The 49288-nt window shown below is 61.1% G+C and carries 47 protein-coding genes and 1 pseudogene (1 of these 48 running past the window's edge); 44 read left to right on the plus strand and 4 right to left on the minus strand.

Annotated elements, in window-relative coordinates; all coding sequences use genetic code 11:
• The 4 genes from feoB to I2E45_RS02615 all read left to right on the plus strand — a co-directional run.
• A protein-coding gene (gene feoB, locus I2E45_RS02600) for a ferrous iron transport protein B (RefSeq protein ID WP_195444124.1) crosses the window boundary here: on the plus strand, nt 1–1196 show its 3' end. The gene continues 1216 nt to the left of window position 1, outside the view; only the last 1196 of its 2412 coding nucleotides appear in the window; its start codon lies off the left edge, out of view; the stop codon is at nt 1194–1196.
• A gap of 121 nt (nt 1197–1317) precedes the next feature.
• Nucleotides 1318–2514 carry an MFS transporter gene (locus tag I2E45_RS02605; RefSeq protein WP_195444126.1) on the plus strand — a complete coding sequence of 399 codons (1197 nt, stop codon included), beginning with the start codon at nt 1318–1320 and terminating at the stop codon, nt 2512–2514.
• 153 nt (nt 2515–2667) lie between these two features.
• Nucleotides 2668–4044, plus strand: coding sequence for an alpha-amylase family glycosyl hydrolase (locus I2E45_RS02610; protein ID WP_117745803.1), 1377 nt, complete (start codon nt 2668–2670; stop codon nt 4042–4044).
• A gap of 3 nt (nt 4045–4047) precedes the next feature.
• Nucleotides 4048–4617, plus strand: coding sequence for a uracil-DNA glycosylase family protein (locus tag I2E45_RS02615; RefSeq protein ID WP_117745804.1), 570 nt, complete (start codon nt 4048–4050; stop codon nt 4615–4617).
• Here I2E45_RS02615 and I2E45_RS02620 read toward each other — a convergent pair.
• Complete coding sequence (locus I2E45_RS02620) at nt 4614–5270, minus strand: hypothetical protein (RefSeq protein ID WP_117745805.1); 657 nt, start codon at nt 5268–5270, stop codon at nt 4614–4616. The genes I2E45_RS02615 and I2E45_RS02620 overlap by 4 nt on opposite strands.
• 93 nt (nt 5271–5363) lie before the next feature.
• Here I2E45_RS02620 and I2E45_RS02625 point away from each other — a divergent pair, with 93 nt between their 5' ends.
• From I2E45_RS02625 to rpsJ, 12 genes are all read left to right on the plus strand, one after another.
• Entirely contained in the window at nt 5364–6500 is a 1137-nt protein-coding gene (locus I2E45_RS02625) for a pyridoxal phosphate-dependent aminotransferase (protein WP_195444128.1), read from the plus strand.
• A gap of 507 nt (nt 6501–7007) precedes the next feature.
• On the plus strand, nt 7008–7529 hold the full coding sequence (gene rplJ, locus I2E45_RS02630) for a 50S ribosomal protein L10 (protein WP_006235004.1): 522 nt from the start codon (nt 7008–7010) through the stop codon (nt 7527–7529).
• A 102-nt stretch (nt 7530–7631) separates the two neighbouring features.
• Entirely contained in the window at nt 7632–8009 is a 378-nt protein-coding gene (gene rplL, locus I2E45_RS02635; protein WP_006235005.1) for a 50S ribosomal protein L7/L12, read from the plus strand.
• A 315-nt stretch (nt 8010–8324) separates the two neighbouring features.
• The gene (locus I2E45_RS02640; RefSeq protein WP_055250255.1) at nt 8325–9233 is read left to right on the plus strand and encodes a UTP--glucose-1-phosphate uridylyltransferase; all 909 of its coding nucleotides are present in this window, start codon (nt 8325–8327) and stop codon (nt 9231–9233) included.
• Nucleotides 9234–9521: 288 nt separating this feature from the next.
• On the plus strand, nt 9522–13013 hold the full coding sequence (rpoB, locus tag I2E45_RS02645) for a DNA-directed RNA polymerase subunit beta (RefSeq protein ID WP_271738607.1): 3492 nt from the start codon (nt 9522–9524) through the stop codon (nt 13011–13013).
• A 6-nt stretch (nt 13014–13019) separates the two neighbouring features.
• Nucleotides 13020–17495: a DNA-directed RNA polymerase subunit beta' gene (locus I2E45_RS02650; protein WP_187361807.1), complete on the plus strand. Its 4476-nt coding sequence runs from the start codon at nt 13020–13022 to the stop codon at nt 17493–17495.
• 201 nt (nt 17496–17696) lie between these two features.
• On the plus strand, nt 17697–18215 hold the full coding sequence (locus I2E45_RS02655; RefSeq protein WP_195364297.1) for an RNA polymerase sigma factor: 519 nt from the start codon (nt 17697–17699) through the stop codon (nt 18213–18215).
• The gene (locus I2E45_RS02660) at nt 18166–19242 is read left to right on the plus strand and encodes a DUF4179 domain-containing protein (RefSeq protein ID WP_195364298.1); all 1077 of its coding nucleotides are present in this window, start codon (nt 18166–18168) and stop codon (nt 19240–19242) included. The genes I2E45_RS02655 and I2E45_RS02660 overlap by 50 nt, the downstream gene beginning before the upstream one ends.
• A gap of 524 nt (nt 19243–19766) precedes the next feature.
• Nucleotides 19767–20144, plus strand: coding sequence for a 30S ribosomal protein S12 (gene rpsL, locus I2E45_RS02665; RefSeq protein ID WP_006235012.1), 378 nt, complete (start codon nt 19767–19769; stop codon nt 20142–20144).
• A 73-nt stretch (nt 20145–20217) separates the two neighbouring features.
• The gene (rpsG, locus tag I2E45_RS02670) at nt 20218–20691 is read left to right on the plus strand and encodes a 30S ribosomal protein S7 (RefSeq protein WP_006235013.1); all 474 of its coding nucleotides are present in this window, start codon (nt 20218–20220) and stop codon (nt 20689–20691) included.
• Nucleotides 20692–20710: 19 nt separating this feature from the next.
• Nucleotides 20711–22810 (plus strand): elongation factor G, encoded by a 2100-nt coding sequence (fusA, locus tag I2E45_RS02675; RefSeq protein WP_022094183.1) that lies wholly within the window; start codon nt 20711–20713, stop codon nt 22808–22810.
• A gap of 60 nt (nt 22811–22870) precedes the next feature.
• Nucleotides 22871–23179, plus strand: a complete 309-nt coding sequence (gene rpsJ, locus I2E45_RS02680) for a 30S ribosomal protein S10 (protein WP_161161217.1) — start codon at nt 22871–22873, stop codon at nt 23177–23179.
• Between the two features lie 115 nt (nt 23180–23294).
• Here rpsJ and I2E45_RS02685 read toward each other — a convergent pair whose 3' ends face one another.
• The gene (locus I2E45_RS02685) at nt 23295–24071 is read right to left on the minus strand and encodes a biotin--[acetyl-CoA-carboxylase] ligase (protein ID WP_195444130.1); all 777 of its coding nucleotides are present in this window, start codon (nt 24069–24071) and stop codon (nt 23295–23297) included.
• A 176-nt stretch (nt 24072–24247) separates the two neighbouring features.
• Here I2E45_RS02685 and I2E45_RS02690 point away from each other — a divergent pair, with 176 nt between their 5' ends.
• The 27 genes and pseudogenes from I2E45_RS02690 to I2E45_RS02820 all read left to right on the plus strand — a co-directional run bounded on the left by I2E45_RS02690 (nt 24248) and on the right by I2E45_RS02820 (nt 45055).
• A complete protein-coding gene (locus tag I2E45_RS02690) occupies nt 24248–25207 on the plus strand; it encodes a 3-oxoacyl-ACP synthase III family protein (protein WP_195444132.1) in 960 nt (319 codons plus the stop codon).
• A gap of 51 nt (nt 25208–25258) precedes the next feature.
• Nucleotides 25259–25495, plus strand: coding sequence for an acyl carrier protein (locus tag I2E45_RS02695; RefSeq protein WP_006235019.1), 237 nt, complete (start codon nt 25259–25261; stop codon nt 25493–25495).
• A gap of 2 nt (nt 25496–25497) precedes the next feature.
• Nucleotides 25498–26442 (plus strand): enoyl-[acyl-carrier-protein] reductase FabK, encoded by a 945-nt coding sequence (gene fabK, locus I2E45_RS02700; RefSeq protein WP_195444134.1) that lies wholly within the window; start codon nt 25498–25500, stop codon nt 26440–26442.
• Nucleotides 26430–27356 (plus strand): ACP S-malonyltransferase, encoded by a 927-nt coding sequence (locus I2E45_RS02705; RefSeq protein WP_195444136.1) that lies wholly within the window; start codon nt 26430–26432, stop codon nt 27354–27356. Before fabK ends, I2E45_RS02705 begins: the two co-directional genes overlap by 13 nt.
• A gap of 30 nt (nt 27357–27386) precedes the next feature.
• Complete coding sequence (gene fabG, locus I2E45_RS02710; RefSeq protein WP_138374774.1) at nt 27387–28160, plus strand: 3-oxoacyl-[acyl-carrier-protein] reductase; 774 nt, start codon at nt 27387–27389, stop codon at nt 28158–28160.
• Nucleotides 28161–28199: 39 nt separating this feature from the next.
• Nucleotides 28200–29447 carry a beta-ketoacyl-ACP synthase II gene (gene fabF / locus I2E45_RS02715; RefSeq protein WP_195444139.1) on the plus strand — a complete coding sequence of 416 codons (1248 nt, stop codon included), beginning with the start codon at nt 28200–28202 and terminating at the stop codon, nt 29445–29447.
• Nucleotides 29448–29450: 3 nt separating this feature from the next.
• Entirely contained in the window at nt 29451–29924 is a 474-nt protein-coding gene (gene accB, locus I2E45_RS02720; RefSeq protein WP_022094191.1) for an acetyl-CoA carboxylase biotin carboxyl carrier protein, read from the plus strand.
• A 9-nt stretch (nt 29925–29933) separates the two neighbouring features.
• Nucleotides 29934–30356 carry a 3-hydroxyacyl-ACP dehydratase FabZ gene (fabZ, locus tag I2E45_RS02725; protein ID WP_006235025.1) on the plus strand — a complete coding sequence of 141 codons (423 nt, stop codon included), beginning with the start codon at nt 29934–29936 and terminating at the stop codon, nt 30354–30356.
• A gap of 10 nt (nt 30357–30366) precedes the next feature.
• Nucleotides 30367–31710, plus strand: a complete 1344-nt coding sequence (locus I2E45_RS02730; RefSeq protein ID WP_195232309.1) for an acetyl-CoA carboxylase biotin carboxylase subunit — start codon at nt 30367–30369, stop codon at nt 31708–31710.
• Nucleotides 31703–33421, plus strand: coding sequence for an acetyl-CoA carboxylase, carboxyltransferase subunit beta (gene accD, locus I2E45_RS02735; protein WP_229058790.1), 1719 nt, complete (start codon nt 31703–31705; stop codon nt 33419–33421). The genes I2E45_RS02730 and accD overlap by 8 nt, the downstream gene beginning before the upstream one ends.
• Before the next feature lie 40 nt (nt 33422–33461).
• Nucleotides 33462–34676: a PTS fructose transporter subunit IIB gene (locus tag I2E45_RS02740; RefSeq protein ID WP_195232305.1), complete on the plus strand. Its 1215-nt coding sequence runs from the start codon at nt 33462–33464 to the stop codon at nt 34674–34676.
• A 150-nt stretch (nt 34677–34826) separates the two neighbouring features.
• Nucleotides 34827–35981, plus strand: coding sequence for a cation diffusion facilitator family transporter (locus I2E45_RS02745; protein ID WP_195444142.1), 1155 nt, complete (start codon nt 34827–34829; stop codon nt 35979–35981).
• Nucleotides 35982–36020: 39 nt separating this feature from the next.
• Nucleotides 36021–36647, plus strand: coding sequence for a histidine phosphatase family protein (locus tag I2E45_RS02750; protein ID WP_195444144.1), 627 nt, complete (start codon nt 36021–36023; stop codon nt 36645–36647).
• 459 nt (nt 36648–37106) lie between these two features.
• Nucleotides 37107–37727, plus strand: coding sequence for a 50S ribosomal protein L3 (gene rplC / locus I2E45_RS02755; RefSeq protein WP_035137484.1), 621 nt, complete (start codon nt 37107–37109; stop codon nt 37725–37727).
• 46 nt (nt 37728–37773) lie between these two features.
• Nucleotides 37774–38400, plus strand: a complete 627-nt coding sequence (rplD, locus tag I2E45_RS02760) for a 50S ribosomal protein L4 (protein WP_006235032.1) — start codon at nt 37774–37776, stop codon at nt 38398–38400.
• Nucleotides 38401–38688: a 50S ribosomal protein L23 gene (gene rplW, locus I2E45_RS02765; RefSeq protein WP_022094197.1), complete on the plus strand. Its 288-nt coding sequence runs from the start codon at nt 38401–38403 to the stop codon at nt 38686–38688.
• A gap of 179 nt (nt 38689–38867) precedes the next feature.
• The gene (gene rplB / locus I2E45_RS02770) at nt 38868–39698 is read left to right on the plus strand and encodes a 50S ribosomal protein L2 (RefSeq protein WP_022094198.1); all 831 of its coding nucleotides are present in this window, start codon (nt 38868–38870) and stop codon (nt 39696–39698) included.
• 32 nt (nt 39699–39730) lie between these two features.
• Nucleotides 39731–39991 carry a 30S ribosomal protein S19 gene (gene rpsS / locus I2E45_RS02775; RefSeq protein ID WP_006235035.1) on the plus strand — a complete coding sequence of 87 codons (261 nt, stop codon included), beginning with the start codon at nt 39731–39733 and terminating at the stop codon, nt 39989–39991.
• A 14-nt stretch (nt 39992–40005) separates the two neighbouring features.
• Nucleotides 40006–40377 (plus strand): 50S ribosomal protein L22, encoded by a 372-nt coding sequence (gene rplV, locus I2E45_RS02780; protein WP_006235036.1) that lies wholly within the window; start codon nt 40006–40008, stop codon nt 40375–40377.
• A 6-nt stretch (nt 40378–40383) separates the two neighbouring features.
• Nucleotides 40384–41094, plus strand: coding sequence for a 30S ribosomal protein S3 (rpsC, locus tag I2E45_RS02785; RefSeq protein ID WP_006235037.1), 711 nt, complete (start codon nt 40384–40386; stop codon nt 41092–41094).
• Nucleotides 41094–41510 (plus strand): annotated as a pseudogene (gene rplP / locus I2E45_RS02790) (50S ribosomal protein L16); the annotation flags it as partial. The gene rpsC and the pseudogene rplP, both read left to right, overlap by 1 nt.
• Nucleotides 41511–41596: 86 nt before the next feature.
• The gene (rpmC, locus tag I2E45_RS02795) at nt 41597–41812 is read left to right on the plus strand and encodes a 50S ribosomal protein L29 (RefSeq protein WP_006235039.1); all 216 of its coding nucleotides are present in this window, start codon (nt 41597–41599) and stop codon (nt 41810–41812) included.
• Between the two features lie 16 nt (nt 41813–41828).
• Nucleotides 41829–42089, plus strand: coding sequence for a 30S ribosomal protein S17 (rpsQ, locus tag I2E45_RS02800; RefSeq protein ID WP_006235040.1), 261 nt, complete (start codon nt 41829–41831; stop codon nt 42087–42089).
• 118 nt (nt 42090–42207) lie between these two features.
• On the plus strand, nt 42208–42576 hold the full coding sequence (gene rplN, locus I2E45_RS02805; RefSeq protein ID WP_006235041.1) for a 50S ribosomal protein L14: 369 nt from the start codon (nt 42208–42210) through the stop codon (nt 42574–42576).
• Between the two features lie 13 nt (nt 42577–42589).
• On the plus strand, nt 42590–42895 hold the full coding sequence (gene rplX / locus I2E45_RS02810; RefSeq protein WP_006235043.1) for a 50S ribosomal protein L24: 306 nt from the start codon (nt 42590–42592) through the stop codon (nt 42893–42895).
• Between the two features lie 330 nt (nt 42896–43225).
• Nucleotides 43226–44305 carry a Gfo/Idh/MocA family protein gene (locus I2E45_RS02815; RefSeq protein ID WP_195444146.1) on the plus strand — a complete coding sequence of 360 codons (1080 nt, stop codon included), beginning with the start codon at nt 43226–43228 and terminating at the stop codon, nt 44303–44305.
• Between the two features lie 3 nt (nt 44306–44308).
• The gene (locus I2E45_RS02820; protein ID WP_195444148.1) at nt 44309–45055 is read left to right on the plus strand and encodes a DeoR/GlpR family DNA-binding transcription regulator; all 747 of its coding nucleotides are present in this window, start codon (nt 44309–44311) and stop codon (nt 45053–45055) included.
• Nucleotides 45056–45171: 116 nt separating this feature from the next.
• Here I2E45_RS02820 and I2E45_RS02825 read toward each other — a convergent pair whose 3' ends face one another.
• Complete coding sequence (locus tag I2E45_RS02825; RefSeq protein WP_233509079.1) at nt 45172–45831, minus strand: RluA family pseudouridine synthase; 660 nt, start codon at nt 45829–45831, stop codon at nt 45172–45174.
• A 15-nt stretch (nt 45832–45846) separates the two neighbouring features.
• On the minus strand, nt 45847–48339 hold the full coding sequence (locus I2E45_RS02830; protein ID WP_195444150.1) for a peptidase U32 family protein: 2493 nt from the start codon (nt 48337–48339) through the stop codon (nt 45847–45849).
• A gap of 378 nt (nt 48340–48717) precedes the next feature.
• Between I2E45_RS02830 and I2E45_RS02835 the strand changes: the two genes are divergently transcribed.
• Nucleotides 48718–49095 carry a RidA family protein gene (locus tag I2E45_RS02835; RefSeq protein ID WP_035137477.1) on the plus strand — a complete coding sequence of 126 codons (378 nt, stop codon included), beginning with the start codon at nt 48718–48720 and terminating at the stop codon, nt 49093–49095.
• The last annotated feature ends 193 nt before the right edge of the window (nt 49096–49288 follow it).

The following is a 49288-nucleotide window of genomic DNA, read 5'->3' on the forward strand; positions in this document are numbered from 1 at the left end:
AGCACGTGCGCTCCGTTAAGATCGACCGCATCCTGACGGGTCGCTACACGGCCATTCCGGCGTTCCTGGTGATTATGGGCCTTGTCTTTTGGCTGACGTTTGGCGTGATCGGTGCGGCGTTGCAGGGACTCATGGAGGACGGTATCGCGGTCATCATCGCCTCGGCCGATGCGGGTCTCAAGGCGTTCGGAACCAACGACGTGGTGCGCTCGCTGGCTGTCGACGGCGTGCTCACGGGTGTGGGTAGTGTGCTGACCTTCCTGCCGATTATCGTTGTGCTCTTCTTGTTCCTCTCCATTCTGGAAGACTCCGGCTACATGGCGCGCGTGGCCTTTGTCATGGATAAAGTGCTGCGTCGCTTTGGCCTGTCAGGCCGCAGCTTCGTGCCTATGCTCGTCGGTTTTGGCTGCACCGTGCCGGCTATCATGTCGACCCGTACGCTCCCATCCGAGCACGACCGCAAGATGACGGTCATGCTCACGCCGTTCATGAGCTGTTCGGCTAAGTTGCCGGTCTACGGTCTGCTGTGCGGGGCGTTTTTCCCGCAGGCGACAGTTCCCGCCATGGTCTCGCTCTATTTGATTGGCATTGCGGTCGGTTGCATCGCGGCTTTGTTGCTCAACCGCACGGCATTTAAGGGCGACCCGGTGCCGTTTATCATGGAGCTTCCCAATTACCGCCTGCCGAGCGTCAAGACGACGGTGATGCTGGCATGGGATAAGGCCAAGGACTTTATTACCAAGGCTTTTACCATTATCTTTGCCGCTACCGTGGTCATCTGGTTCCTTCAGACGTTCGACATTCGCTTTAATGTGGTCGCCGATCAGTCGCAGAGTCTGCTTGCGGGCCTCGGCAGCATCATCGCGCCGGTGCTGACGCCGCTTGGGTTTGGCGACTGGCGTGCATCCACGGCGCTCGTCACCGGACTTATCGCCAAGGAGAGCGTCATCTCGACCCTCACGGTACTTTTGGGCGCGACCTCGCCCGCGGCACTGTCGACCATGTTTTCGCCGTTCACCGCCTACGTGTTCCTGGTCTTTACGTTGCTGTACCCGCCGTGCGTGGCAGCCATCGGCGCCGTCAAGAGCGAGCTGGGCGCGCGCTATGCCGTTGCCGTGTTCGCGTTTCAAGTGACGGTCGCCTGGATCGTGGCGTTTGTCGTGCATTCGGCGGGCATATTGCTGGGGTTGGCTTAGTTATTTATTGACGGCGCAACCTCTGTGTATCGAATTGTTTTCGGTCCCGTGTCCGTTACTGACGGATGCGGGGCCGTTGCTATATAATCGCTTCCGCTCAAAATGATTGGAGACGTTATATATGAGTCAGGCAAGGCAAGACGGCATCACGCTCAGGCAATGGCTCCCGCTCATCGGGCTCACCTGCTGCGCGTTCGTGTTCAACACGTCGGAGTTCATGCCCATCGGCCTGCTGACCGACATCGCTGCATCGTTTTCGCTCACCGAGGCCCAAGCTGGCATCATGATCTCGGTCTATGCCTGGGGCGTCATGCTGCTGTCGTTGCCGCTCATGGTGTTTGCCTCGCGCTTCGAGTTCAAGCGGATGCTGCTGGGCGTGCTGGCCGTGTTCTCGCTCGGTCAGTTCCTGTCCGCTGTGGCGCCGACCTATCCCATCCTGGTCTGCGCGCGCCTGGTGGTCGCTTGCGCACATGCCGTGTTCTGGTCAGTCGCCTCGATTATGGCCTCGCGCCTGGTCGACACTCGCCACGGCGCGCTCGCCATCAGCATGATCGCCACGGGCTCGTCCATCGCGCAGATCTTTGGCCTGCCTCTCGGTCGCGCCATTGGCTTGGCCGTGGGCTGGCGCATGACGTTTGCCGTGGTCGGGGGCCTCTCAGCCATCGCGGTCGTCTACCAGGCAGCGGTGTTCCCGGCCATGCCGGCGGGTGAGCGCTTTACCGTCAAACAGCTGCCCGAGCTGCTCAAGAACCCGCTCCTCATCGCGCTCTACGCAGTCACGGTCTTCATGGCGACCGGCTATTACGCAAGCTACAGCTATATCGAGCCCTTCCTGGCGCAGGTCGCGCACGTCGATGCGGGCGCCATTACCATGACGCTGACGGCGTTTGGCTGCTCTGGTTTGCTCGGAAGCTGGCTGTTTGGCCGCCTGTTCGATGGGCATCGCTTCCCGTTCTTGGCTATCACGCTCTCCGGCGTGCCGGTGGCCCTGCTGCTCATGGGGCCGGCCGCATCGTCGCTCGTGACAGTGCTTGCCGTCTGCGCACTGTGGGGTTGCTGCGCCACGGCCTTTAACGTGGCGTTTCAGGCCGAGCTCATCAAGCACACGCCGGCAGATTCGTCGGCCGTCGCCATGTCGATCTTCTCGGGCCTGTTCAACCTCGGTATCGGCACGGGTACCGCGATCGGCGGAGCCGTGGTTTCGGGTCCCGGTATCGCCTGGATCGGCTTTGTGGGCGGGGCGATTGCCGTCGTGGGCGTCATCCTCGCCATCACCGTGCTGTTTCCGGCCATCCGCCGCGCCAAGCCCGTCGCCTAACCATATCCCCTCATCAGTTGCGGTGAAATACGGATTGTTTAGCCCAATAAACCTGGCAAACAGTCCGTATTTCACCGCAACTTATTTTGGGGAAGGGGGTGCACGCTGGGCATACAATGGATGTCGTTGTGTTGAGCTTACCGGGAGGTTGCTATGTGGGCATACGAGACGACGTTCTATCAGATCTATCCGCTGGGCTTTTGTGGAGCTCCGCGCGAAAACGCCGCCCCTGTTGCCGAGGATGAGCTCGCCCAGGCCGCCGATGCCACAGCTAGCCCCGATGCGCCCATCATGAAGATTGCCAAATGGGCCGACTACCTGCAGGAACTCGGCGTTGGCACTGTGCTCATCAACCCGCCGCTCGAGTCCGATAGCCACGGCTACGATACGCGCAGCCTGCGCCATATCGACCGCCGCCTGGGTGGGGATGTCGACTTTGCCGCCGTGTGCGACACACTGCATGCCCACGGTATCCGCGTGGTGCTCGATGCCGTCTTCAACCACGTCGGCCGCGGTTTTTGGGCCTTCCGCGATGTGCAGGAGCGCAAGTGGGATTCGCCGTACAAGGATTGGTTCCACATCAGCTTTGACGGTGACTCGTGCTACGGCGACGGCTTTTGGTATGAGGGCTGGGAGGGCCATTTTGAGCTTGTGAAGCTCAACCTGCAAAACCCCGCCGTGGTCAATTACCTGCTTGAGTCCGTGCGTCGCTGGGCCGAGGTCTTTGGCGTCGACGGCCTGCGCTTGGACGTTGCCTATATGCTCGACCGCGACTTCATGCGCCGCCTGCACGCTTTTACCCGTGAGCTCAAGCCCGACTTTGTGCTGATTGGCGAGACGCTCCACGGCGACTACAACCAAATCGTCAACGACGAGATGCTCGACTCCTGCACCAACTACGAGTGCTACAAGGGCCTGTACTCCAGCTTTAACTCGGTCAACATGTTCGAGATCGCCCATTCGCTGCATCGCCAGTTTGGCGGCGACCCCTGGTGCATCTACCGCGGCAAACACCTGCTGTCGTTTGTCGACAACCACGACGTGCCGCGCCTGGCGAGCATCCTCACCGACAAGTCGTGCCTGCGTCCCGCCTATGGCATGCTCTTTGGCATGCCGGGCATTCCGTGCGTCTACTATGGCAGCGAGTGGGGAATTGCTGGTGAAAAGGGCGGCCCCGATGGCGACTGGGCGCTGCGCCCTGCGCTCGATGAGCCTGCGCCCAACGAGCTGACGGCCTTCATCACGCAGCTGGCGCACCTGCGCTCGGCAAACGACGCGGCGGCCCGTGCTCTCAACTACGGTGCCTATCGCAATGTGGTGATCCAGAACAAGCAGCTGCTGTTCGAGCGCGCCTGCGACGACGCGACGGTGCTCGTGGCGGTGAACGCCGTGGACGAGCCTTACACCTTTGGCGCCGGCGAGCTCAACGGCTCCTTTGTCGATTTGCTTGCCGACGGCGTGCCCACGGTCGAGCTGGCGGGCTCCCTTGAGCTTGCGCCCTACGAGGTGCGCTATCTGTTGAGGGCCTAGGCCATGGCAGCGTCTGACGAGGGCTATCAACATATTGAGCATGGGTTTGAGCCCGTGTTCGACCAGCACTCGCGCGTTTTGGTGCTCGGATCGTTTCCCTCGGTGCTGTCGCGCGCTAATGCCTTTTATTACGGCAACCCTCAGAATCGCTTTTGGCGTGTGATGGCCACGTGCCTCGGTATGCCTGTGCCGCCCAACGAGGGCGATCCTTTGGCAAGCGGTGAGCCCGCGACGCTCGATGCCTCCATTGCCGCCAAGCGGGCCATGCTGCTGAACGGCGGCGTGGCCCTGTGGGATGCAATCGAGAGCTGCGACATTAAGGGCTCGAGCGACGCGAGCATCCGCAACGTTGTGCCGGCACATATCGAGCGCATTACCGGCGCAGCTCCCATTGAGCAGGTGATATGCAACGGTGGTACAGCTGGCCGGCTCTACAAGCGCTATCTACAAGAGCGCACCGGGCTGCCGGCCATCGTTCTGCCGTCGACAAGTCCCGCCAATGCGGCGTGGCGTCTGGAACGCCTTGTCGAGCGTTGGAGCGGCGCCGCTGATTGGCAGGCTTTTTCGATTTAGCAGTTTGAGTGCTCGGCAAGATGCCTCATAACGGCGTGCCAGATCGGTGTGGGCAGTGCAGGCGTGGCGCGCACCATGCCGTCGGTGTCGACGCCGCCCGTTGCGGCGCCACTGAGCTTCTGCGCGTGTTCGACGGAACACCCCATACGAACGGCGCCCACGAGCTTGTCCATGGCCTCCGAAAACGGTCGCCGCAAGAGTCCCATGCGCGGGGAGCGACGAAGCGCCGCAATGCCGCTGCCAGCGCAGATGGCAACGCCGCCACACCACAATTGGTTATGGCGCTCACATGCCTTGTGCAGGCGAACGGCGGTCTCACGCGCCTGCTCAGTGCCCTGTTGTGCGGCTCGAATCGCGGCGTAGACACGCGTTCCCGTACCGCCAAAGCGCTCAAGCGCCTGCTCGATGGCTGTCAACGTCTTATCGTCAGCCACATCTTCAATGGCCAGCACGATGCCATCGGCAACGCTGCCGGCGTCATTTGCCTTCAAGTCGACCGGGTGGGGGAGTGCGGTGCCGGAAAGCTGTGCATAGGCGGTGATGGCATCCTGCAGGTCCCAGAGCAAAAACTCAAGATCGTCGCTATTGGGAATGCTGATATACGCAATGGTTTGCAGTGTTTTTGGTACATCGCCGCGTGCGGTCGTCTCCATGCTGCCTCCTTTCCGGTTGGTTTCCGTTTAGGTTACACCGTCTGGTGGCGCCCCGCCGCGCTATCCTAGTGCAACCCTTACGAAAGGAACGCCATGCGTCTGCCCATGAATACCTCGCTTGCCACGCTCAAGCCCTCCGGCATCCGTCGGATTAACGCGCTCGCCGCCCAGCATCCGGGGTGCATCGCGCTCGCGCTCGGCGAGCCCGATTTTCCCACGCCCGATGTGATTAGCGCCGAGGTGACCGCCGCACTGGACCGCGGCGACACGCACTATCCGCCCAACAACGGTCGCCCCGCCCTGCGTGAGGCGTTATCTGCCTACATGGGGGATGCGGGCCTTACGTTTTCGGCGGACGAGGTCATTCTGACCGACGGTGCGACCGAGGCCCTGTCGGCAGCATTCATGGCTATGCTCAACCCAGGCGACGAGGTCATTATTCCCACGCCGGCCTTTGGCCTGTACGAGAGCATCGTCGTGGCCAATCACGCCAAGGCGGTCTTTTTGGATACGGAGCCTGCGCAATTCCAGATTGACGAGGACGCACTTCGTGCTTACGTGACGCCGGCGACCAAGGCCATCGTCATCTGCTCGCCCAACAATCCTACGGGTTGCATCCTCAACACGGCGTCGCTCGACGCCGTGGCGCGCGTGGCGGAGGAGGCGGGCATCTACGTGGTCTGCGACGATGTATACAACCGCCTGGTCTACGTGGACGGCTACGAGCGCTTTGCCCAGCGCCACCCGGAGCTACGCGAGCAGACGGTAGTCATCGAGAGCTTCTCCAAACCCTGGGCCATGACCGGCTGGCGCTTGGGCTGGCTCGCAGCCGCAGCCCCCGTCATCGCCGAGATCGCAAAAGCTCACCAATACCTAGTATCGAGCGCCGTCTCCTTCGAGATGGACGCCGCCGCCCGAGCCCTGACCGTCGACCCAACCCCCATGCTCGAAGTCTACCGAGCCCGTCGCGAACGCGTACTCGCGGCCTTAGACGCCATGGGCCTCGACGTAGTAGAGCCCGCAGGAGCCTTCTACACTTTCCCGAGCATCAAAAAGTTCGGCCTAACCAGCGAAGACTTCTGCATCAAAGCCATCAAAGAGGCAAACGTAGCCCTAGTCCCGGGCGACTGTTTCGGAACCGAAGGCCACATCCGCCTAAGCTACTGCGTCTCCGACAAAGACCTAGACGAAGGCCTCCACCGCCTGTCCACCTTCATTTCGACCTTATAGTCCTCAGGGACGCAACACATCAGCCCACCGACCCAAGCATTATGAGCGGGGCGCGCCGGCCAACGGCAACCCTGGCTGTCCCAAAGTCAACACAGGTCGCGCCGCCAAAGGCCAGGCGCAAGCTTTTCGTAGATTCCGCACGAGCCGAAGAGCACTAAATGTGCTCTTCGTGCGAGCCCAGGACCTGACCGAGCGAAAAGCTTGCGCCTGGCCTTTGGCGGTGCGACCGAGATGGTGGAATTGTGTGCAGCCAGGGTTGCCGTTGACCGACGCCGGGGTCCCCGCCATAATACTTTCGGTTCACGCACGAATCCGCTGCCAGAGACAGCCGGCGCAAACGGGTCTTACCCGCGAGCTTAATGGGACTTCCCGCCAGCCGAGGTGGTCGAGTAGATATGTCTTCTCGCCCCCGTCGCTCATGCAGCGCGGGGGCTTTCTTTTTGGACATGCCCCCGTCACGTCCTTGTGGCGGACCGTGCCCGGAAAGAATTCGAGGAGGTGTAATTCATGCCCCAGCAGTACAAAATCGACAAGGTTGCAGAGATCGAGTCCCGTATCGCCGAGAACGCCGGTCTGTTCGTCGTCAACTACAACGGTCTGACGGTTAAGCAGGCTCAGGAGCTGCGTCATCAGCTTCGCGAGTGCGGCGCCGAGATGAAGGTCTACAAGAACAACCTGGTCAAGATCGCTCTCAAGAACCAGGAGCAGCCCGAGCTCGACGAGATCCTCGCCGGCCCCGTCGCTTATGTGTTCTACGAGTCCGAGCCGGTCGAGGCCGCTAAGGCCCTTAAGGACTTCTCCGCTAAGTCCAAGGGCGTCCTTGAGATCAAGGGCGGTATCTCCGACGGCAAGGCCGTTTCCGCTGATGATGTTAAGGCTATCGCCGAGCTGCCCACCAAGGATCAGCTTCTCGGCCAGATCGCCGGTCTCATCTCCGGTTTCGCTCGCGACATCGCTGTCTGCGTCAACGGCGTTTCCTCTGGTCTCGCTCGTTCGATCCAGCAGGTCTCCGAGCAGAAGGCAGCCTAGTTGCTGTTTTCACCCGCGGCGGCAACGCCGCACCCCTGGCGCATTCGCGTCGTGTTTTAACTGATCTCCGTGCATCCGCACGGAAACCGAAAGGACTTAGAAATGGCTAAGCTTACCACCGATGAGATCATCGATGCTCTTAAGGAAATGACCCTTCTCGAGGCTTCCGAGCTCGTCAAGGCTATCGAGGACACCTTCGGCGTTTCCGCCGCTGCTCCTGCCGCTGTTGTCGCCGCTCCCGCTGCTGGCGCTGCTGAGGCCGAGGAGAAGACCGAGTTTGACGTCGTGCTCGAGGGCTTCGGCGACAACAAGATCCAGGTCATCAAGGCCGTCCGTGAGCTCACCAACCTTGGCCTGAAGGAGGCCAAGGAGGTCGTCGAGGGCGCTCCCAAGGCTGTTCTCGAGGGTGCCAAGAAGGAGGACGCCGAGGCTGCCAAGGAGAAGCTCGAGGCTGCTGGCGCTGCTGTCACCCTCAAGTAATCAGGCTTTCTCGCCAGATTTCTTTGCAGACGGGGTTCGCATTGCGAGCCCCGTCTTTTTTGTTTTTTCGGTCCCTCGACATCGGTAGCTCAAACTGCCATGTTCTGTGATTTGCGTCGTATCGGGCACCCTGCCGTTGGGCAATAAAATTGCACCATTCGAGCAATAATTTGCGTTGACCTGCTGAAGAATTGTCTCTGCCTTGTAGCGACATATAGTTCCAGCGGTAAGATGCTTAGGTATCGCAATTTGGTCTGCGGCTGTGTGCCGCACGCATGGGGCGCTTTTGCGCCTGCGAAAGGATCTTTGAATAACATGAAGGCAATCATCCCCGCCGCCGGTCTTGGCACGCGTTTTCTGCCTGGCACCAAGTGCACGCCCAAAGAGATGCTGCCGGTGCTCGACAAGCCCGTCATTCAGTACGTCGTCGAGGAGGCGCTCGACCCCGAGGAAGTCGACGACGCCATCATCGTTACTTCTCCCGGTAAGCCCGAGCTACTGAACTACTTCCAGCCCGATCGCTCGCTCGAGAACCTGCTGCGCGAGCGCGGCAAGAACGCCTATGCCGATGCCGTCGCCCACGCTGGCGGTATGCCGGTCGACTTCCGCTATCAGTACGAGCCCAAGGGCCTCGGCCATGCTATTCGCTCTGCTGCCGACGCCGTGGCAGGGGAGAACTTCCTGGTTCTTCTGGGCGACTACGTTGTGCCTAACCGCGACATCTGCGACAAGATGCTCGCCGTTTCCAAGGAGCACGGTGGCGCTTCGGTTATCGCCGTCGCTGCTTGCTCGCCCGAGGAAGTCAGCCGCTACGGCGTTATCGCCGGTGAGCGCGTCGGTTCGCTCGAGGGTGCCGAGGACGTTGCCGATGCAGAGCCGGGCGCTGTCTGGCGCATCGGCGGTCTGGTCGAGAAGCCCGCTCCCGAGGCGGCTCCGTCCAATCTGTACATCGTCGGTCGCTACCTGCTGAGCCCGCTGGTCATGGACCTGCTGGCAGATCAGCAGGCCGGCAAGGGCGGCGAGATCCAGCTCACCGACGCCATGGCCCGTTCGCTCGATCGCGAGGCCATGTATGCCGTCGTCATTGACCCGCTGTCGGGCTACGACACCGGCACTCCCTCTGGCTGGATGGCCACCAACGCCCTCATGGCCGCAAGCGACCCCCGCTTTGCCGATGCCTTCTGGGACGCCATCGACGAGCGCGGCGGATTGATGCGCAAGTAAACCTTCGGACATCGACATTTACGGGCGCGGACCTCGGTTCGCGCCCGTTTTTTTATAAGAGCTGCGATTGTTGGCTCTCTGTTCACAGAAATTATATGAACAGATGTTCGGTATACTACTATCTACCTGCGCATTTTCTGTCGAAAAACTTTGCTACTCCAAAAACTCAATCGCGTCAAGGCTTTTCTTGCCCAACGGTCGGTACCTGATAAACTATTAGGTTGCGATAACTGGCGAAGCTATGCCTCGCCAACCCACCGAGCATTTCCGTGAAGGAGGAAAAACCTGGTGACCTACGCATACACTGCCACTGAGCGCAAGCGCGTCAGCTTCGGGAAAATCCCGGAGGCCATGGAGCTCCCCAACCTTATCTCTGTTCAAAGGGAATCCTTTGAGCGTTTTAAGGACGAGGGCCTTCGTGAGGCGTTCAAGGAATCCAGCCCCATCCAGAGCCAGAACCATGTTCTCGAGGTTACCTTCGGCGAGCATCAGTTCGGCGATCCCGCGCACACCGTCGAGGAGTGCCGCGAGAAGGATATGACCTATCAGGCTCCGCTCCTGACCGACGTCCGTCTCACCAACAAGGAGACCGGCGAGATCAAGGAGCAGCTCGTCTTTATGGGCGACTTCCCCATGATGACCGATCAGGGCACCTTCATCATCAACGGTACCGAGCGTATCGTCGTCTCGCAGCTCGTCCGCTCCCCGGGTGTGTACTACAGCTCTGAGATGGATTCGGGCAAGCAGATCTACAAGGCCCAGATCATCCCGTCCCGCGGTGCCTGGCTTGAGTTTGAGGTCGACAAGCGCGACCAGCTCATGGTCTCCATCGACCGTAAGCGCAAGCAGAGCGCCACGATGTTCCTGCGCGCCCTTGGCATCGCCGTCACCAACGACGACATCATCGAGCTGCTCGGCAACTCCGATGTGATCAAGCGCACCCTGGAGCGCGACACCGCCCTCACCCGCGAGGACGCTCTCATCGAGATCTACCGTCGCCTGCGCCCGGGCGAGCCCCCCACCGTGGACGCTTCCCGCAGCCTGCTCGAGGGCCTGCTCTTCAACCCGCAGCGCTACGATCTGGCCCGCGTCGGTCGTTACAAGGTCAACAAGAAGCTCAACCTCACCACCGAGGAAGAGGTCACGGTGCTCACCGACGAGGATATCGTCGCGACGCTGCGCTACCTCCTGTCCCTCGCTGCCGGCGAGCAGGGCTTCAAGGTCGACGACATCGACCACTTCGGCAACCGCCGCATCCGTACCGTCGGCGAGCTCGTCGCCAACCAGTTCCGTATCGGCATGAGCCGTATGGAGCGCGTCGTCCGTGAGCGCATGAGCTCCCAGGACATCGACGAGATCACCCCGCAGTCGCTCATCAACATCCGCCCGATCGTGGCCTCCATCAAGGAGTTCTTCGGTTCCTCGCAGCTCTCGCAGTTCATGGACCAGGCGAACCCCCTGACCGGTCTGACCCACAAGCGCCGTCTGTCCGCACTCGGCCCTGGCGGTCTTGCCGGCCACAAGTCCGGCTCCAGCCGGCGCACCAACGTGCCGACGGCCGTTCGCGACGTTCACAACTCGCACTACAGCCGCATGTGTCCGATCGAGACCCCCGAAGGCCCCAACATCGGCCTGATCGGCTCGCTCGCCCTCTACGCCCGCGTCAACGAGTACGGCTTCATCGAGGCCCCGTTCCGCCGCGTCGAGAACGGCGTTGCCACCGACCAGATCGACTGGATGACCGCTGACGAGGAAGAGAAGCACGTCATCGCGCCGGCCAACACGCCGCTCGATCCCAAGACCAACGAGTTCATCACGACCGATGCCGAGGGCAAGCTTGTCCGCCCGCACACCGTGATCGCCCGTACCCGCGACTTCGACGGCTCCTTCGGCGCTCCCGCCGACGTGCCCGTCGAGGACGTCGACTACATGGACGTCTCGCCGCGTCAGATGCTCTCCGTCGCAGCCACGCTGATCCCGTTCCTCGAGCACGACGACGCCAAGCGTACGCTGATGGGCGCTAACATGCAGCGTCAGGCCGTGCCGCTGGTTCACCCTGCCGCTCCCTATGTCGGTACCGGCATGGAGCGTCGCGCCGCTCTGGACTCCGGCGAGGTCACCCTGGCCAAGAACGCCGGCGAGGTCATCTTTGCCGACGCCGCCAAGATCATCGTCAAGCATGCCGGCGGCATGGACGAGTATCACCTGGCCAAGTACCAGCGCTCCAACCAGTCCACCTGCATCAACCACCGTCCGCTCGTGCGCGTCGGTGACACCGTTGAGCAGGGCGAGCCTCTGGCCGACGGTCCTTCGACCGATCACGGCGAGCTCGCACTGGGCCAGAACCTCACCGTGGCCTACATGCCGTGGGAAGGCTTTAACTACGAGGACGGTATCGTCGTGTCCGAGCGCCTGGTGGCCGAGGACCTGCTGACGACCATCAACATCACCCGTCACGAGATCGATGCCCGCGACACCAAGCTCGGCCCCGAGGAGATCACCCGCGAGATCCCGAACCTCTCCGAGGATATGCTTGCCAACCTCGACGAGGACGGCATTATCCGCATCGGCGCTGAGGTCGGCCCTGGCGACATCCTGGTCGGCAAGGTCACGCCTAAGGGCGAGAGCGCTCTGACCGCCGAGGAGCGCCTGCTGCGCGCCATCTTCGGTGCCAAGGCCCACGACGTCCGCGACACCTCCCTTAAGATGCCTCACGGCGCTTACGGCCGCGTCATCGACGTTGTACGCTTTAGCCGCGAGAACGGCGACGATCTGGCCCCCGGCGTCAACGAGCAGGTGCGCGTCTACGTCGCCCAGCGTCGTAAGATCCAGCAGGGCGATAAGATCGCCGGCCGCCACGGCAACAAGGGTGTTATCTGTAACGTTCTGCCGGTCGAGGACATGCCCTACATGGCTGACGGTACCCCGATCGACGTTATCCTCAACCCGCTGGGCGTTCCTTCGCGTATGAACGTCGGCCAGCTGCTCGAGTGCCACCTTGGCTGGGCTGCTGCCTGCGGTTGGGATACCGAGCAGGCCGACTCCGACAAGTACGTCCCCGGTCCGTTCTTCACCGCCACGCCTGTCTTTGACGGCGCCAAGGAGGATGAGATCGCCGAGGTCATTCGTCGTGCCAACAAGAACATGCTCAACAAGGCCACCGCTGCCTTTGGCGATCACATGCGTCCCGAGTTCGTCACCCAGCTTGACGAGCGCGGCAAGACCCGTCTGTTCGACGGCCGCACCGGCGAGGAGTTCCGCGAGCCCATTACCGTGGGTACGTCCTACATCCTCAAGCTCGGCCACATGGTCGACGACAAGATCCACGCCCGTTCGACTGGCCCTTACAGCCTGGTTACCCAGCAGCCTCTGGGCGGCAAGGCCCAGTTCGGCGGCCAGCGCTTCGGCGAGATGGAAGTTTGGGCACTGTACGCATACGGTGCTTCCAACGTCCTGCAGGAGATCCTGACCGTCAAGTCCGACGATACCGTGGGCCGCGTCAAGACTTACGAGTCCATCGTCAAGGGCGAGAACGTTCCGGTTCCGGGTATCCCCGAGTCCTTCAAGGTTCTCGTCAAGGAGATCCGTTCCCTCGCGCTGGACATCGAGCCCATGCACGATGCCGACGAGGACGCCTCCGCCCCTGTGACCGCCGAGGAGACCTCTGCTCTCGACGACCTGGCTGCGCTCGCCGGCGTTGACGCCGACGTCGAGGCCCAGGATGCCGAGACCGCCGAGGCACCCGAGGCTGTCGCCGCCACGACCACTGATAAGGAGTAGTTGACTGTGGCAGATTTCGAAGCTACTGATTTTGACTCGGTAAAGATCTCCCTTGCCTCCGCCGACCAGATCCGTTCCTGGTCGCACGGTGAGGTCAAGAAGCCGGAGACCATCAATTACCGTACCCTCAAGCCCGAGAAGGACGGCCTGTTCTGCGAGAAGATCTTCGGTCCCGCCAAGGACTGGGAGTGCTCCTGCGGCAAGTACAAGGGCATCCGCTTTAAGGGCATCGTCTGCGAGCGCTGCGGCGTCGAGGTCACCTCGGCCAAGGTGCGTCGCGACCGCATGGGCCACATCGAGCTCGCCGCACCCGTGTCCCACATCTGGTACTTCAAGAGCCCCACGAGCTTCCCGATGAGCCGTATGCTCGACATCAAGTCCAAGGACCTCGAGAAGGTTCTGTACTTTGCCAGCTACATCATCACCGAGGTTGACTACGAGGCTCGCGAGGCCGACGCCGACGACCTGCGCGAGGAGCTCGCCGCCGATCTGGAAGAGATCGATGCCGAGTGCGCCCGTCAGATCGAGTCCCTCAAGGAGCAGGGCGACCCCGAGAACTTTGACGAGTTCTCCGACGAGGAGCCGCTGACCCCCGAGGAGATCGCCTCTGGCATCGTCGACATCGAGGAAGAGTGCAAGGACGAGAAGCAGCTCCGCACGGACGCCTTCAACGCCTTCATGAAGCTCACCGAGCGCGACCTCATCTCCGATGAGCCGCTGTTCCGCGAGATGACCCGTTACTACTCCATGTACTTCAAGGGTGGTATGGGTGCCGAGGCTGTCCGCGACCTGCTCGCTGCCATCGACCTCCCCTCCGAGGCCGAGAAACTCAAGGCCATCATCGCCGACGAGGATTCCCAGAAGCAGAAGCGCGAGAAGGCCGTCAAGCGCCTTGAGGTCGTTGACGCCTTCCTGAAGGGCGGCAACAGCCCCGCGAACATGATCCTGGACGTCATCCCGGTCATTCCGCCCGATCTGCGCCCGATGGTCCAGCTCGACGGCGGCCGCTTCGCCGCGTCCGACCTCAACGACCTGTATCGTCGCGTGATCAACCGTAACAACCGACTCAAGCGCCTGCTCGACCTGGACGCCCCCGCGATCATCGTGAACAACGAGAAGCGCATGCTCCAGGAGTCCGTGGACGCCCTGTTCGACAACGGCCGTCGTGGTCGCCCGGTCTCTGGCCGTGGCGGTCGCCCGCTCAAGTCGCTCGCCGAGGCCCTCAAGGGCAAGCAGGGTCGTTTCCGTCAGAACCTGCTGGGTAAGCGTGTCGACTACTCCGGCCGTTCGGTTATCGTTACCGACCCCAAGCTGCTGCTGCACCAGTGCGGTCTGCCCAAGACCATGGCGCTGGAGCTCTTCAAGCCCTTCGTCATGAAGCGCCTGGTCGAGCTTGGCAAGGTCGAGAACATCAAGGGTGCCAAGCGCGCTATCGACCGCGGTGCCACCTTTGTGTGGGACATCCTCGAAGAGGTCATCGACGGCCGCGTCGTGCTGCTCAACCGTGCACCGACCCTGCACCGTCTGTCCATCCAGGCCTTTGAGCCGGTGCTGGTCGAGGGCAAGGCTATCCACCTGCATCCGCTGGTCTGCTCGCCCTTCAACGCCGACTTCGACGGCGACCAGATGTCTGTCCACGTGCCGCTGTCCAGCCAGGCTCAGGCCGAGGCCCGCGTGCTCATGCTCTCTGCGAACAACCTGCGCTCGCCGGCATCCGGCAAGCCGGTCAACATCCCCTCGCAGGACATGATCATCGGTGTGTACTACCTGACCCAGGTCCGCGACGGTCTGCCGGGCGAGAACCACGTGTTCGCCAGCTTTGACGACGCGCTGCACGCCTATGACTGCCGCTCCGAGGTCGACATGCAGGCCAAGATTCAGGTCCGCGTGTCCGCTGCCGACGCCAATGTCATCAACGAGGACGGCACCCGTATCTTCCGCGTCAAGAACGGCAAGAACGAGTTTGTCGACTACGACGTCACCGGCAACAAGACCGCGCGCTTCGAGACCTCCATCGGCCGCATCATCTTCAACCGCCAGTGCCTGCCCGAAGACTATGAGTTCATGAACTACAAGATGGTCAAGGGCGACGTAGCCAAGCTGGTTGCCGACTGCTGCGATCGCTATCCCGAGGCCAAGGTCGGTCCGATCCTCGACGCCATCAAGTACTCCGGCTTCCACTACGCTACCCGCGCCGGCCTCACCATCTCGGTGTGGGACGCTCTCATCCCTGCCGAGAAGCAGGAGCTGCTCGACCGCGCCCAGGCCAACGTCGACCAGATCAACGAGTACTTCGAGGAGGGCTTCATCAACGAGACGGAGCGCCACATCGAAGTCGTTAACGAGTGGACCGCTTGCACCGACAAGGTTGCAGCGCTCATGCTCGACTTGTTCGACGAGGAGAACCCGCTCTACATGATGGCCGACTCCGGCGCCCGTGGTTCTAAGACCCAGCTGCGTCAGCTCGGCGGCATGCGTGGCCTGATGGCAGACATGTCCGGCGAGACGATCGACCTTCCCATTAAGGCGAACTTCCGCGAGGGTCTGCTGCCGCTCGAGTACTTCATTTCGACCTACGGCGCCCGTAAGGGCCTGGTCGATACCGCATCCCACACCTCGGACTCCGGTTACCTGACCCGTCGTCTGGTTGACGTGGCCCAGGACGTCATCGTCCGCGAGGAGGACTGCGGTACGCACGAGGGCGTCACTTACAACCTCATCATCCCCGGCACCACCGACCTCAACACCGACCTCGTCGGCCGTTGCTTCATTGAGGACGTCGTGGCTCCCGATGGCACCGTGCTCTTTGAGCAGGACGGCTACATCGAGAAGGTCGCCGACATCCAGAAGATGGTCGATGCCGGCCTTAAGAAGGTCAAGCTTCGCGCGCTGCTCACCTGCCGTTCCAAGTACGGCGTGTGCCAGAAGTGCTACGGCTGGGATCTTTCCACCCGTCGTCCGGTCGCCATCGGTACCGCGGTCGGCATTATTGCCGCCCAGTCCATCGGCGAGCCCGGTACGCAGCTTACGATGCGTACCATTCACTCCGGCGGCGTCGCTGGCGTCGACGATATTACGCAGGGTCTGCCTACGGTCAGCCGTATGTTCGATATCGTCGGCAACGTCAACGAGAAGATTCTGGGTCGCGAGGCCGAGCTGGCTCCGTACTCCGGCCACCTCTCGATTAAGCCCGAGAAGTCCGAGTATGTGCTGACGCTCACCGACTCCGAGGACCACACCCGTGTCCTCGACGAGCGTCGCGTCCCCGCTTCGGTGCGCTTTATGCCCGAGATCGAGGACGGCTGCGAGGTTCGCGCCGGCGACCAGATCACCAAGGGCTTCGTCAACTTCCGCAACCTGCGCAAGCTGACCGACATCGAGTCGACGATGCACACCTTCGTCGAGAGCGTCAAGGACGTCTACACCAGCCAGGGCGTCGACCTGAACGACAAGCACATCGAGGTGCTCGCACGTCAGATGCTGCGTCGCGTTCAGATCACCAACCCCGGTGACTCCAAGTACCTGCTTGGTCAGTATGTTGACCGCTATGAGTTCGCCGACGAGGTCGAGCGCGTTGCCCGTCTGGGCGGTCAGGCTCCCGTGGCCGAGCCCGTCATCCTGGGTACGCTCAAGGTCGCGTCCAACATCGACTCCTGGCTGTCGAGCGCTTCGTTCATCCGTACCGCTGGCGTCCTTACCGAGGCTGCCATCGAGGGCAAGGTCGATCACCTGCTCGACCTTAAGTCCAACGTCATCGTCGGTAAGAAGATCCCGGCTGGTACCGGCCTCAAGCCGTACGCCAACGCCAAGCTGACGTATCGCACGGCCGACGGCTATGTCGACATCGACGGTCCGGCTTCGCCCAATGCCAAGTCGCTGCCTGAGTGGGCTCCTGTGGAGCTCAAGGACCTGGACGAGCAGCTCCCGCAGCAGCTCGACTGGGCCGGCTACGACGAGTTCGGTGGTGCTGACGGTTCGTTCACCCGCAACGGCCACACCATCTCCGCCGAGAAGGCTCGCCTGTACCTGTTCGACGACCTGGGCGTGTCGCAGCGCTGGACCAACAAGTTCAGCGAGGTCGGCATCGAGACGGTCGGCGACCTGGTCGGCAAGTCCGAGGAGGATCTGCTGCGCATCGATGGCATCGGTGCCAAGGCGATCGAGGAGCTCCGTGACGGCCTGGAGGCCCACGACCTGCTCTACATCCTCGAGAACAACGACGACGTTGCCGACGAGGAAGACCTCTCGCAGCTGTTGCAGATGGTCTTTAGCCCCGACGGTCCGGACGATATCCTGCTGGGTACCTCCGCTCCGACGCATCACGCCGACGCCGACGAGGAGCTCCTGGGCGCCCCGATCGACGACAAGAAGGCTCCCGCCAACGGCGCGATCAACGAGGACATGGCTTCCCTCGACGAGCTGCTCAACCAGCTCGTGGACACCGACGACGCCGAAGAGGCCAAGGACAACGACGAGGAGTAATTTCCTAGTACGTTAACCGTCCTTCCAAAGACCCGCTTCCCAACAGGGGAGCGGGTCTTTTTTGTTGAAGAAAACCTACCAAAAAGGGACAGGTTTATTTTGGTAGGTTATTCCTGCTTGAATTTGAAACATTTCGTTCGGTCAAAGCGTATCTATGGTGAGGGCCTCAGCAAGAAACATCAGCATCACCGGGAGGTGATTATGGAAGAACAAGCATTTAGACAGGCGGTCGAGGATCACCGTGATGTCGTGTTTCGAATCGCATTGACGTATCTGCGCGATCGTGCCGATGCCGACGATGTCGCTCAAGACGTCTTTCTGAAGTTACTCAAAAGCGATGCCCAATTTGAAAGCTGGGAACATCTTCGTCGATGGCTTATCCGGGTCACGATCAATGAATGCAAATCTCTCTTTCGAAAGCCATGGAGGCGTGTGGAGGATATTGAGAACCTGGCCGATTCGCTTTCGACGGCGCAGGAGGAGACCAAGGCGGTCCTGTCAGACGTTATGCGACTTCCGGAACGATTCCGTGTTCCCATCATGCTCTATTACTATCTGGGCTTTTCGACCTCAGAGATTGCCGAGTTATTGCATGTGCCAGCCGCGACTGTTCGAACGCGTTTGGCTCGCGGCAGATCGAAGCTCAAGTTCATCCTAGAGGAGGGCGACCGTGAAATCCAATCAAATCAAGCAGGCCTTCGAGTCCGTCCAAGCCGATAGCGATCTTGCTGACCGTGTTCTTTATGCCGCTGCTGGTGAGCCGCTTCGCCGAAAGGGTCACGCGAAGCCTCTGTATGTTGCCGTGATCGGATGCCTTGCCGGAGTGCTGGCGACCGGAGGGGTCGCCTACGCCTTCGTCAATTCCAGCTATTTTGCCTCTGCCTGGGGAAACCACGGCAACGGGGATTCCATTACCTGGACCAACGGCGGCTCATCGGGAACTAAATATACCTACACCAGAGAGTTTGGCGATGGCATCGCGCCCCAAAGCCTGGAAGGCGCAGTCCAGGAGGTTAATCTGTCCGTCGAGGGCAACGGCTATACGCTTGATATCCATGAGATGGCAATCGACCAAAACGGCTGCGGAGCCGTGACGTTTACGTTGTCCAATCCAAATGGAGTTAACTACTACAAGCCAGCAGCAGAGATTGGCGAACTTGTTCTCTATGGTGAAGAAGAGCAGGGCATCGGCACGCCCGATATGAAGTTCGGCGAGGAATGGCCTGACACACGCAGCACAATTGATAAGGACACATCAAGCGATACTGTCATTAATGGCACGATGTACTTTGCCGCTATGGATCGCGAGCGAGATTTGCAACATGCTGTCACCTGGAATATCCATTGGACCGAGGGTGAAGGTGAGAGTGCGAGGCGGTTTGAGGCGTCGACACCCGAGTTCAATATTGGAGCGTACGTCGATACAAAGGAACTCCGCTCCGGTGACTCGCCTCTTGAGATTAGCCCGTTTTCCATCCAGACGCACATCGATGATTTGGGCTATGAAGCAGTTGATAATAAGCTGACCGTCAGCTACAAGGATGGATCGGAGCAGATTATCGAAGATGACGACGCAGGGGTGTTCAACTTATATTTTTCTTATGGGCGCAATAGCGGAGAGAACATCTGGGTGCCAACGAAGTTGATTGATGTCGATCAAGTTGTCTCGGTAACCCTTGAAATTGTGAGGTATACATCAACAGGGGAGACCGAAACGAAAGAGCCCTTTACCATCGTCTATTCGTAAGATTTGGGGTCGCTTCCTACTAGGGGAAGCGGCCTCTTTTGCGTTAAATGGAAACGCCGCCGATTTCCATGCGACAGATGAGAGCAGATCACCGCTGGAGCGCGACGTTTCCCCAGATAAAACCGACCAAAATAAACCTGTCCCTATTTGGAAGGGAACGTTGCCCCGACAAGCACGTCGGATTCCCGGTCCGGGCGGCCCGCTGTTTAAGTTTGTCGCGAGTTCCGCACGCAAAGGAAAGCACTTAATGTGCTTTCCGTCTTGCGCAGGACTGTAGAGCAGCAAACTTAAACAGCGGGCCGCCCGGGCCGGGAATCCGCCCCCGCGCACAGGAGGGGATTCCTTTTGTGTAGGCTTTGCGGAAATATGGCTATTTTGGGATACGCCCGGCGGCGTGGTCTGTTGACGGCACAGCTAACGCCACGTATCCTATCGAACTGCGTGTTTCGTAGGGGGATGCTGACCCCTCGATTCAAGCCGTTGCACTTTACAGAAAGCTGGAATCATTCGAGAAGGAGTACGCTTTGCCTACTATTAACCAGCTGGTTCGCCAGGGCCGTCGTTCCGTGCCCAAGAAGTCCAAGAACGCTGCTCTGCAGCACAACTCCCAGAAGCGCGGCGTGTGCACCCGCGTCTTCACCACGAGCCCCAAGAAGCCGAACTCGGCTCTTCGTAAGGTTGCCCGTGTTCGCCTCGTCAACGGCATCGAAGTTACTGCTTACATCCCGGGTGAGGGCCACAACCTGCAGGAGCACTCCATCGTGCTCGTCCGCGGCGGTCGTGTCCGTGACCTCCCTGGTGTCCGTTATCACGTCATCCGTGGCGCCTACGACGCTGCTCCGGTCCAGAACCGTATGCAGGCCCGTTCCAAGTACGGTGCTAAGCGCCCCAAGGCTAAATAAGCCAGATAACGTTTTGATACTTTCGCCGTGTGCCGCCTAAGGGCCGCACGGTAGACACTTAAGGAGATTTCACATGCCGCGTCGTGCAGCAGCTAATCGTCGTGAGGTTCAGCCTGACGCCGTTTACAACAACCGCCTGGTGACTCAGCTCATCAACAAGGTCCTTCTTGACGGCAAGAAGGCCACCGCTGAGCGCATCGTTTACACCGCTTTCGAGATCGTTGCCGAGAAGTCCGAGGGTGGCGACGCTCTCGCTACCTTCAAGAAGGCTATGGACAACGTCAAGCCCACGCTCGAGGTTAAGCCCAAGCGTGTCGGTGGCGCTACCTATCAGGTCCCGATGGAGGTCAACTCCCGTCGTTCCACCGCTCTGGGCATCCGCTGGATCGTCAACTTCTCCCGCGCTCGCAAGGAGAAGACCATGGCCGAGCGTCTCGCCAACGAGATCCTCGACGCTTCCAACGGCCTGGGCGCTTCCGTCAAGAAGCGTGAGGACGTCTTCAAGATGGCCGAGGCCAACCGCGCGTTCTCTCACTATCGTTGGTAAGTTAAGGTAAGGAACTAACATGGCTAAGCCTAAGTACAAGCTTTCCGATACCCGTAACATCGGCATCATGGCTCACATCGATGCCGGTAAGACCACCACGACCGAGCGTATTCTTTACTACACCGGTAAGACCCACAAGATCGGTGAGGTCCATGAGGGCGCTGCCACCATGGACTGGATGGTTCAGGAGCAGGAGCGCGGCGTAACCATTACCTCCGCTGCTACCACCTGCTTCTGGAACAAGGACGGTAAGGACTACCGCATCCAGATCATCGACACCCCGGGCCACGTTGACTTCACCGCCGAGGTCGAGCGCTGCCTGCGCGTCCTCGATGGCGCTGTCGCCGTCTTCGACGCCGTTGCCGGCGTTCAGCCCCAGTCTGAGACCGTTTGGCGTCAGGCTTCTACCTTCAACGTCCCCCGCATCGCCTTCATCAACAAGTATGACCGCGTGGGCGCTGACTTCTTCAACGCTATCGAGACCATGAAGGATCGTCTCGATGCTAACGCCGTGGCCGCTCAGGTCCCGATGGGCGCCGAGGACAACTTCTGGGGTGTCATCGACCTGGTCACCATGACTGCATGGGACTTCAAGGCCGACGAGAAGGGTATGACCTACCCCGAGCCGATGGACGAGATCCCGGCTGAGTTTGCCGACATCGCTGCCACCAAGCGCGAGGAGCTCCTTGACGCTGCTGCCAGCTTTGACGACGAGCTCATGGAGAAGATCCTCATGGAGGAGGACTTCACCGTCGAGGAGCTCAAGGCTGCTCTGCGCAAGGGCGTTCTGGCCAACGAGCTCAACCTCGTCTTCGTGGGTTCCGCCTACAAGAACAAGGGCGTTCAGGAGCTGCTCGACGCTGTCGTCGACTACCTGCCCAGCCCGCTCGACGTCGAGGCCGTCACCGGTACCGATCCGGACACCGGCGAGGAGATTCAGCGTCATCCTTCCTTCGACGAGCCCTTCTCCGGCCTGGTCTTCAAGATCATGACCGACCCGTTCGTCGGTAAGCTCACCTATGTCCGCGTTTACTCCGGCCGCGCCGAGTCCGGCTCCTACGTGGTCAACGCTTCCAACGGTCAGCGCGAGCGCCTCGGCCGCATCCTCGAGATGAACGCCGCCGAGCGTATCGACCGTGACGACGCTGCCGCTGGCGACATCGTCGCTTGCGTCGGCTTCAAGAACTCCACCACCGGTGACACCCTGTGCGCCGAGGGCAAGGAGATCGTCCTCGAGAAGATCGAGTTCGCTAAGCCCGTTATCGACGTTGCCATCGAGCCCAAGACCAAGGCCGAGCAGGATAAGATGTCCCTGGCTCTGACCAAGCTCGCCGAGGAGGACCCGACCTTCCAGGTGTCCACCAACCACGAGACCGGCCAGACCATTATCGCCGGCATGGGCGAGCTGCACCTCGAGATCATCGTCGACCGTCTGCTCCGCGAGTTCAAGGTTGACGCTAACGTTGGTAAGCCCCAGGTTGCCTACCGCGAGACCGCTGGTCACGACGTCGAGAAGGCTGAGGGCAAGTTCGTCCGTCAGTCCGGTGGTCGCGGTCAGTACGGCCACGCCGTCATCAAGCTCGAGAAGATGGAGGAGGGCTTCGGCTACGAGTTCGTCAACGCTATCGTCGGCGGCGTCGTGCCCAAAGAGTACATCCCGTCCATCGACAAGGGCATCCAGGAGGCCCTGAACACCGGTGTTATCGCCGGCTTCCCGGTCCTCGACGTTAAGGTCACCCTGTTCGACGGTTCTTACCACGAGGTCGACTCCTCCGAGGCCGCCTTCAAGATCGCCGGTTCCATGGCTATCAAGGACGCCCTCAAGAAGTCCGATCCGCAGCTGCTCGAGCCGATCATGGCTGTCGAGGTTGAGACCCCCGAGCAGTACATGGGCGACGTTATGGGCAACCTCTCCGGTCGCCGCGGCAAGATCGAGGGCATGGAGGATCGCAAGAACAGCAAGCTCATCCGTGCCAAGGTGCCGCTGGGCGAGATGTTCGGTTACGCTACCGACCTTCGCTCCCAGACCCAGGGCCGTGCATCCTACACGATGCAGTTCGACTCTTATGAGCCCGCGCCCAAGTCCATCGTGGACGAGGTCATGAGCAAGAACGCCTAAGTTCGAGCTCCCTGTTACGTAATCCGCGAGAACATCTCTCGCACTCTTTGGAGGTTTAAGTTGGCTACCCAGAAGATCCGCATTCGCCTCAAGGGCTATGATCACGAGGTCGTCGATCAGTCCGCGAAGCTCATCGTCGAGACCGCTCAGAAGACCGGCGCTCGCGTTTCCGGTCCTGTCCCCCTGCCCACCGAGCGCAACCTGTACACGGTTATCCGCTCGCCGCACATGAACAAGGACTCCCGTGAGCAGTTCGAGATGCGCACCCACAAGCGCCTCATCGACATCCTCGACCCCACCTCGGGCACCGTTGATTCGCTCATGCGTCTCGACCTCCCCGCTGGCGTCGACATCGACATCAAGCTCTAAGCGATATCGCTCATAGCTTAAAGGGCCCCGCTGCCGTAACGGCAGTGGGGCCCTTTTGTTTTGAATGATGGTTTGGACTGCGGGGTAATGCTGCCGAGTAGGTGGTTGCGGCGCCCTATTCGCTCATGGGACGCAGCGATGCCTCCTCAAAATGGAAAGATCGAAAGCCGTCTTCCGTTTCGATGCACGCGCGACCAAAGCCATCGACCGTTTTAAAGATGCCACGCGCCAGCTCGTCACCGACAGGGGAACGGGCGATAACGGTTTCCCCTATCCAATTGAGGTGAGCTACATAATCATCGTGGACGGGCGCGAGCGGTCCGGCGTCTTCTTCCATGGCGTTGAGGCGTTCTGCCCACGCATCTACAGCGTTCACGACTGCGTGATAGACCTGTTTGAGTAGCACATCGACGGCGGGAACGTTCTCGTTGAGATACGAGAGACCGATTGCGGGCAGGCCGCCATCGGGAACCTCCGCGGGCACATAGTTCACGTTGACGCCGATGCCACAGACCGCAAAGGGGCTGCCTTCGTTATCGCGTGCGGCCTCGACCAGAATGCCGCCGAGTTTGCGTCCACTCGCGACCAGGTCGTTGGGCCATTTGAGGCCAATCTCGTTTGCAAGACCCTGCTTTTCGAGTGCTTCGAGCACCGCTAGGCCGCTGACAGCGGCAAGACCAGAGTACTTTGCGGGATTAACGCATGGACGCAGGACAATCGAAAGCAATAGGTTGCCGGCGGTTGAGTCCCACTTGTGCCCGCGCCGACCGCGTCCTGCTGTCTGAGCCCGGGCGGCAAGTCCTGTGCCGTGCGGCGCCCCCTGTTTTCCTGCTTCGAGCAGGTCATCGTTGGTCGATCCGGTTACGTCGACCACTGTTAAACGTAAATCCATAACAGCTGGTACCTCCTAAGGTAATAAGGCAATCGCGTAATGGTGTCGAGAGATAGACACAATGTGAAGCCTTTGTCGCATTTGGACAATTTAATGTTAACACGTCAACAAAGACTGAAATGCGTTATCCTCTCTTGGTCGATGTAAACACGTCAACAACTCAAAGGAGGTTAGTGATGGGTTTCACGATTCTTGGAACAGGCTCGGCGCTTCCTGAACGCAGTGTTTCCAATGACGAGCTGTCTGAGTTCCTCGATACCTCGGATGAGTGGATTTTTACCCGCACGGGTATCAAGAGCCGCCACGTCTGCACCACCGAGTCACTTGACGACCTTGCCGTAGCGGCGAGTGAGCGGGCACTCCAGGTGTCCGGAATCGACGCGAGCCAGCTGGATCTGATCGTCTGCTCGACGACGACGGGTGACCACCTTGTTCCCGCTGAGGCGTGTGCCGTTGCTGAGCGACTAGGCGCGACGTGCCCTGCCTTCGATGTCTCGGCGGCTTGTGCCGGCTTCGTATTTGCGCTCGATGTCGCCGAGGGCTATATCGCCCGCGGTCGCGCCGAGCGCGTGCTTGTCGTTGCTGCCGAGCAGATGACGCGCGCGCTCGACTGGACCGACCGTGCCACCTGCGTGCTCTTTGGCGATGGGGCAGGCGCCGCAGTGATTGAGGCTGGGGGAGACAGTCCCCTTGCCGTTGAGCTTTCGACGGCGCCCGACGTCGAGACGTTGCGCGTTCCCGGTCTGGTCGGTACCTCGCCGTTTAAGGCTTCCGCAGATAGCGCGAGCGTGCTGTCCATGAATGGCCGCCGCGTGTTCAAGTTCGGCGTCAACGCCATCTGCGACACGGTCCATAAGCTTGCGATCGATGCGGGCATTTTGGTCGAAGACATCGATCATTTTGTATTCCATCAGGCTAACGAACGAATCCTGAGCCAGGCGGTTAAGCGCCTGGGCGTGCCGGACGAGCGCGTGGTTCGCACGTTGCACGAGACCGGCAACATTTCGAGCGCATGCATTCCGCTTGCCCTCGACCGGCTGGCAAACGCCGGTGCACTTCACACAGGCGACACCATCGCCTTGGTTGGATTTGGCGCCGGTCTGGATATAGGTGGCTATCTGCTTCGTTGGAAGTAGTCGCACATAGGAAATAAAAACGCCCTAGGGCACAACCAAAGGAGAACTACCATGGCAGATCAGAAGACCTTCGAGCGCGTTTGCGACGTTATCCGCGAGACCGCCGGTCTTGACGATGTCGAGATGAAGCCCGAGTCCACGCTCGAGGAGATTGGTCTCGACAGCCTGGGCACCGTCGAGATCCTCGTTGCCGTCGAGGACGAGTTTGGCATCCAGCTCGATACCGAGGAGAACCCCAAGACGGTCGGCGAGTTCGCCGATACGGTCGAGGCGGCATTGGAGAAGTAGAGATGCTCAAGACTCCTCTCTGCGATCTGCTCGGCATCGAAAAGCCCGTGTTCCAGGGCGGTATGGCCTGGATTGCCGATGCCTCGCTGGCGTCCGCAGTGTCCGAGGCGGATGGCTTAGGCATCATCGCGGCCATGAACGCCGACGCCAACTGGCTTCGCGACCAGATTCATGAGCTGCGCGCCAAGACGGATAAGCCCTTTGGCGTGAACGTCATGCTCATGAGCCCGTTTGCCGACGAGGTTGCACAGGTCGTGATTGACGAGCGAGTGCCGGTCGTCGTGACGGGCGCCGGCAATCCCGCCAAGTACATGAAGGCGTGGAACGAGGCGGGCATCAAGGTCATCCCGGTCGTTGCCTCGGTGGCGCTGGCGCGCCTCGTGGCACGTCGTGGAGCCACGGCGGTTGTTGCCGAGGGTACCGAATCGGGCGGCCATATTGGCGAGACCTCGACGATGGCACTGGTGCCGCAGGTCGTCGATGCGGTTGACATTCCCGTCGTGGCCGCCGGCGGTATTGCCGACGGCCGCGGCGTGGCGGCCGCCTTTATGCTGGGCGCCGAAGGCGTGCAAGTGGGTACGCGCTTTCTGGTCGCAGACGAGTGCACCGTCTCGGAGCAGTACAAAGAGATGGTCCTGAAGGCCAACGACACCTCGACGCGTGCGACCGGTCGCTCGACGGGACATCCAGTGCGCGCCCTCAAGAGCCCCTTCACCAACGCCTATGCCAAGAGCGAGGGTTCCGGCGCGAGTGCCGAGGAGCTCGGTGCTATGGGAACCGGTGCGCTGCGTAAGGCCGCCAAGGACGGCAACTACGAAGAGGGTTCGTTTTTGTGTGGACAGATTGCCGGCATGGTCAACGAGCGCCAGAGCGCACGCGAAATCGTTGACGACCTGGTCGATGGCGCCGAGCACGTCCTGAAGGGTGCGTGCGCATGGGTGGCGTAGCGTTTTTGTTTGCCGGCCAGGGTGCCCAGCACCCCGCGATGGGCGTCGACTTGATCGAGACATCGCCGGCGGCCGCCGAGGTGTTCGCCATTGCCGACGAGGTGCGCCCGGGGACCAGCGAGCAATGCCGGAGTGCCTCCAAGGAGGAGCTCTCGCAGACCGAGAACACGCAGCCGTGCGTGTTCGTTCACGACCTAGCAGCGGCTGCCGCCCTGCGTGAGCGCGGCGTGGTGCCTGTCGCCTGTGCGGGATTCTCGCTGGGCGAGGTCGCCGCGCTCACCTTTGCGGGGGCGTTCGATACGCGAGCGGGCTTTGAGCTCGTGTGCGAGCGCGCGGCGCTGATGGCCGCGGCTGCCGAGCGCCATCCGGGCGGCATGCGCGCCGTCATCAAGCTCGATGCGGCGCAAGTCGAGGGCCTGGCAAAACAGGCCGGCGAGGACTGCTGGCCAGTCAACTACAACAGCCCACAGCAGACGGTTGTGGCCGGAGCGCCCGAGGCGCTGCAGGAGCTCGACGTCCTAGTAAAAGAGGCTGGCGGCCGCGCCATGAAGGTCGCGGTGTCGGGTGCATTTCATAGCCCCTATATGGCCGAGGCGACCTGTGGCCTTGCCGCATATATTGAGGCCGGTCACGCGCCGTCCCCGTTGCTCATTCCTGTTTTGGCAAATATGACAGCGGCGCCCTATCCGGCGGATCCCCAGACGGCATCGGATGTCTTGGCCAATCAGGTGAGCCATGCCGTACGCTGGGTCGATACGCTGCATGCTCTGCAGGATCAAGGCATCGACACGTTTATTGAGGTCGGCCCCGGCAAAACGCTGTCCGGCCTGGTCAAGCGTACGCTGAGCGACGTTCGTGTGTATTCGTGCGAGACGGCCGAGCAGGTCGCAGCTATTGCCGACGAGCTCGCATAGTCCACAGGGCTGTAACCCGAAAGGAATGACATGGGCAACTTGAACAATGGCGCGCTCGAGCGCAACGACTCACGTCGCGTGGCACTGGTCACGGGCGGCTCGCGGGGTATCGGCCGCGCCTGCGCTATCGGTCTGGCGGAGGATGGCTACGATATCGCCGTCGTCTATGCCGGCAGCGTCGATGCGGCGCGCGAGACGTGCGACGCCTGCGAGGCGGCTGGCGCCACGGCGCGCTCATATCAATGCGACGTGGCCGACCCCGCTGCCGTCAACGCGTGCGTGGAAGCGGTCCTCAACGACTTTGGCTCCATTTGGGCGCTCGTCAACAACGCTGGCATCACCCGCGATGGCCTGCTCATGCGCATGGGCGATGACGCCTTCGATCGCGTGCTCGATGTCAATCTTAAAGGAACGTTTAACACGACGCGCGCGCTCACCAAGACCTTTATGCGCCAGCGCGGCGGCTGCGTCGTCAACATGAGCTCGGTCGTGGGCCTGATGGGCAATGCCGGGCAAGCCAACTACGCTGCCTCCAAGGCGGGCGTGATCGGCCTGACCAAGGCGGTGGCGCGCGAGCTTGCGCCCCGCGGCGTACGAGTGAACGCGGTTGCCCCCGGGTTTGTCGAGACGGATATGACGGCAAAGCTCTCGGAGAAGGTGCGTACGGTAACCGAGGAGCAGATTCCCCTTAAGCGTATGGCGCGCCCCGAGGAGGTGGCCGGCGTAGTGCGCTTTCTGGCGAGTGATGCGGCTGCCTACATTACGGGTGAGGTCGTGCGCGTCGACGGCGGAATGGCGATGTAGAAACCAGGGCCGAAGAACGGCTTGGATGAGGAGACCATGATGGAACAGAGAGTTGCAATCACCGGTATCGGTGCCGTGTCGCCGCTCGGCAACACCGCGCTTGCCACCTGGGCGGCAATGTGTGCTGGCACGTGCGGCATCGGCCCGATCACGCACTTCGATACCGATGCGTTTGCCGTCAAGGTGGCAGCCGAGGTCAAGGGCTTTGACGGCAACGAGTACTTTGGCAAGCGTGACGCCAAGCATCTCGACCCCTGCGTTCAGTTTGCGATGGCGGCTTCGGACGAAGCCATGCACGATGCGGGCTTTGATGTCGAAGGCGCCATCGATCGCGAGCGCCTGGGCGTCTACGTGGGCTCGGGCGTGGGCGGCATGACGACGCTCGTCGACAACGTCCATACGATTGCCGAACGTGGGCCCCGCCGCGCATCGCCCTATATGATCGCGATGATGATCCCCAACATGGCATCGGGCAATATCGCAATCCGCCACAAGGCAAAGGGCCCGACCCTGCCCGTGGTGACCGCGTGCGCAACCTCGGCCCATGCGGTGGGCGAGGCGTTCCGCGCCATCAAGCACGGCTATGCCGACGCGATCCTCGCGGGCGGCGCCGAGGCCGCAATTATCCCCGATGCCGTTGCGGGCTTTACGTCCTGCCGCGCATTGACCACCAACCCTGATCCCGCGACGGCTTGCCGCCCGTTCGATGCAGACCGCGATGGCTTTGTGATGGGCGAGGGCGCCTGCGTGCTCGTGCTCGAGAGCATGGAACATGCGCAGGCGCGCGGTGCGCACATTTATGCCGAGGTCGTGGGCTACGGCAACACCGATGATGCCTATCACATCACGAGCCCTGATCCCGAGGCTGCCGGCATTGCCCGCGCGATATCGCTGGCGGTGACCGAGGGCGACGTCAGGCCTTCCGAGGGCCTCTACATCAATGCCCACGGCACATCGACCAAGCTCAACGATTCGTCCGAGACGGCGGGCATTAAGCGTGCGCTCGGCGAGGACGCGGCGCGCGCCGCGCACGTCTCGTCGACTAAGTCGATGACCGGCCACATGATCGGTGCCACGGGCGCCATCGAGGTCATGGCCTGCGCCATGGCGCTCGAGCAGGGCGTGGTGCCGCCGACCATTAACTACCGCACGCCCGATCCCGCCTGCGATCTTGACTACACGCCCAATCGCGCAGTTCGCGCCGACCTTACCTGGGCGCTTTCGACCAACCTAGGCTTTGGCGGGCACAACGCCGCCATCGCGCTGCGTAGATATACGAGGAGCTAGAGCATGGATTCCAAAAGACTTGCCGAGATAGCCGATGTGATGGAGGACCGCGGCCTCACGCGCGTGCGCGTTGAGGAGCCCGATGGCACCGCGGTCGAACTCGAGCGCGCGAGCGCCGCACAGCCGGTTGCCGTGCCCATGCCCATGCCGAGCGCTATGGCCGCTCCAGTTGCAGCTCCCACAGTCGCGCCTGCCGCACCGGAGCCCGCCGCGCAGACACCTGCCGCCGCACCAGAGCCCAAGGGCACCGAGGTGACCGCTCCCATGGTCGGCGTTTTCTATGCTGCCCCGGCGCCGGGCGACGAGCCGTTTGTGCACGTGGGCTCTAAGGTCAAGGCCGGCGAGACGCTCTGCATCATCGAGGCCATGAAGGTTCTCAACGAGGTAACGGCAGAGGCAGACGGCGAGGTGCTCGAGATCTGCGTGGCCGACGGCGACCTCGTGGAGTTTGGCAGCTGCCTCATGAGGATCGGATAGGTGATATCCATGAACAAAGAAGAGCTTAAGGAACTGTTGCCGCATCGCGAACCGATGCTTTTGCTCGACGAGGCCGAGCTGGTGGGCGACGAGGCCCACGGCAAGATCACGATCACGGGCGACGAGTACTTTTTGCAGGGGCATTTTCCGGGAAACCCGGTGGTCCCCGGCGTGATTCAGTGCGAGATGCTCGCCCAAAACTGTTGCGTGCTGCTGATGGGCGATGAGGAGGCGCGCGGCGCGACGCCGTTCTACACGAGTCTGGACAAGGTGCGCTTTAAGCGTCCGGTGCGCCCGGGCGACACGGTTGATCTGGTGTGCTCCATCACGCGTGCGCGCGGGCCGTTCCGCTTTGCGACGGGTACTGCGAGCGTCAACGGTGAGGTTTGCTGCCGCGCCGATATGTCTTTTGCACTCATGCACGAAAGTTAAGGAAGGCTTCATGTTCGACAAAGTGCTCATCGCCAACCGCGGCGAAGTCGCGGTCCGTGTTATCCGCGCGTGCCGCGATATGGGCATCAAGACCGTCGCCGTCTACTCCACGGCCGATGCGGACGCGCTGCACGTGCAGCTTGCCGACGAGGCGTATTGCATCGGCGGCCCGCGTCTTGCCGAGAGCTACCTCAACGACGATGCTGTGCTCACCTGTGCCGTGAAGTCGGGAGCTAAGGCAATTCATCCCGGCTATGGCTTTTTCTCCGAGAAGGCGAGCTTCGTGCGCGACTGCGACAAGTATGGCCTGGCGTTTGTTGGTCCTTCGGCCAAGGTGATCGACAGCATGGGCGACAAGGACGCCGCACGTCGAACGGCTGCCGCGGCGGGCGTGCCCATCGTGCCGGGCTGCGATTTGCTCAAAAGTCCCGAGGAGGCAACGGCCGAGGCTGAGCGCATTGGCTGCCCCGTGCTTATTAAGGCGCGTGCGGGCGGCGGCGGTCGCGGTATTCGTAAGGTCGAGCGCGTGGAAGATGCGGCAAAGGCCTTTATTGAAGCACGCGCCGAGGGCGAGGCCGTTTTTGGCGACGGCGAGTGCTACATGGAGAAGTTCGTCGCGCCGGCGCATCACGTTGAGGTACAGATTATGGCCGATAAGCAGGGCCATGTGTTTTCGCTCGGCGAGCGCGAGTGCTCGGTGCAGCGGCGCAACCAAAAGCTAATCGAGGAGAGCCCCGCGCCGTGCCTCGACGGACACGACGACATTCGTGCTCGCATGCACAAGGCAGCGCGTGACCTGGCTCGTGCCGTCGGCTACGAAGGAGCCGGTACCATCGAGTTCCTGTATTCGGACGACGGCAATTTCTACTTTATGGAAATGAACACGCGCTTGCAGGTGGAGCATCCGGTTACGGAGTTTGTGACCGATACCGACTTGGTCAAGTGGCAGCTGCGCGTGGCAGCCGGCCAGCCTCTGCCCTTTGAGCAGGAGGACATGCCGGTCCGCAACCATGCTATGGAGTGCCGCATCAATGCCGAAACGCCAGACTTTCTGCCGTCATGCGGAACGGTCACCGCGTTGCGTGTGCCGGGTGGTCCGCGCGTGCGCTGGGATTCCGCCATGTTTGCCGGTGCGAAAGTTCCGCCGTACTACGACTCCATGCTCGGCAAGCTCATCGTGTGTGCGCCCACGCGTGACGGCGCCATTCGCAAGATGCGCTCGGCCCTGGGCGAGCTCGTGATTGAGGGCGTGAGCGAAAACAGCGAGCTTCAGCTCGACGTGCTGGCAAACGACGAGTTCTTGTCGGGCATGTATCACACCGATCTAATGGGGCATCTCTATGCTGATGAATAGAAAAGCGAAGACGGTCAACGTCCTCGAGGGACCGATGACCGAGTCGTGCGCCGAGTTTCCCGCGCGCCACGTGTTTATCAAGTGCCCGGAGTGCCGCCGCGTGATCGATGAGGCGCGCCTGCACGACAACCTCGAGGTCTGCCCTCGTTGCGGCAAACACTTTCGCGTGAGCGGGCGCGACCGCATGCACATGACGATTGACGAGGGCACGTTTGAGGAATGGGATGCCAGTCTGGCGCCGGAGGACTTCCTTTCGTTTCCCGGCTATGCCGACAAGCTCAAGAGCGTGAGCGAACGTTCGGGCGAGCGCGATGCCGTTGTGTGCGGCAAGGGCAAAATCTGCGGTTGCGATACGGCGCTCTTCTTTATGGACGCCAACTTTATGATGGGCTCGATGGGTTCCGTGGTGGGCGAGAAGATCTGCCGCACATTTGAGCGTGCGACCGAGCTGGGACTGCCGGTCGTTGGCTTTACCGTATCGGGTGGCGCCCGCATGCAGGAGGGCGTGACCTCGCTCATGCAGATGGCCAAGATTTCTGCGGCGGTTAGGCGCCATAGCGAGGCGGGCGGCCTGTATATCACGGTGCTCACTGACCCCACGACCGGAGGCGTAACCGCGAGCTTTGCCATGGAGGGCGACATTATCCTGGCCGAGCCCGATGCCCTGACGGCATTTGCCGGCCCGCGCGTGATCGAGCAGAACATGCACAAGCGCCTGCCCAAGGGATTCCAGCGCTCCGAGTTTTTGCTGGAGCACGGCTTTTGCGATGCCGTTGTTCCGCGTGGCGAGATTGCGCTCACGGTAGGCGAGCTGCTGGCGCTGCACGAAGGGCACGCGCCCGGCCTGGGGGCACCGCATGAGATCGTGCATACGGGTCGCCGCGGCAAAAAGCTGGGACACTTGTTCAAGCGCTCGGCCGCACCAAAAACCGCGCTCGAGATTGTCAAGCAGACCCGCTCGGCAGATCGCGCCACGGCAGGCGAGATGATCTCGCTGGGCCTGGATGGATTTGTGGAGCTGCACGGCGACCGCTACTTTGGCGACGACGCTGCTGTGGTGGCTGGCATTGGCTGGAAAGACGGACGCCCCGTAACGGTCATCGCCATCGAGCGCGGCACCACGACCAAAGAGCGCATGCGTCGCAACTTTGGTATGGCACATCCCGAGGGCTACCGCAAAGCGCGTCGCCTGATGCGCCAGGCCGAAAAGTTTGGTCGACCGGTTCTGTGCCTGGTCGATACTTCGGGCGCGTTTTGCGGCATCGGTGCCGAGGAACGCGGCCAGGGTGAGGCGATTGCCCAGAACCTCATGGAGATGAGCGGCCTTAAGACGCCGATTGTCTCGGTGGTGACAGGCGAGGGCGGCTCTGGTGGCGCGCTGGCGCTGTCCGTGGCCGACCGCATCCTGATGCTCTCGAGCTCGGCCTATTCGGTCGTGAGCCCCGAGGCCTGTGCGTCGATCCTGTGGAAGGATACCGAGCGCGCGAATGAGGCCGCCGAGGCGCTTAAGCTCACGGCCCCCGATCTGCTGGCGCTCGGCATCATTGACGGCATTGTTGACGATAAGGGCCTGTCGCATGAGGAGATCGCCGGTGCCGTCATGTCCTCGGCATTTGATGCCTTCGATGCGCTTGGGCAGCTCGACGACGCGACCCTCACAAACCTCCGCTACGAAAAGTACCGCGCAATCGGTCAGTACCGCACGATGTGACAAAGGGACAGCCCGCATGTCATATTGGGAAAGGCGTTCCATGCTACAAGTTTCTAACACCTCGTTTACAACGTCGGTTTCATCAAACGCCATGGCCGTGGTCGATTATCTGTCCAAAAGCATGATGTCGGCGCTGCCGTTTATTGTCTGCGCGGCGTTGTTCCGCACCGTCGCCGTCATTATGGGCGAAGGCATGCTGGGCCTGTGGTCTGCCGATTCCGAAATCTATCGCCTGTTCTACAGTTGGCTCTATAACGCCGGCTACTACTTTTTGCCCATCTATCTTGGTTGGGCGGCCGCCCGCCAGCTCGGTTGCTCGGAGCAGCTGGGTATGATGCTGGGCGGCGTATTGATTGCGCCCGATCTGCTCAAGCTCGTCGATGCCGCATCGACGACGGGGGCATCGATGACTTCCGTGTATGGTCTGCTTCCCGCGCCGGTCAACGATTACACGACGACTGTTATTCCAGTTCTCCTTTCGGTGCCTGTGCTATGGCGAGTGGAGTGTTTCTTTAAGCGCGTTATCCCTAGGGCCGTGGCGTTTTCGTTTGTTCCGTTTGCGACCATGCTTGTCATGGTTCCGGTTTCGCTGTGTATTACGGCACCGGCGGGCAGCTATCTGGGCATGCTGTTGGGCCAGCTTATGTTTATGCTTGGCAATTCCGGTGGCATCGTGTCGCTGCTCACGCTCATGGGGCTTGCTGCGGGCTGGGAGTTCCTAAAGATCGCCGGCGTCAGCAACGTTGTCCTATCGCTCGCCTATGCGCAGTTTATGAGTGTGGGAACGGATTCGTGCATCCTGATCGCCGCGACGATGGCAACGTTCGCCGTTTGGGGCATGCCCTTTGGCGCGTCGCTTCGCGTTGCGGATAAGGACGAGAAGGCGCTCATGCTGGGCTATTCAATCTCGGGTGTTCTTGGCGGCGTAAGCGAGCCGGCGCTGTACGGTTGCGGCTTTAAATATGGCAGGTGCCTGACGTGCATGGCCATTGGCGGCGCCGTCGGAGGCCTTGTTGCGGCCGTGGGCCACGTTACGGCCTATACCATCGGCATGACGAATGTCCTTATGGTCATTGGCTTTGCCACGGGCGGCATCTCGAACCTGCTGTGGTGCTGCGCTGCCGGCGGTGTGGCATTTGCGGTGTCTGCGGCGCTGAGCTACTGCTTTGGCGTGGTGCCGGCGAAGGGGCGGGCGGCAGAAGACGGAGCCGATTTGCCCGAAACCTCGAAGAGCGCGGCCGAAGCAAGCGCATAAATCGATCGACAAAGGGACAGTCCTGCATGTCACATTCCAAGGTCGTGGCCCATGTGGGTTGCGGCCTTTTTGTATCTGGGGGACAAAGTGGCTACACTACAATCCGTTTGAGCAATAGATATATAGATAGCATCGTGGGGGCGGATGTAGATGGTTGAGTGGATTGTTAAGCGTGCGCAGGGCGACCGTGCGCGCGTGGGCACGTTGACGGGCGTGGTGTGTATTCTCGCCAATGTGGCACTATGCGCTGCAAAGGGCGCAATTGGCGTGCTGTCGGGATCGGTTTCGATCGTGGCGGATGCCATGAACAACCTGTCCGATGCCAGCTCGAATATCGTGAGCGTGCTGGGCTTTAAGCTGGCGAGCAAGCCGGCCGACCCCGAGCATCCTTACGGCCACGGTCGCTATGAGTATCTCTCGGGTCTGGTCGTGGCGGCGCTCGTGCTGCTGATTGGCGTTGAGCTGGTGAAGTCCTCGGTCGAGCGCGTCATCCACCCCGAACCTGTCGAGTTCTCGCTTGCCCTGGTGGCAGTTCTAGTGCTTTCGATGGTCGTAAAGCTCTGGATGGCGGCCCTCAACCAAAAGCTCGGCGATCGCATTGAGTCCGAGACGCTGCATGCGACCGCGCAGGATTCCAAGAACGATGTCCTTGCTACGGGCGCCGTGCTGGCGTGCGCAATTGTTTCGCAGGTGACGCACATCAATCTTGATGCATGGGTCGGCCTTGCCGTTGGCGCTTATATTGGCTGGAGCGGCTTTGAACTCATCCAGGATACGGTGAGCCCGCTTTTGGGCCAGTCACCCGATCCTAAGCTGGTCAAGCACATTCGAGACAAGATCATGAGCTATCCCGGCGTTTTGGGCGTTCACGATTTGATGGTTCACGACTACGGCCCGGGCAGGAAGTTTGCAAGTGCGCACGCCGAGATGGCGGCCGAAGCCAGCCCGCTGGAAAGCCACGACACGCTCGATAACATCGAGCAGTCGTTTAGGGACGAAGACGGCATGATCGTTACGCTTCACTACGATCCCATCGTGACCGATGACCCCAAGCTGGCGAGCATGCGCTTGCGCATTCACGCCATGGCCCAGGAGATCGATAGCCGCCTCTCGATTCATGACCTACGCTGTGTGCCGGGTTCTACGCACACCAACGTGATCTTTGACTGCGTGCGTCCCTCGGATCTGCAGATGAGTGCCGAAGACTTAAAGCATGCGCTGGCACAACGGGTCGAATCGGAATATCCCAAGTCGATTGCCAAGATTACGATCGACGAAGACTACGTAGGGCATACCCACGAGTAAGGCTGTGCCGGCAAAGCAGGTTATGCAGAAGGGGAGAGCATGAAGAAGCTGTATCTACTCCGCCACGGCCAGACGGAGTTCAACGTCAAAAAGCTGGTCCAGGGCCGCTGCGATTCACCGCTGACCGACCTGGGCCGCAAACAAGCGGGAATGGCAGCCGCATGGCTCAAGGGCCACGACGTTGTCCCCGACAAAGTGGTCTCTTCGCCCTTAGGCCGAGCCATGGACACAGCTCAGCTCGTCGCTACCGAACTCCTCGGCCCGGACGCAGCAGTCGAGCCCTGCGAAGGCATCATCGAGCGCTGCTACGGCACCTTCGAAGAAGGCCCCCACGACGCCCTGCCCACCGACGTCTGGGATCCGGGCGAGGACCTGGTCCCCTTCGGAGGAGAAGGAAGCCAGGCGCTGCAAGAACGTATGGTGGATGCGCTTACCAATATCATGGGCTCCGAGGGCATCGAAACCCTCCTAGCAGTAAGCCACGGCAGCGCCAGCCGCCAATTCATCAAGGCTGCAGCCCCAGAGGGCTTCGAGCTCCCAACAAAACTCCCCAACTGCGCCATCATGATCTTCGATTTTGAAGAGGCAAAGCCACAAGCAGAAGGCGAACCGTCCCAATGCAAGTTCACCCTCCAGCAAATAGTGGACCCCCAACAAAGTCATTAGCCTGAGCGAGCAAGGTTTAGCAGACATCAACGTGGCGTTCCCAGTGTGCGGCGGAGGGGGCGGGCCTGAGACATATTAAGGTTGTCGCGAGTTCCGCACGAACAGGAGAGCACTTAATGTGCTCTCCGTCGTGAGCAGGACTGTAGAGCAGCAACCTTAATATGTCTCAGGCCCGCCCCCTCCGCCGCACACTGGGAACGTGCCACGCACTTTACCTGCGTAAACAATGTGAGTGAAATATGAATCTCGATGGATACGCCCGCAGCCGTGTATACTAAACAGCTGTGTGTAACCAGGGGAGTATTCTGGCTGGACAAAATGCCTGCTTAATAGGGTTGTCAGGTAGTCCGGGCGAAATACAAGGCTGGGGAGCACGTCGTGTAAGTAGTGGTCCTCTAGGGGCGTACGCTCGGTGGCGTACGCATTGTCCCAAGACCACGCGAGAGTTGGGATCATATCTTGATCAGCATGATTCTCGGCCGCAAGATTGGCATGACCCAGGTTTGGGACGAGGACGACAACGTCGTTCCCGTCACGGTCATCCAGGCTGGCCCCTGCGCTGTCTCGCAGGTTAAAACTCAGGCAACCGACGGCTATGATGCCGTCCAGATCGGTTTCGGCGACATCAAGGCCAAGAACGTGAACAAGCCCATGGCTGGTCACTTCGCCAAGGCTGGCGTCGAGCCTGTCCGCTTCCTTCGTGAGGTCCGCGTCGAGAACGGCGAGGAGCACAAGGTCGGCGAGGTCGTCACCGTCGCTGATTTCGCTGATGTCGAGAAGGTCGACGTCATCGGTACCTCCAAGGGTAAGGGCTTCCAGGGTCGCATCAAGCGCTGGGGTCAGCGCCGCGGTCCTATGACGCATGGTTCTCACTTCCAGCGTCACCCCGGTTCTATCGGTCAGTGCGCCTATCCTGCGCGCGTCCTCAAGGGCGTCAAGATGGCCGGTCACATGGGTAACGAGCGCGTTACCGTCAAGAACCTTTCCGTTGTCCGCATCGATGCCGAGCAGAACCTCATCTTGGTCAAGGGCGCTGTCCCGGGTGCCAAGAATGGTCTCGTCGCCATCCGTATGGCCTAAGGGCCCAGCCCATTTAGCCCAGCGTCATACCAAGGAGAACACTTAAATGGCAAAGTTTGAAGTAAAGAACAGCGAGGGCAAGAAGGTCGCCGAGGCCGAGCTCGCCGCTGAGGTGTACGGCATCGAGCCGAACATCCACGTTATGCACCACATCGTCAAGTGCCAGATGGCCTCTTGGCGTCAGGGCACCCAGTCCGCTAAGGGCCGCTCTGAGGTTTCCGGTGGCGGCAAGAAGCCTTGGCGTCAGAAGGGCACCGGCCGTGCCCGCCAGGGTTCCATCCGTGCTGCCCAGTGGCGTCACGGTGGCGTCGTCTTCGCCCCCAAGCCCCGTTCCTACGCTAAGCGTATGAACAACAAGGAGGTCAAGCTGGCTATGCGCTCCGCGCTGTCCGCCAAGCTGGCCGATGGCGAGCTCGTGCTCGTCGACGACTACGGCTTCGAGAAGCCTTCCACCAAGGCTGCCGTCGCCATGCTCAAGGCTCTCGGCCTTGAGGGCAAGCGTCTGACCATCATCGTTCGCGATGAGGACGTCAACGCCTACCTGTCGTTCCGCAACATTCCCAAGACGTTCATCATCACCGCTGACGAGGCCAACACCTACGATCTCGTCAACAACAACGCCGTGCTGATGCCCGCCGACATCGCCGCTCACTTCGGGGAGGTGCTTGCATAAATGACCGCCCACGAGATCATCATCCGTCCGATCGTGTCCGAGCGTTCCTTCTCCGGCATGGAGCTGAACAAGTACACGTTCGAGGTCGCCAAGGATGCTAACAAGTATCAGATCAAGGACGCTGTCGAGGAGATCTTCGGCGTCAAGGTCGTTCGCGTGAACACCCTGACGGTCAAGCCCAAGACCAAGCGCGTGCGCTATGTCGCCGGCAAGACCCGTTCTTGGAAGAAGGCCATCGTCACGCTGGCCGAGGGCGACACCATCGAGGTCTTTGGCAACCAGGCCTAAGACTCGCTGCTGTTGAGTGAGCTCATGCCTCCCAAAAAGGGGAGGCGAGAGCTCAAGGTTTTGGGCGTATAAAATGGACACGCCCGGAACCGTGTATACGTCCGGTGTCATCGCACCCGAGGCAGAACCTCGAATCCCTGTCTGCGATGGCTAACGGATTCCTATTGAAAGGGATTGTAATGGCTGTAAAGCACCTTAAGCCGACCTCCGCTGGTAGGCGTTGGCAGACGATCTCCGACTTCTCCGAGATCACCTGCACCAAGCCCGAGAAGTCTCTTCTCGAGCCCCTGCCCAAGAAGGCCGGTCGTAACAACAACGGCCGCATCACCACCCGCCACCAGGGCGGCGGCGTGAAGCGTCGTTACCGCGTGATCGACTTCAAGCGCAACAAGGATGGCGTGCCCGCCAAGGTTGCCACGATCGAGTACGATCCGAACCGTTCCGCTCGCATCGCTCTGCTGCACTACGCTGACGGTGAGAAGCGCTACATCCTGGCCCCCAAGGGCCTCGAGGTCGGTCAGACCATCATGTCCGGTTCTGACGCCGACATCAAGCCGGGCAACGCTCTGCCCCTCGCCGACATCCCCGTCGGTACGCTCATCCACGCCGTCGAGTTCCAGCCGGGCAAGGGCGCTGCTATCGCCCGTTCCGCCGGTAACTCCTGCCAGCTGATGGGTAAGGAGGGCAAGTACGCTATCGTCCGTATGCCTTCCTCCGAGATGCGCCGCATCCTCGTTACCTGCCGCGCCACCGTCGGTGAGGTCGGCAACGCCGATCACTCCAACATCGTCATCGGCAAGGCCGGCCGTAAGCGTCACATGAACGTGCGCCCGACCGTCCGCGGTACCGTCATGAACCCTGTCGACCACCCGCACGGCGGTGGCGAGGGCAAGAACCACACCTCTGGTCGTCCCTCCGTTACCCCCTGGGGTAAGCCGACGAAGGGCCTTCGTACGCGCAAGAAGAAGAAGGTCTCGAACCAGCACATCATTCGTCGCCGTAAGAAGTAATTTCGGATACCGAGTTTTAGGAGAAAGCACTTATGAGCAGAAGTCTCAAAAAGGGCCCGTTCGTGGAGACTCGCCTTCTCTCGCGTATCACCGCGATGAACGAGGCTGGCAAGAAGGACGTCGTGAAGACCTGGTCCCGCGCGTCCACCATCTTCCCCGAGATGGTTGGTCACACCATCGCCGTCCACGACGGCCGCAAGCATGTGCCCGTGTATGTTACCGAGTCCATGGTTGGTCACAAGCTCGGCGAGTTCGCGCCGACTCGTACGTTCCGTGGCCACAAGGCCAAATAGGGGGTTAACCGTAAATGGCAACTAAGTCTATTGAAACTGAGGCCACCGAGGTTCGCGCCGTCGCTAAGTACGTGCGTGTTTCCCCCAGCAAGGCCCGCCTGGTGGTCGATCTGATCCGCCGCAAGCCTGTCGCTCAGGCCTTCGACATCCTCCACTTCTGCGACCGCGCCGTCGCCGTGGATGTCGAGAAGGTTCTCCGTTCCGCCGTTGCGAACGCCGAGAACAACAACGGTCTGCGTGCCGACAACCTGGTTGTCGCCGCTGCCTATGTTGACGAGGGTCCGACGCTTAAGCGCATCCGTCCCCGCGCCAAGGGTTCCGCTTCTCGCATTCTGAAGCGTACTTCCCACATCACCGTCGTCGTTGCTCCTCGAAAGGAGGCGTAAAGCTGTATGGGTCAGAAAGTCTACCCCACCGGCTTCCGTCTTGGCATTACCGAGAACTGGCGCTCCCGCTGGTTCGCAGAGAAGGATTACGCTAAGACCCTCGGTAACGATCTCGAGATCCGCAAGTACCTCGAGAAGCGTCTTTCCCGCGCAGCTGTCTCCCGCGTCGAGATCGAGCGCGCTGGCGACAAGGTGAAGGTCATCATCCTCACTGCTCGCCCCGGCGTTGTCATCGGTAAGAAGGGTGCCGAGATCGATACCCTCCGCACCGAGCTCGAGAAGGTCGCTGGCGTCTCCAAGGGCCAGCTCTCCGTCGACGTTGTCGAGATCAAGCGCCCCGAGCTCGACGCCAACCTCGTTGCTCAGTCTATCGCCGAGCAGCTCGAGGGCCGCGTTGCCTTCCGTCGCGCTATGCGCAAGGCTGTCCAGTCCGCCCGCAAGGCCGGCGCTAAGGGCATCCGTATCCAGTGCTCCGGTCGTCTCGGCGGTGCCGAGATGGGCCGTCGTGAGTGGTACCGTGAGGGTCGCGTGCCTCTGCACACCCTCCGTGCCAAGATCGACTACGGCACGGCTGTCGCCAGCACCACCATGGGCGCTTGCGGCGTGAAGGTCTGGATCTACCTGGGCGAGAAGCTCCCGGGCCAGCCTGTTCCCAACCCTGCACTCGAGGGCTCTTCCCGTCCTCGTCGTCGTAACTCCGAGAGGAGGGGTCAGTAGTGCTTGCCCCTAAGCGTATTCTTCACCGCAAGGTGCAGCGTGGCTCCATGAAGGGCCAGGCCAAGGGTAATACCGAGCTGCATTTCGGTGAGTTTGGTATCCAGGCTCTCGAGGCCCATTGGATCACCAACCGTCAGATCGAGGCCGCTCGTATTGCCATGACCCGCTACATGAAGCGTGGCGGTCGTGTCTACATCACGATCTTCCCCGATAAGCCCATCACCAAGAAGCCTGCCGAGACTCGCATGGGTTCTGGTAAGGGCAACCCCGAGGAGTGGGTGGCCGTCGTCAAGCCCGGCCGCATCATGTTCGAGGTCAAGGGTGTTCCCGAGGAGGTCGCTCGCGAGGCTCTGCGTCTTGCGCAGCACAAGCTCCCCATCAAGACCAAGATTGTTGCTGCCAAGAACGCTGAGCAGCGCATCGAGAAGGAGATGGCTGAGGAGGCCGCTCTCGAGGCCAAGTGGGCTGCTGAGGACGCCGCCGCCGCCAAGGAGGAGAACTAATGAAGCCCGCAGAGATTCGTGAGCTCTCGGACGCTCAGCTCGTTGAGAAGCTGAAGGAAATGCGCGCCGAGCTCTTTAACCTTCGTTTCCAGATGGCCACCAGCCAGCTGGACAACACCGCTCGCGTCAACACCGTGAAGAAGGACATCGCTCGCGTCCTCACGGAGCAGCGCGCCCGCGAGATCGCAGCGGAGAAGTCCGCTGTCGCCGAGTAGGACCTAAGGAGAGAACATGACTGATTCGCGTAACTCGCGTAAGGTCCGTACGGGTGTCGTTACCTCCGTCTCCGGTGCCAAGACCATCGTTGTCACCATCACCGAGCGCAAGCGTCACCCCAAGTACGGCAAGATGATGACCAGCTCCAAGAAGCTGCACGCTCACGACGAGGAGTGCACGGCTGGCGTGGGCGACACCGTCCGCGTTATGGAGACCCGTCCTATGTCCAAGATGAAGCGTTGGCGCCTCATCGAGGTCGTCGAGCGCGCTAAATAAGCAGTCGCTCTTACGACTTGTACGTTTCCGAAGATGTGCGTATGCCTGGCTTGCATACCACGGGCCGTATAAAGGCTGCGCACCTCTCTTCGGTTCTTAGTTCGGAGGAACATCTACCATGATTCAGATGCAAACCATGCTGAACGTCGCCGACAACTCCGGCGCTCGCAAGATTCGCTGCATCAAGGTGCTTGGCGGTTCCAAGCGTCGTTATGCAGGCATCGGCGATGTGTTCATCGGTGCTGTCCAGGAGGCTACCCCTGGCGCCAACGTCAAGAAGAAGGACGTTGTCCGTTGCGTCGTCGTTCGCACCGTTAAGGAGATCCGCCGCAAGGATGGCTCCTACATTCGCTTTGATGAGAACGCCTGCGTTGTCATCAACAACGATGGTTCGCCCGTCGGCACCCGTATCTTCGGGCCTGTCGCTCGCGAGCTTCGTGACAAGAAGTACATGAAGATCGTCTCGCTCGCTCCCGAGACCCTGTAGTTAGGGGAGATATATGTATATCAAGAAGGGCGATAAGGTCCAGGTTCTCTCTGGTAAGGATCGCGGCAAGCAGGGCGTTGTCCTGCGTGCTCTCCCCGCCGAGAACAAGGTCGTTGTCGAGGGCGTTTCGGTCGTCAAGAAGGCCGTCAAGCCCAACGCTGCCAACCAGCAGGGCGGCATCGTTTCGCAGGAGGCTCCCATCGACGCCTCCAACGTCAATCTCGTTTGCCCCGAGTGCGGTAAGGTTACCCGCGTCGGTCACGAGAAGGACGGCAAGAACAAGCTGCGCGTCTGCAAGAAGTGCGGCCACAAGTTCTAAGCTGCCCGCAACATCAAGTTGCTAGCAAAGGCCCGGATGCCCCACGGCACCCGGGTCTTTTTCTATCCCTACTCATTGGGGACAGACTTAAATGAGTACCCTAACTGGGCAAGCATAAATGAGCGGGTCGTGCTGTATAAATTGCTTGTGTGCGCGTTTATGCGCGTTAGATTGCGTTTAATTACGCACCTATGCGTATATATGCGCCGTTTACGGGGCAATAATGACCGTTTAGCGGTGAGATACGCAAAAACGCGCACAGACGCGCGTGTTTGTGCGAATATAGAGCTGTCAGAAATGCAAGACGTTCTATGACACAGGAGACACATAATGGCAGATTCCAAGCAGGCTCCACTCGACGCCGCGGCAGCCGCCAAAGCAGCATTTGCTTCGGTCCAGGACAAGCCGTTCCCTAACGACATCTTTACGGCTCCCGAGCTCCGTTGGGCTGTGATCGGTTGCGGCGTTATTGCCAACCAGATGGCTCAGTCCCTTGCCCTGGCCGGCCGCAAGCTTACGGGCGTTGCCAACCGCACGCTCACCAAGGCTCAGACCTTTGCCGACCAGTACGGCGTCGAGAAGGTCTATGACACGGTTGAGGATCTCTACGCCGATCCTGACATCGACGCCGTCTACATCACCACCCCGCACAACACCCATATCACCTATCTGCGCGCCGCCCTGGCGGCCGGCAAGCACGTTCTCTGCGAGAAGGCCATCACGCTCAACTCCGCCGAGCTCGATGAGGCCCGCGCCATTGCCGCCGAACACAACGTGGTCCTTATGGACGCTACCACGGTGCTCCACATGCCCTTGTATCAAGAGCTGCGCCGCCGCATGGATGCCGGCGAGTTTGGCCGCATGAACCTCGCTCAGCTCAACTTTGGTAGCTACAAGGAGTACGGCGACCTGACCAACCGTTTCTACAATCGCAACCTCGCCGGCGGTGCCATGCTCGATATTGGCGTATACGCCCTGTCCGTCATGCGTCTCTTTATGGCAAGCCAGCCCGCTGAGGTCGTTTCGCTGGGCAACACCTGCGAGACCGGTGTTGACGTTGCGGGCGGCATCGTCTGCCGTAATGCCGAACAGCAGCTGGGCGTGGTGAGCCTTACGCTCCACTCCAAGCAGCCCAAGCGTTCGGTCATTAGCTTCGACAAGTGCTATATCGAGGTCAACGATTATCCGCGTGCCGATCACGCGACCATCGTGTGGACTGCAGACGGTCACCGTGAGGAGGTCCACGCTGGCACCGAGGCATACGCTCTGTGCTACGAGATGGCCGACCTGGAGAGGGCCGTTGCCGGCGATGATTCGAAGCGTGAGCTTCTGGGCTATGCTTCTGATGTTATGGAGCTTATGACCAAGCTCCGCGCCGACTGGGGAGTTGTGTACCCCGAGGAGGAGTAAGCGATGCTTGCGGAAGATAGGCTCAACGCGATCGTGTCGATGGTGCAGCGAGCTGGCTCGGTTACCGTGCCGGAGCTTGCTGAGGCCCTGGGCGTGACAGCGTCTACCATTCGGCGCGACCTGCAGACGCTCGACCGAGCGCACCGCATCGCCAAGGTGCACGGTGGCGCGACAAGTCTTGAGCGCGCGCACGTGACGCGCGACCTAACGATCAGTGAGCGCAGTGATCTCCATAACGACGACAAGGAGCGTATCTGCGCCCGCGCCGCGGCGCTCGTGGAGCCCGAGAGCTTTGTGTACATCGATTCGGGTTCGACAACGCTCAGACTCATCGAGCATCTTCCGCATCTCGAATCGGTCACCTATGTGACTGATTCCGTGCTCCATGCTCAGCATCTCGCTGTGCGCGGCATGCGCACCGTGGTGCTGGGCGGCGAGCTTAAACCCGAGACCGAGGCGCTCGTTGGCCCCGATGCTCTGGCAACCCTAGACCGCTACAACTTTAACTGCGGTTTTTGGGGTTCTAACGGCATTGCCGCCGAGCAGGGCTTTACGACGCCCGATATCGAGGAAGCGCAGGTCAAGCGTATCTCGATGCGCCATACAGCCAAACGCTTCGTAATCTCGGACGCCAGTAAGTTTGGCATGGTGGCTCCCGTAAAATTCGCGGACTTCCGCGACGCAACGGTTATCACCGCGGGCGAGGTGCCCGCCAAGTACCAGTCGATGGACAACGTCATCACGGTCTAACAGCAGGGGACGGGCAAACGCCAAAACCACCGCGAAGGGGTAGGAACCTATGTGGTGGTTTTGACGTTTGTCCAGATAAAACCTGCCAAAATAAACCTGTCCATTTTCGACAGACTTTAGGGCTCCCAGGGGCAGGGGGCTTCGATGTGGATGTGCTCGCCGGTTACGGGATGCGTGAAGGACACACTGTGGGCGTGGAGCATCAGGCCGCAAGGACGCGGCGTTCCGTACAGGTCGTCGCCAACCAGGGGATGGCGCTCGCTTGCCAGATGCACACGGATTTGGTGCTTGCGGCCGGTGAGCAGCTCGACATCGATATACGAGCGCGTGGGCAGGCCACGACGGCTCTTAAGACGCTTGAGCACCTTCACGCGCGTCTGAGACGGCTTGCCGCTGGCGCCGACGCGCATCTTGCGGCTGTCGTGACGGTCGCGGGCGATGGGCTTGTCGATGAGCTTTTCGTTCCAGTCGATTTTGCCTTCGGCGAGCGCCAGATAGTGCTTTTCGAAAGCGTGGTCGATCACCATCTGGTCAAAGGCGGGCTGCGTCTGCTTGTCGAGCGAGAACAACACCACGCCGGTGGTGTCGCGGTCCAGGCGGTTGAGCGGCTGCATGTCGGTCGCGGCAAAGCCGTCGCCCATCGCCAGCAGCAGGTCGCTGGCGTAGTCGGTGAGCGTGCGCTCGCCGGTGCCGTCGCCGTGGACGATCATGCCGGCGGGCTTGTCGATGGCCATGAGCCAGGCGTCGCAGTAGAGGACTTGAGGTTCTTCGTTCACGTGTAAGCCTTTCGGTTAGCTGATTCCCACAAACATGCAGCCCGAGGTCGCCCCGCGCAGACGGGCGGCGGGCTTACGGCCCGCCTGCGCCGCTTCGACGGCACGACGGACGCGGGCGACGGCACGGCCCACCTCATCCGTTTCGAGCAACGTTCCGTCAACCATGAGACGACGCACACCGGCATCGAGCAGCTGAGGAACCTGCGGCGTGAGGTCGATGGGGTAGGCATCGTACAGGCGAGAGCGGCCGTGGATGTCGGTGCGGACGGGCATGACCTTTCCGTCGATATTCTTGAGCGAGAGCTTGCGGGCACGCAGACGGCAGTTGACACAATCGTGGATGCAGCCGTTGGCAACCTGCAGAATGCAGTGTTCGCTCGTCATAACGCGCGGACGGCCAAAGACGGTGATGCCCAGAGCCGCGGGCGCGGCGGCGCCGAGCGAGGCAATCTCGTCGAGCGTGATCTCGGGCGAGAGCCAAAATGCGCCGGCTCCGCGCTCGGCAAGCGCCTCCATGCAGGGTATGTTGTGCACCGGCAGGCAAGAGCGAATCTCGGCCGTGGCGCCGGCATGCGCGGCTACGGCGAGCTCGGAGATATTGCCGACGGCGACGGTGGCTCCGGCATTGATCCAAGGATCGACGCGCTCGTGGTCGACGGCGCGGCAGACCTCGTCGAGTACGGGCACGATACCCTGCTCAAATGCATCGGCAGGGGAGAGTCCGACAGCCTCGAGCGCGTCGGTGGTCATATAGATGCGCGCGGCGCCCTCGGCGCGAGCCGCCTCGGCGGCTTCGAGCGTGGTGACGGCGGCGCAGATCTGCGGCTCATCGCGGTAGTGCTCGGGCATGGGGCACGTGCATTTGTCGAGCACCGGCAACTCGAGCGTTTTCGCGCGCTCCTCGTACGGTGCGAGAATGGCCTCCTCCAGCGCCTTGCAGGCGGCAGCGCGCACCTTGTGCACAGCGGAGAAGCCCATGCCGCAGCCCTCATCGAGCGTCACATCAAAGCTCGCTGCCTCAAAGGGCGAAGAGCCCATGCGGCCCACATGCTCAACCAGGTCTGCCGCCTCGACGGCGCGAGTCTTGGCGGCCTCGACGGTGAAGCCTGTGGCGGTGGCGGCGAGCGCGGGGTTGTCACAGCAGGTGAGTGTGACGGTAAACGGCTCGCCCAGGCGCGACACGACGGACACATCAACAGCTCGGCGGCGCAGCACATCGCGCTTGAGCGCGGCGCCGGCGGCGTCGATGGCACGCTGACTGCGAATCACGCGGACGCGGCAGCCCTCGGGCATGCTGCGGGGTACGCGACATTCGATGATGTCGCCCGCGGCGGCATCATCGGCAGCAATGGTGGTCAGGAACTGGTCAAACTCGTTATCGTGGCGAAGCTCCAACAGGTCGCCCTTGCCCACGGGCTCAAACAGCTCAATGCGGGCGATGGCGGCGCGGCGACGGCGGTCGTCGGGCTTGAGGCCGCGCACATCGCGGTTGGCCGGGCGGCCGCCCAGCACCGTGCCCACGATCTGGCCGCGGTTGTTGGAACGCTCGTAACTCATCATCTCGTCGCCCGAGGTGCCGTCCTGATAGGCGTGCGTAAAGTCGCGGTTAAAGCAACGCTTGAGTTGGCGCTGGCGAGCGGCGTCCTCGTCCTTATCTACGGCGACCCCGGCCAGCATGTCGTCAATTTCGTGACGATACACATCGACGATGGAATACACGTAATCGGGCGCCTTCATGCGGCCCTCGAGCTTGAGCGACGCGGCGCCGGCGTCATACAGGCGGCGAACGAGCTGCGAGGTGTTGGTGTCACGCGGGCATAGCGCACGCTCGCGGCCGGCGGGGGAGAGCGCGCGACCGTTTTCGTCGATCAGTTCGTAGGGCAGGCGGCAGGGCTGGGCGCACATGCCACGGTTGGCCGATCGTCCCGCCATGGCAAAGCTCGAAAGCAGGCACAGACCCGAGTAGCAAAAGCAGATGGCGCCATGGCTAAAGACCTCAAGGTCCACATCGGGCGCGGCATTATGAATGGCGGCGATCTCGTCGATGGAGAGCTCGCGCGAGAGAGTCACGCGGTCGGCGCCCTGCTCGCGGCACCAAAGGGTTCCGCGGTCGTCGTGGATGTTCGCCTGGGTCGAGATATGTGTCTCGATGCCGGGCATGGTGCGCTTGACCTCAAAGAACAGACCCCAGTCCTGGATAATGAAGGCATCGGCGCCCAGCGTGGAGCAGCGATGAATGAGTTGCAGCGCATCGCCCATCTCGGACTGCTTGATGACGATGTTGACCGTGACGTAGACGCGCGACCCGGCTAGATGCGCGGCGCGGCAGGCCTGCTCAAAGGCCTCGTCGGTAAAGTTGGTGGCCTTGCGGCGGGCGTTGAAGCTGCCCATGCCGCAATAGATGGCGTCTGCCCCCGCGGCGAGTGCGGCGGCAAAGGGCTCGGGCCCTCCGGCGGGCGCCAAAAGCTCGGGTCTGCGGTTGGTGGTTCGACTGGCGGTTGCGGTCATATCCTGCCTTTCAAAATGCTCAGATATTCAAAAGTATAGTGGTGCTGTTGCGGCGGACGATGACCGCAGCCCAAGCAGGACAAAGTCTTCAGCAGCCCTTGCAGCAAAAATGATCCGTTTCCCTCCGTCCCCAGCGGATCAGGTGATCCATGGGGGACGGAGGGAAACGGATCATTTTGAGCTTCACCGTCCGGTCGTGCCGTTCAGCGGCCGACAGGCGCCGTTGGGCGATAAATTATTCTCGCAACGTGATAATAATCTTGCATCGCGCGGAAACCTTGAGTACTATCCCAAATCAAGCGCGGTGTTCAGACCGAATTGTGCCTCCCGGTGCGAACGCCGCGCTCACGCTCTCTATCTGATCGTAAGGAGAAAAACATGAGCAAGACCGTCGTGTCTTCCGATAACGCACCCGCAGCCATCGGCCCGTATTCCCCCGGCATCCAGACCGGCAACATGGTGTTCCTGTCCGGCCAGCTGGGCATCGACCCCGCAACCGGCAAGATGCCCGAGGGCGTCGAGGCCCAGGCTAAGCAGTCCCTTGCTAACGTCGAGGCCCTGCTGACCGCTGCCGGCGCCACCTTTGCCGATGTCGTCAAGACCACGGTCTACCTGGCCGACATCGCCGACTTCGCTGCCGTGAACGAGATCTACGCCTCCAAGTTCGAGGCTCCGTTCCCCGCGCGCAGCGCTTTCCAGGTTGCCGCCCTTCCGGCCGGCGGTCTGGTCGAGATCGAGGTCGTCGCCGCTCTCTAAGGCGTTGGCGAAAACAAAACATGACATGCAAAAAGAACCCTGCAGCGCGTGCGAGCTGCAGGGTTCTTTTGTCACGTGACGGATCGCTTGCGGAGCCACCAAGGGCAGTCTTTTTGGGACGTGTCTCTATAGTTTTGTCAACCGCGTGCTTCGCGCCATTTCGGCATGACGCATCCGGGCGCCCGGCGCCCCC

It is taken from the genome of Collinsella aerofaciens, from assembly GCF_015555045.1.
Lineage (GTDB): Bacteria > Actinomycetota > Coriobacteriia > Coriobacteriales > Coriobacteriaceae > Collinsella > Collinsella aerofaciens_W.

Coding starts and splice junctions, on each gene's coding strand:
- rplX (WP_006235043.1), top strand. CDS start 42,590: ATGTATATCAAGAAGGGCGATAAGGTCCAGGTTCTCTCTGGTAAGGAT.
- I2E45_RS02820 (WP_195444148.1), top strand. CDS start 44,309: ATGCTTGCGGAAGATAGGCTCAACGCGATCGTGTCGATGGTGCAGCGA.
- rplD (WP_006235032.1), top strand. CDS start 37,774: ATGGCAAAGTTTGAAGTAAAGAACAGCGAGGGCAAGAAGGTCGCCGAG.
- I2E45_RS02815 (WP_195444146.1), top strand. CDS start 43,226: ATGGCAGATTCCAAGCAGGCTCCACTCGACGCCGCGGCAGCCGCCAAA.
- fabG (WP_138374774.1), top strand. CDS start 27,387: ATGGGCAACTTGAACAATGGCGCGCTCGAGCGCAACGACTCACGTCGC.
- I2E45_RS02730 (WP_195232309.1), top strand. CDS start 30,367: ATGTTCGACAAAGTGCTCATCGCCAACCGCGGCGAAGTCGCGGTCCGT.
- rpsC (WP_006235037.1), top strand. CDS start 40,384: ATGGGTCAGAAAGTCTACCCCACCGGCTTCCGTCTTGGCATTACCGAG.
- I2E45_RS02655 (WP_195364297.1), top strand. CDS start 17,697: ATGGAAGAACAAGCATTTAGACAGGCGGTCGAGGATCACCGTGATGTC.
- I2E45_RS02705 (WP_195444136.1), top strand. CDS start 26,430: ATGGGTGGCGTAGCGTTTTTGTTTGCCGGCCAGGGTGCCCAGCACCCC.
- I2E45_RS02835 (WP_035137477.1), top strand. CDS start 48,718: ATGAGCAAGACCGTCGTGTCTTCCGATAACGCACCCGCAGCCATCGGC.
- I2E45_RS02690 (WP_195444132.1), top strand. CDS start 24,248: ATGGGTTTCACGATTCTTGGAACAGGCTCGGCGCTTCCTGAACGCAGT.
- rplN (WP_006235041.1), top strand. CDS start 42,208: ATGATTCAGATGCAAACCATGCTGAACGTCGCCGACAACTCCGGCGCT.
- rpsS (WP_006235035.1), top strand. CDS start 39,731: ATGAGCAGAAGTCTCAAAAAGGGCCCGTTCGTGGAGACTCGCCTTCTC.
- I2E45_RS02640 (WP_055250255.1), top strand. CDS start 8,325: ATGAAGGCAATCATCCCCGCCGCCGGTCTTGGCACGCGTTTTCTGCCT.
- I2E45_RS02685 (WP_195444130.1), bottom strand. CDS start 24,071: ATGGATTTACGTTTAACAGTGGTCGACGTAACCGGATCGACCAACGAT.
- fusA (WP_022094183.1), top strand. CDS start 20,711: ATGGCTAAGCCTAAGTACAAGCTTTCCGATACCCGTAACATCGGCATC.
- I2E45_RS02750 (WP_195444144.1), top strand. CDS start 36,021: ATGAAGAAGCTGTATCTACTCCGCCACGGCCAGACGGAGTTCAACGTC.
- I2E45_RS02695 (WP_006235019.1), top strand. CDS start 25,259: ATGGCAGATCAGAAGACCTTCGAGCGCGTTTGCGACGTTATCCGCGAG.
- I2E45_RS02620 (WP_117745805.1), bottom strand. CDS start 5,270: ATGGAGACGACCGCACGCGGCGATGTACCAAAAACACTGCAAACCATT.
- fabK (WP_195444134.1), top strand. CDS start 25,498: ATGCTCAAGACTCCTCTCTGCGATCTGCTCGGCATCGAAAAGCCCGTG.
- I2E45_RS02625 (WP_195444128.1), top strand. CDS start 5,364: ATGCGTCTGCCCATGAATACCTCGCTTGCCACGCTCAAGCCCTCCGGC.
- fabZ (WP_006235025.1), top strand. CDS start 29,934: ATGAACAAAGAAGAGCTTAAGGAACTGTTGCCGCATCGCGAACCGATG.
- rpsG (WP_006235013.1), top strand. CDS start 20,218: ATGCCGCGTCGTGCAGCAGCTAATCGTCGTGAGGTTCAGCCTGACGCC.
- rplL (WP_006235005.1), top strand. CDS start 7,632: ATGGCTAAGCTTACCACCGATGAGATCATCGATGCTCTTAAGGAAATG.
- rplW (WP_022094197.1), top strand. CDS start 38,401: ATGACCGCCCACGAGATCATCATCCGTCCGATCGTGTCCGAGCGTTCC.
- rplV (WP_006235036.1), top strand. CDS start 40,006: ATGGCAACTAAGTCTATTGAAACTGAGGCCACCGAGGTTCGCGCCGTC.
- rplJ (WP_006235004.1), top strand. CDS start 7,008: ATGCCCCAGCAGTACAAAATCGACAAGGTTGCAGAGATCGAGTCCCGT.
- rpmC (WP_006235039.1), top strand. CDS start 41,597: ATGAAGCCCGCAGAGATTCGTGAGCTCTCGGACGCTCAGCTCGTTGAG.
- I2E45_RS02605 (WP_195444126.1), top strand. CDS start 1,318: ATGAGTCAGGCAAGGCAAGACGGCATCACGCTCAGGCAATGGCTCCCG.
- I2E45_RS02745 (WP_195444142.1), top strand. CDS start 34,827: ATGGTTGAGTGGATTGTTAAGCGTGCGCAGGGCGACCGTGCGCGCGTG.
- fabF (WP_195444139.1), top strand. CDS start 28,200: ATGGAACAGAGAGTTGCAATCACCGGTATCGGTGCCGTGTCGCCGCTC.
- rpsQ (WP_006235040.1), top strand. CDS start 41,829: ATGACTGATTCGCGTAACTCGCGTAAGGTCCGTACGGGTGTCGTTACC.
- I2E45_RS02610 (WP_117745803.1), top strand. CDS start 2,668: ATGTGGGCATACGAGACGACGTTCTATCAGATCTATCCGCTGGGCTTT.
- accB (WP_022094191.1), top strand. CDS start 29,451: ATGGATTCCAAAAGACTTGCCGAGATAGCCGATGTGATGGAGGACCGC.
- rplB (WP_022094198.1), top strand. CDS start 38,868: ATGGCTGTAAAGCACCTTAAGCCGACCTCCGCTGGTAGGCGTTGGCAG.
- I2E45_RS02830 (WP_195444150.1), bottom strand. CDS start 48,339: ATGACCGCAACCGCCAGTCGAACCACCAACCGCAGACCCGAGCTTTTG.
- I2E45_RS02740 (WP_195232305.1), top strand. CDS start 33,462: ATGCTACAAGTTTCTAACACCTCGTTTACAACGTCGGTTTCATCAAAC.
- I2E45_RS02615 (WP_117745804.1), top strand. CDS start 4,048: ATGGCAGCGTCTGACGAGGGCTATCAACATATTGAGCATGGGTTTGAG.
- accD (WP_229058790.1), top strand. CDS start 31,703: ATGAATAGAAAAGCGAAGACGGTCAACGTCCTCGAGGGACCGATGACC.